Annotated in this window: 46 protein-coding genes, 4 tRNA genes and 1 pseudogene (1 of these 51 cut by a window edge); 19 read left to right on the forward strand and 32 right to left on the reverse strand. The window is 35.7% G+C overall.

Translation table 11 applies throughout. The features are described 5' to 3' along the window. Both JAZ75_RS06655 and JAZ75_RS06660 read left to right on the forward strand, forming a co-directional pair. Nucleotides 1-653, forward strand: the 3' portion of a protein-coding gene (locus JAZ75_RS06655; protein ID WP_208702369.1) for a DUF3078 domain-containing protein. Its footprint begins 376 nt before the window's first position; the window shows 653 of its 1029 coding nt (coding positions 377-1029); its start codon lies beyond the left edge, outside the window; its stop codon occupies nucleotides 651-653. 80 nt (nucleotides 654-733) lie between these two features. Further along, complete coding sequence (locus JAZ75_RS06660) at nucleotides 734-1528, forward strand: N-acetylmuramoyl-L-alanine amidase (protein ID WP_208700755.1); 795 nt, start codon at nucleotides 734-736, stop codon at nucleotides 1526-1528. A 1-nt stretch (nucleotide 1529) separates the two neighbouring features. Here the strand turns inward: JAZ75_RS06660 and JAZ75_RS06665 are convergent, their stop codons facing one another. From JAZ75_RS06665 to JAZ75_RS06690, 6 genes and pseudogenes are all read right to left on the reverse strand, one after another. Then, a complete protein-coding gene (locus JAZ75_RS06665) occupies nucleotides 1530-3230 on the reverse strand; it encodes a sodium:solute symporter (RefSeq protein WP_208700757.1) in 1701 nt (566 codons plus the stop codon). A 105-nt stretch (nucleotides 3231-3335) separates the two neighbouring features. Beyond that, entirely contained in the window at nucleotides 3336-3536 is a 201-nt protein-coding gene (locus JAZ75_RS06670) for a hypothetical protein (protein ID WP_021189267.1), read from the reverse strand. A gap of 1933 nt (nucleotides 3537-5469) precedes the next feature. Next, a pseudogene (locus JAZ75_RS26175) lies at nucleotides 5470-6003 on the reverse strand (PIG-L family deacetylase); the annotation flags it as partial. A gap of 289 nt (nucleotides 6004-6292) precedes the next feature. Continuing rightward, on the reverse strand, nucleotides 6293-6547 hold the full coding sequence (locus tag JAZ75_RS06680) for a DUF6952 family protein (protein WP_021189266.1): 255 nt from the start codon (nucleotides 6545-6547) through the stop codon (nucleotides 6293-6295). Then, nucleotides 6528-6842 carry a thioredoxin family protein gene (locus tag JAZ75_RS06685; RefSeq protein ID WP_021189265.1) on the reverse strand — a complete coding sequence of 105 codons (315 nt, stop codon included), beginning with the start codon at nucleotides 6840-6842 and terminating at the stop codon, nucleotides 6528-6530. Before JAZ75_RS06685 ends, JAZ75_RS06680 begins: the two co-directional genes overlap by 20 nt. Nucleotides 6843-6940: 98 nt before the next feature. Continuing rightward, nucleotides 6941-7573, reverse strand: a complete 633-nt coding sequence (locus tag JAZ75_RS06690) for a peroxiredoxin (RefSeq protein ID WP_021189264.1) — start codon at nucleotides 7571-7573, stop codon at nucleotides 6941-6943. A 240-nt stretch (nucleotides 7574-7813) separates the two neighbouring features. Between JAZ75_RS06690 and JAZ75_RS06695 the strand changes: the two genes are divergently transcribed. Beyond that, nucleotides 7814-7894, forward strand: a tRNA-Tyr gene (locus JAZ75_RS06695). A 92-nt stretch (nucleotides 7895-7986) separates the two neighbouring features. Then, nucleotides 7987-8058, forward strand: a tRNA-Arg gene (locus tag JAZ75_RS06700). 91 nt (nucleotides 8059-8149) lie between these two features. Here the strand turns inward: JAZ75_RS06700 and JAZ75_RS06705 are convergent. Further along, complete coding sequence (locus JAZ75_RS06705) at nucleotides 8150-9328, reverse strand: MFS transporter (RefSeq protein WP_132844994.1); 1179 nt, start codon at nucleotides 9326-9328, stop codon at nucleotides 8150-8152. Nucleotides 9329-9582: 254 nt separating this feature from the next. On the opposite strand from JAZ75_RS06705, the gene JAZ75_RS06710 reads away from it, so the two are divergent. Further along, nucleotides 9583-12759 carry a S41 family peptidase gene (locus JAZ75_RS06710; RefSeq protein WP_208700761.1) on the forward strand — a complete coding sequence of 1059 codons (3177 nt, stop codon included), beginning with the start codon at nucleotides 9583-9585 and terminating at the stop codon, nucleotides 12757-12759. A 132-nt stretch (nucleotides 12760-12891) separates the two neighbouring features. On the opposite strand, the gene JAZ75_RS06715 is transcribed toward JAZ75_RS06710, so the two are convergent. The 11 genes from JAZ75_RS06715 to JAZ75_RS06765 form a co-directional block, all read right to left on the reverse strand. Beyond that, a complete protein-coding gene (locus JAZ75_RS06715) occupies nucleotides 12892-13485 on the reverse strand; it encodes a lactate utilization protein C (protein ID WP_132771771.1) in 594 nt (197 codons plus the stop codon). Next, complete coding sequence (locus JAZ75_RS06720) at nucleotides 13482-14867, reverse strand: lactate utilization protein B (RefSeq protein WP_232789372.1); 1386 nt, start codon at nucleotides 14865-14867, stop codon at nucleotides 13482-13484. The genes JAZ75_RS06715 and JAZ75_RS06720 overlap by 4 nt, the downstream gene beginning before the upstream one ends. A gap of 12 nt (nucleotides 14868-14879) precedes the next feature. Next, on the reverse strand, nucleotides 14880-15623 hold the full coding sequence (locus JAZ75_RS06725) for a (Fe-S)-binding protein (RefSeq protein ID WP_208700763.1): 744 nt from the start codon (nucleotides 15621-15623) through the stop codon (nucleotides 14880-14882). A gap of 256 nt (nucleotides 15624-15879) precedes the next feature. Then, on the reverse strand, nucleotides 15880-16260 hold the full coding sequence (locus JAZ75_RS06730; protein WP_208700765.1) for a hypothetical protein: 381 nt from the start codon (nucleotides 16258-16260) through the stop codon (nucleotides 15880-15882). A 456-nt stretch (nucleotides 16261-16716) separates the two neighbouring features. Beyond that, nucleotides 16717-17985, reverse strand: coding sequence for an adenosylmethionine--8-amino-7-oxononanoate transaminase (bioA, locus tag JAZ75_RS06735; protein WP_183918248.1), 1269 nt, complete (start codon nucleotides 17983-17985; stop codon nucleotides 16717-16719). Next, the gene (bioB, locus tag JAZ75_RS06740) at nucleotides 17970-18962 is read right to left on the reverse strand and encodes a biotin synthase BioB (RefSeq protein WP_208700766.1); all 993 of its coding nucleotides are present in this window, start codon (nucleotides 18960-18962) and stop codon (nucleotides 17970-17972) included. The genes bioA and bioB overlap by 16 nt, the downstream gene beginning before the upstream one ends. Nucleotides 18963-18978: 16 nt before the next feature. Continuing rightward, nucleotides 18979-19590, reverse strand: a complete 612-nt coding sequence (bioD, locus tag JAZ75_RS06745) for a dethiobiotin synthase (RefSeq protein WP_208700768.1) — start codon at nucleotides 19588-19590, stop codon at nucleotides 18979-18981. Nucleotides 19591-19656: 66 nt separating this feature from the next. Further along, nucleotides 19657-20763, reverse strand: coding sequence for an aminotransferase class I/II-fold pyridoxal phosphate-dependent enzyme (locus JAZ75_RS06750; protein ID WP_208700770.1), 1107 nt, complete (start codon nucleotides 20761-20763; stop codon nucleotides 19657-19659). A gap of 9 nt (nucleotides 20764-20772) precedes the next feature. Continuing rightward, nucleotides 20773-21381, reverse strand: coding sequence for a hypothetical protein (locus tag JAZ75_RS06755; protein WP_208700772.1), 609 nt, complete (start codon nucleotides 21379-21381; stop codon nucleotides 20773-20775). Nucleotides 21382-21534: 153 nt separating this feature from the next. Further along, nucleotides 21535-22629: a hypothetical protein gene (locus JAZ75_RS06760; RefSeq protein ID WP_208700774.1), complete on the reverse strand. Its 1095-nt coding sequence runs from the start codon at nucleotides 22627-22629 to the stop codon at nucleotides 21535-21537. Nucleotides 22630-22641: 12 nt separating this feature from the next. Continuing rightward, nucleotides 22642-23454, reverse strand: coding sequence for a hypothetical protein (locus tag JAZ75_RS06765; protein WP_208700776.1), 813 nt, complete (start codon nucleotides 23452-23454; stop codon nucleotides 22642-22644). Nucleotides 23455-24894: 1440 nt separating this feature from the next. Here JAZ75_RS06765 and JAZ75_RS06770 point away from each other — a divergent pair. The 5 genes from JAZ75_RS06770 (at nucleotide 24895) to JAZ75_RS06790 (ending at nucleotide 29227) form a co-directional block, all read left to right on the forward strand. Continuing rightward, nucleotides 24895-25044 (forward strand): hypothetical protein, encoded by a 150-nt coding sequence (locus tag JAZ75_RS06770; RefSeq protein WP_208700778.1) that lies wholly within the window; start codon nucleotides 24895-24897, stop codon nucleotides 25042-25044. Nucleotides 25045-25235: 191 nt separating this feature from the next. After that, nucleotides 25236-25718, forward strand: a complete 483-nt coding sequence (locus JAZ75_RS06775; RefSeq protein WP_165902487.1) for a helix-turn-helix domain-containing protein — start codon at nucleotides 25236-25238, stop codon at nucleotides 25716-25718. A gap of 225 nt (nucleotides 25719-25943) precedes the next feature. Next, nucleotides 25944-26016 (forward strand) — tRNA-Lys (locus JAZ75_RS06780). Nucleotides 26017-27141: 1125 nt separating this feature from the next. Continuing rightward, a complete protein-coding gene (locus JAZ75_RS06785) occupies nucleotides 27142-28296 on the forward strand; it encodes a hypothetical protein (protein WP_208700780.1) in 1155 nt (384 codons plus the stop codon). Next, complete coding sequence (locus tag JAZ75_RS06790; protein WP_208700782.1) at nucleotides 28268-29227, forward strand: hypothetical protein; 960 nt, start codon at nucleotides 28268-28270, stop codon at nucleotides 29225-29227. Before JAZ75_RS06785 ends, JAZ75_RS06790 begins: the two co-directional genes overlap by 29 nt. 107 nt (nucleotides 29228-29334) lie before the next feature. On the opposite strand, the gene JAZ75_RS06795 is transcribed toward JAZ75_RS06790, so the two are convergent. From JAZ75_RS06795 to JAZ75_RS06835, 9 genes are all read right to left on the reverse strand, one after another. Next, nucleotides 29335-29787, reverse strand: coding sequence for a RadC family protein (locus tag JAZ75_RS06795; RefSeq protein ID WP_208700784.1), 453 nt, complete (start codon nucleotides 29785-29787; stop codon nucleotides 29335-29337). Between the two features lie 80 nt (nucleotides 29788-29867). Next, nucleotides 29868-30356, reverse strand: a complete 489-nt coding sequence (locus JAZ75_RS06800) for a hypothetical protein (protein ID WP_208700786.1) — start codon at nucleotides 30354-30356, stop codon at nucleotides 29868-29870. Nucleotides 30357-30476: 120 nt separating this feature from the next. Continuing rightward, complete coding sequence (locus JAZ75_RS06805) at nucleotides 30477-30821, reverse strand: hypothetical protein (protein WP_208700788.1); 345 nt, start codon at nucleotides 30819-30821, stop codon at nucleotides 30477-30479. 10 nt (nucleotides 30822-30831) lie between these two features. Beyond that, the gene (locus tag JAZ75_RS06810) at nucleotides 30832-31656 is read right to left on the reverse strand and encodes a DUF4595 domain-containing protein (RefSeq protein WP_208700790.1); all 825 of its coding nucleotides are present in this window, start codon (nucleotides 31654-31656) and stop codon (nucleotides 30832-30834) included. Between the two features lie 895 nt (nucleotides 31657-32551). Beyond that, entirely contained in the window at nucleotides 32552-34369 is a 1818-nt protein-coding gene (locus JAZ75_RS06815) for a hypothetical protein (protein WP_208700792.1), read from the reverse strand. 38 nt (nucleotides 34370-34407) lie between these two features. Beyond that, complete coding sequence (locus tag JAZ75_RS06820) at nucleotides 34408-34830, reverse strand: hypothetical protein (protein ID WP_208700794.1); 423 nt, start codon at nucleotides 34828-34830, stop codon at nucleotides 34408-34410. A 45-nt stretch (nucleotides 34831-34875) separates the two neighbouring features. Next, complete coding sequence (locus JAZ75_RS06825) at nucleotides 34876-35346, reverse strand: hypothetical protein (protein WP_208700796.1); 471 nt, start codon at nucleotides 35344-35346, stop codon at nucleotides 34876-34878. A gap of 352 nt (nucleotides 35347-35698) precedes the next feature. Beyond that, on the reverse strand, nucleotides 35699-36760 hold the full coding sequence (locus JAZ75_RS06830; RefSeq protein WP_208700798.1) for a hypothetical protein: 1062 nt from the start codon (nucleotides 36758-36760) through the stop codon (nucleotides 35699-35701). 150 nt (nucleotides 36761-36910) lie between these two features. Next, nucleotides 36911-38044: a tyrosine-type recombinase/integrase gene (locus JAZ75_RS06835; protein ID WP_208700800.1), complete on the reverse strand. Its 1134-nt coding sequence runs from the start codon at nucleotides 38042-38044 to the stop codon at nucleotides 36911-36913. A gap of 13 nt (nucleotides 38045-38057) precedes the next feature. Here JAZ75_RS06835 and JAZ75_RS06840 point away from each other — a divergent pair. The 8 genes from JAZ75_RS06840 (at nucleotide 38058) to JAZ75_RS06875 (ending at nucleotide 45648) form a co-directional block, all read left to right on the forward strand. Next, nucleotides 38058-38165 (forward strand) — tRNA-Lys (locus tag JAZ75_RS06840). Between the two features lie 384 nt (nucleotides 38166-38549). Next, nucleotides 38550-40073 carry a DNA/RNA non-specific endonuclease gene (locus JAZ75_RS06845; protein ID WP_208700801.1) on the forward strand — a complete coding sequence of 508 codons (1524 nt, stop codon included), beginning with the start codon at nucleotides 38550-38552 and terminating at the stop codon, nucleotides 40071-40073. A gap of 223 nt (nucleotides 40074-40296) precedes the next feature. Then, complete coding sequence (locus tag JAZ75_RS06850; RefSeq protein ID WP_132771783.1) at nucleotides 40297-40773, forward strand: hypothetical protein; 477 nt, start codon at nucleotides 40297-40299, stop codon at nucleotides 40771-40773. A 5-nt stretch (nucleotides 40774-40778) separates the two neighbouring features. Next, complete coding sequence (locus JAZ75_RS06855; RefSeq protein WP_132771784.1) at nucleotides 40779-41240, forward strand: hypothetical protein; 462 nt, start codon at nucleotides 40779-40781, stop codon at nucleotides 41238-41240. An 80-nt stretch (nucleotides 41241-41320) separates the two neighbouring features. Further along, complete coding sequence (locus JAZ75_RS06860; protein WP_208700803.1) at nucleotides 41321-42364, forward strand: aminotransferase class I/II-fold pyridoxal phosphate-dependent enzyme; 1044 nt, start codon at nucleotides 41321-41323, stop codon at nucleotides 42362-42364. A 277-nt stretch (nucleotides 42365-42641) separates the two neighbouring features. Next, the gene (locus JAZ75_RS06865) at nucleotides 42642-42926 is read left to right on the forward strand and encodes an HU family DNA-binding protein (RefSeq protein WP_021189241.1); all 285 of its coding nucleotides are present in this window, start codon (nucleotides 42642-42644) and stop codon (nucleotides 42924-42926) included. 19 nt (nucleotides 42927-42945) lie between these two features. After that, nucleotides 42946-43776: a tetratricopeptide repeat protein gene (locus JAZ75_RS06870; protein ID WP_021189240.1), complete on the forward strand. Its 831-nt coding sequence runs from the start codon at nucleotides 42946-42948 to the stop codon at nucleotides 43774-43776. 318 nt (nucleotides 43777-44094) lie between these two features. Beyond that, on the forward strand, nucleotides 44095-45648 hold the full coding sequence (locus JAZ75_RS06875) for a ribonuclease E/G (RefSeq protein WP_021189239.1): 1554 nt from the start codon (nucleotides 44095-44097) through the stop codon (nucleotides 45646-45648). Between the two features lie 67 nt (nucleotides 45649-45715). Here JAZ75_RS06875 and miaA read toward each other — a convergent pair whose 3' ends face one another. The 3 genes from miaA to JAZ75_RS06890 are packed head-to-tail and all read right to left on the reverse strand — an operon-like array spanning nucleotide 45716 to nucleotide 48632. Further along, nucleotides 45716-46618, reverse strand: a complete 903-nt coding sequence (miaA, locus tag JAZ75_RS06880) for a tRNA (adenosine(37)-N6)-dimethylallyltransferase MiaA (protein ID WP_208700805.1) — start codon at nucleotides 46616-46618, stop codon at nucleotides 45716-45718. Beyond that, nucleotides 46615-47787: a Gfo/Idh/MocA family protein gene (locus JAZ75_RS06885; protein WP_208700807.1), complete on the reverse strand. Its 1173-nt coding sequence runs from the start codon at nucleotides 47785-47787 to the stop codon at nucleotides 46615-46617. Before JAZ75_RS06885 ends, miaA begins: the two co-directional genes overlap by 4 nt. 56 nt (nucleotides 47788-47843) lie before the next feature. Beyond that, nucleotides 47844-48632: a hypothetical protein gene (locus JAZ75_RS06890; RefSeq protein ID WP_208700809.1), complete on the reverse strand. Its 789-nt coding sequence runs from the start codon at nucleotides 48630-48632 to the stop codon at nucleotides 47844-47846. A gap of 93 nt (nucleotides 48633-48725) precedes the next feature. On the opposite strand from JAZ75_RS06890, the gene def reads away from it, so the two are divergent. Next, complete coding sequence (def, locus tag JAZ75_RS06895; RefSeq protein ID WP_208700811.1) at nucleotides 48726-49307, forward strand: peptide deformylase; 582 nt, start codon at nucleotides 48726-48728, stop codon at nucleotides 49305-49307. Nucleotides 49308-49341: 34 nt separating this feature from the next. Here the strand turns inward: def and JAZ75_RS06900 are convergent, their stop codons facing one another. Continuing rightward, a complete protein-coding gene (locus tag JAZ75_RS06900) occupies nucleotides 49342-49953 on the reverse strand; it encodes a trimeric intracellular cation channel family protein (RefSeq protein ID WP_132771790.1) in 612 nt (203 codons plus the stop codon). A gap of 149 nt (nucleotides 49954-50102) precedes the next feature. Further along, the gene (locus tag JAZ75_RS26070; protein WP_259194733.1) at nucleotides 50103-50237 is read right to left on the reverse strand and encodes a hypothetical protein; all 135 of its coding nucleotides are present in this window, start codon (nucleotides 50235-50237) and stop codon (nucleotides 50103-50105) included. Nucleotides 50238-51216 lie beyond the last annotated feature (979 nt).

The following is a 51216-nucleotide window of genomic DNA, read 5'->3' on the forward strand; positions in this document are numbered from 1 at the left end:
TGTCTAAAAAGAATAATGATCGTATTTTTTGGGATAATAAAATATCTTATAAACTCTCAAAAAACTGGTCATTATTTACATCCCTTACTTTTGAATCTCAATTTGATGTAGGTTATACTTATGAATTTAAAAATGGGCGTGATTCAATTACAGCAACAGTTTCAGCTTTTATGGCACCAGGTTATTTTACTGAGTCCTTGGGTTTTGAATACAAACCAAGTAATGAATTCTCATTACGTTTAGGAACAGGTACCGCTCGTCAGACATTGATTTTAGATGATCGTATCAAGCCCTTGACAGTTGAAGAATATAAGCAGAAATATCCAGATCGTAAACCAATAGATAATGATCAAGAACGCTATGGCATTGAGGCAGGTAAGATGTTTAAAAATGATCTAGCTTTCCAAATCACAGCTAATTTAGATAAAAATATAGCCAAAAATTTAAATTTAAAAAGCAGATATAACTTGTTTGCTAACTATAATAAATTGTCTGATCCAGCTCATCGTTTGGATGTTACATTAACAGCTAAAGTAACATCATTGGTTAATGTCACTTTAAATGGAATTGTTTTATATGATTCTGAGGTAGTTTCAAAAGTACAGGCGAGTGAAAGTTTAGCATTAGGTATTACCTATAGTTTACCTCGATAATGTTTGAAAAAAAAAATCTTTGGATTCCGTTTATACTTTGTTTTGCTCTATCCATTATTGGATGTAAGAGTAAGTCAGGCATGGCTAAAAAGGGATCTATAGAGCAAATTGTACCTGTAAAGATAGATACGATCATCCAAAAGGTGATCGTACACGATACCGTTCCCAAATTAAGCCCGGGAGAGCACAAAGTATGGACATTGGGAAAGGCCGGCATACATGCTAATATACGTCAGGAAACGGCCATACACTTTGATGTGCGCAAGCCAAACTACGTTATTATCCATCATACAGCACAGAATAGTCTGGATCAAACCATCAGAACATTTCAGGTAGAGCACACAAAGGTAAGTTCACATTATGTGATTAGCCGGAATGGTGTAATCGTTCAGATGCTCAATGATTATGTAAGAGGTTGGCATGCGGGACTCTCCAAGTGGGGAACGATCACAGATATGAATTCGATCTCCATTGGAATAGAACTGGATAATAATGGAAAGGAAGCATTTCCAGATGCCCAGATTGAAGCGTTAATGGTTGTCTTGGATACATTAAAAGCTAATTACGGTATTCCCGCAGCAAATTTCATTGGTCATGCTGATATTGCTCCAGCTCGTAAAAATGATCCAAGTGTATTTTTTCCTTGGAAAAAATTGGCAGATCGCGGTTTTGGTATATGGTATAATCCTGCAGAATTGGTAACAGCTCCAGAAACCTTCAACCCAATTGATGCCTTGAGAATCATTGGTTACGATACACGCAATTTGAAAGCGGCAATTATTGCATTTAAAAGGAAGTTTGTTGTCAACGATGTGAGCCCAGAACTCACAATTTATGATAAAAGTATTCTTTATAATCTATATCAAAATTATTAAGCTATTCGATTGAATGGCTTTTTTTTGGTATCAAGTTTTCTAATAAGTAAGCGATGAACATGACCGAGATACAGCCAATGACATTGAGCCATAAAAAGGCTATGACATCCATTTTCCAGATCGTAAAAATAATCACTTCAGTTATTATTGCAGCATAAAACACGGCTTTCCCTCCTATCCTCTTCATATAGAAGGCGACAATAAAAATGCCCAAAATAGTACCATAAAATAATGAACCTAGAATATTAACCGCCTCTAGGAGATTGCCCAGTCTACTTGCATATAAGGCGACAGCGATAGAAAATACACCCCAGAAAAGCGTGAATATACGTGACCAGAATAGATCCTGTTTATCGCTAGAATTTTGGTTTATAAATCGCTTGTAAATATCAACGGTGCTTGTAGAAGCCAAAGAATTGATCGCACTTGCTGTAGATCCCATAGATGCAAGAAAGATAACAGCGATAAGTAGACCTATTAAGCCCTTAGGGAAAGTATTATTTACAAAAGATAGAAAGATGTAGTTATTGTCATTTGTTTCGGCAGCGGGATTATTCTTCTTTATTAATGCGACAACTTCTGTACGGATACCGTTTAGTTTTTCATTTGAATTCTTGAGTGTAAGCCTTGCTTCGTCTATTGTAGACTGATCCTCATCATCAATGGCTTTAGTTAAGCGATTAATTGTTTCCTTCTTTTCATTACTAATAAAAGCCTGTTGCTTTTCCAGAGCCGTATAAGTGCTGTTATATTCACTTTGTTTTAGCTTATCTACTTCAACCTGGTTGAAAAAGATTGGCGGTGTGTGATATTGATAATAAACAAAAACAAGAACGCCTATGAGCAGAATACAAAATTGCATAGGTATTTTGAGCAAGCCATTCATAAGTAGACCAAGTCTACTTTCTTTTATAGATGAACCCGTTAGATAACGGCCTACCTGACTTTGATCCGTACCAAAATAGGATAGCTGTAGGAAGAAACCACCAATAATACCTGTCCAAACAGTATACTGGTTATTCAGGTCAAATGTAAAGTCGATCGCATTTGTTTTTCCAGATTTACCAGCAATATGAAGCGCTTTATATAAACCAATGTCTGTAGGTAAGAGTTTGACAACAAGTATTCCGGCGACAAGCAACACTCCAAATATGATGCTCATCTGGAGCATTTGCGTGTGTGAAACTGCTTTAGTACCACCATATGTCGTATAGATCACCACGATACTACCGATTAAAAGCGTGGTGAGAGGAAGGTTAATATGTAAAATGCTGGCTATAATAAGTGCCGGAGCAAAAATACTGATGCCTGTTGATATACCGCGCTGGATCAAAAACAAGAAAGCCGTTAATCCACGGGTCCGAATATCAAACCGTTTCTCTAGAAATTCGTAAGCTGTAAAAACGCGAAGTTTATGAAAGATTGGTACAAAGGTGATACAGAGTACAATCATGGCCAAAGGAAGACCAAAATAGAACTGGACGAAGCTCATTCCTGAACTGTAAGCCAGGCCTGGCGCAGAAAGAAAGGTGATGGCACTCGCCTGAGTGGCCATCACCGAAAGTCCGACATGGTACCAAGGTAAGGATTGATTACCAAGTAAATACCCATCAATATTTTTAATTCCTCTACTTTTGTACATGCCATACAGCACAATAATCAAAAGAGTCAGAATAAGAACTATCCAATCAATCGTACTCATGAAAAATAGCTCGTGAATAGATAAAGGAATAGTATGACCACAAGCAGGCTACACGCTACTAAAATATAAAAGCGCTTCCATTTTTGTGTTAAGGGATTATTTCCCCTATCTGTCATGCGGTGTTTGAGCGTAAAGGAAGCTATTGAAGAAAGCTGCGATAATTAAACCAACAACAGCTCCACCTATGATACTTAAAAAAGTCTCGTTTGCAGTGAATGAAATTAAAGCTCCAAATATCACACCGATTAATACGATTAATCCTTTTGGATTAGGTGCGCATGCGTTGTTTTCAACTTGATTTTCCATTGAATTGTATGTTTTATTTTGATTTTGATAACAAATTTACAAATAATCTGTAAGCTCCAGGAACTCCTGCAGGCAATTGTCTGAAAAATGACAATGATGTATAGACAAATCTACCACTTCCATAGTTAGTAATCAATAGCGATCCATTGTGAAGGGGTTCATTTTTATCCTGCATCTGTATAGGTGTCTGATAACGACTGTCGATATCTTCCGCAAAATACAGACCCCGTTCTTGTACCCAGTTGTCGAAATCAGATTTGATGATTTTATTTGGATAGTTAAAAATTGGATTTTGTTCATCAAATTTTACTACAGCAAGTTCTTCCGTCACCCTGCTGTTGCCTAAACGGAATGGATATGGACCAAATTGATTAGAGAGCAACTTGTTGTTTACATTATACTGTTCCAAAACTGAACCGCCATTTTTAACATATTCATTTAGTTTAGCACTAATCTGATTCATCGATTTTAAGACGTTAAAAGCCCTTATTCCTACTATGACGGCATCATATTGTGCGAGATTTTGATGCAGAGCCTGTGTTTCATTTAGAAGATCTACAGAAATACCAATTGCTCTTAAAGACTCAGGAATTAAATCTCCCGCTCCAACCAGATATCCAACTTTTTTGATAGGAACTTGAAGTTGCAGATTGCTGACTTTTATTGTAAGATCAGGAAACCACGTGATGGCTGGTATATGGTCATAATGTATATCGCGGTTTATTTTGACTTTTTCATTTGAGCCATAACGGAAGGAAAGTGTATCTAGGCGTGTATCTCTGGTCTGTGCCTGAACGGTAAATTCCTGACTTATTTGTTGCTGGTTTTCTGAATATTCGAGCTTAACCAGATTTGGAGTTACGATCCAATTTTTGTTGACAACAGGAGAAACATTTTCTGTTCTATTTTTTGTACTGCCTTCATTTACAAATGTTACCCTTACCTTTTGTGGGGTGTTATTTTGACTTAGTACGATCGTCTGGTCCGCAGATCCGGTTATGGCTGGTGAAATCACGATAGGATTGTAGATTTCTCCCCTAACAGCATCTGTAAATTTATATTGGATGGGTTTTTTATAGTTAAGCGCCTTTCCATTGATGACCAGTTCATAGTCAACAGCTGGATAGTCTGGATTTTCAGGGGCTCCAGTTTTATTAAAGTCTGCGAATTGGAATCGACCTATAAGATTTGGAGCATCCAACCAGTACGGTTGTGTACTAAACCGCGCAGGGTAAGAACTAGTAAAACTTGTTAGGGTATTATTTTCGAGATTTTGATTGATATTTTTTCCATTGATCTTAGCAACCTGTATCGCAGGAACATCAGCTCTTACAATCAGTTGATTTGTAACCTTTATCGTGTCTTCAATAGCATAATGCGGCTTTGCTGCGATGCTTTCTATTCTTACTCCAGCACAGGCAAGGATTAAATCATTGATTTCATTTGTTTTTATTTCTTTCCAGTAGTTATCCGCTATCGCCTTGACCAGTGTCAGAGCTTCGAATAGGTCAGGAATTGATTTTTCCGGGTGGTCGAGCTGAAAGGAAGCATTAATCTGTTTTATTTTCGTACTGATAGCAGCGGTATGAGGGATTCTTGACCAGGTATCATCAATATTTTCGAAAAGATCTTTATTCGTTGCTTCTCCTGCTATGTATTCAAAATATTCTGTAGACTTTCCAACCTGAGCAGCACTTCCAAATCCCTGACTTTTATGAGATGACCTACTTTCGGCAGCAACTTCTCCATAGGATTTGCCTATCAAGGGATTGTATTGGCCTATTTCAATCTGTATTTGATCATCACTAATCGTATTTTGATTGCCAAAATTGTACGTATTCCATAGCAAACGAGTTGCTTTCCATGGTTTGACCTGTTTCAACTGTTCTGGAAACCGTGTTGGGTCTGCAGCGGCAACAAATGCATCTTTTGCTAATATTGCAGAAGCTTGGTGATGACCATGTCCCCCTCTCGCATCAGGTGGAAATCGGGTTATAATGACATCAGGTCGGAATTTTCGAATGATCCACACCGCTTCTCGAAGTACTTGTTCTTTATCCCAAAAATTAAAGGTCTCTTCTGAAGTTTTAGAAAATCCAAAATCAAAAGCAGAAGTAAAGAGCTGCTCTCCCTGATCGATTCTTCTTGCTGCTAAAAGTTCCTGTGTCCTAATCAGACCAAGTTCTATTCCCTGTTCCGTACCGATTAAGTTTTGTCCCCCGTCTCCCCTTGTTAGGGACAGATATCCCGTTTTATAATGTTTTTCCTGAGCTAACCATGCTATTAATTTAGTGTTCTCGTCATCCGGATGGGCTGCAAAATATAGAACAGACCCTAGAACATTTAATTTTTCTAATTTTGATTTTATGTCAGCACTGTTCCAGCTATTTGTTGCCTTTTGAGCTTGAGCCTGTGGCAGAAAGGTTAAACAAATGAATATGTTGGTAAATAGGATTGATTTTAACATAGATTAAAGGTAATTAATATTGTGGTTAAATAAAAAACGGAAATTCTGTAGGGAGAATTTCCGTTTCTAACAATTAAAATATTATCTTAAAATCTACCCTTTTATAGTTTGTTCATCAGGATAGCAAATTCTTTAAGTGGTAACCTTTATTACCGCTAAAGATAGTACAATCTTTATTGGACTTTAGCATTAAATGAGAACAAGTTTTCCACAAAAAGCGGATTATACACATTCATATTAAAAATGAAGTTCTTGTTGCAGTAATTGCTATTGCTAAAGGCTAAAAGATTTATTTATCAATTGAACCTAAAACACGTTTCATAAACATGTTCATAGCGTCCTTTTTACTATTTCCTTCTTTAATTAGTTTATCAACCTCAACAGCGCCATAAAGATTTGAAATCAATTCACCGATTACATCAAGCTCTTCATCTTTTAAAGGAGCTTCTACCAAGGATTCTAATGTCTCGATGGTCTCTAATACATAGTCAACATCGTTCTGTTCGATAAACTCGGTGATATGTTTAATTACTGGAAGCTTCATTGAATAAGTCGATTAAGGCGTCAAATTTATTTGTTTGTACTTGATTTACCAATTTTCCATTCTTGAAAGCCGCAAAAGTAGGCAAGTTATTGACATTTGCGAGTTTTCTAGATTCCGGAAATTTTTCTGCATCAGCGATTACGAAAGTTACATTTTCATTTTCAGTCGCCAATTTTTTGAATTTCGGTTTCATAATTTTGCAGTTACCACACCAAGTAGCTGCGTATTGAACCATTACAATATCATTACTGTTTACAATTTCTTGTAAATTATCGTTTTCTAATTCCTGTACCATGATTTTTTTGTTTATTTATTGAGAAAGATGAATAAACAAAGGGGGTAAGGGATTACCCCCTTTGTAAAAAGACCAATGTAGTCTTTTCAGTATTGTTTTTAGTTACCAGCTAAATAGCTAGCTACACCGTCACGAGTTGCGTGCATTGCTTCTTTTCCTTCTTCCCAGTTAGCAGGACATACTTCACCAAAATTCTGAACGTGAGCATAAGCATCGATTAAACGTAAATATTCTTTTACGTTACGACCTAATGGCATATCGTTTACAGATTCGTGGAATACGCGACCTGTTTCATCGATCAAATAAGTAGCTCTGTAAGAAACTGCAGAACCTTCAACTAAAGTACCGTACTCAGGGTGCTCTACTTCTTTAATGTCTAAAATACCTAATACAGAAGATAGGTTACGTGTAGTATCTGCTAAAATTGGGTAAGTTACGCCTTCGATACCACCGTTATCTTTTGCTGTATTTAACCAAGCGAAGTGAACTTCGTTTGTATCACAAGATGCACCGATAACGATTGTATTACGTTTTTCAAATTCTGGTAAAGCTTCTTGGAAAGCATGTAATTCTGTTGGGCAAACAAAAGTGAAATCTTTTGGGTACCAAAACAATACTACTTTTTTACCTTCTTGAACTGCTTTTTCGAAAACGTTAATTTGTAAATTATCGCCTAAATAATCGATTGCATCTACTGTGATGCTTGGAAAACTTTTACCTGTGAAACTCATAATAATATCTTTCTTTTTTTGTTGATACAAAGATACCTCAAATAAGGTTAAAAAAGTATTGATTTTTTCAATGAGCTATCGTTAAAATCTATTTTTACATTAAGGGTACAATAAGTTTTCTCGATAGGTTTATTTTAAATAAATTTTGCATTTATCAGACAAAATTCTACCTTTGTAGCGTTCCACAAGGAAATTGAGATACAATAAATCTTAATTCTTTAGAAGTCAACAAATTATACTGGGGGGGTTCCAGAGCGGTCAAATGGGACGGACTGTAAATCCGTTACTTCGGTTTCGAAGGTTCGAATCCTTCTCCCCCCACAGTATTTTTTCTCTCCTCTTTTTTCAGTAACATTTTAATAAATAAGTTTGGGATTAAGCAATATATTTGAAATATTTGCATACGCTTTGTCGGCCCTGTAGTTCAACGGATAGAATAGATGTTTCCTAAACATTAGATAGCAGTTCGATTCTGCTTGGGGCTACAACAAAAAATGCGAGACTGTTAAATAGTCTCGCATTTTCTTTTTTTATCACATCTGCCATATGGTTAATGAATAATCTTTCTTTTACCTGTTATCCCTCCCTGAAAACTTTCAGTTTACTTACCATAATAAACATGAGGACACCGAAGAAAGCAAATACACCGTAAGAATATCGTAAACTTGTCAGCTCTGCAATATAGCCGATTAAAGGAGGGCCCATTAAGAAGCCCAGAAAGCTAATGCTAGATACCATCGCCAAGGCTACCCCTGGAGTAACCTTTTTGTTCTGGCCAGCAACACTATATACCGTCGGGACATTGCACGCAACACCGATACCCACCATCATAAAAGCCAATGTGCTAATGTAAAAAAGAGGGAATATAACAGAGGTCATCATGCCGACAAACATTAATATACCGCTAATTTGTAAGGTTCTTTTTCTACCGAGCCTACTGATGACCGCATCACCAATAAATCTTCCCAGCGCCATCATGACCATGAAAGACGCATAACCAACAATAATAAATTGTTCTGGAGCGTGAACTATTTCCTTAAAATAAACGCCGCTCCAGTCAAACATAGCACCCTCGGTGGCCATGCTGAAAAAGCCGATGATACCCAGTTGTACTAAACTGCTTTCTGGTTTGGAAAAAAATGATGTTTTTTTAGCCTCTGTAGCGACACCAGGAATCAAGTAACGGTAGTTGATGGTCGTATTAATCACAATGAGAACAAAAATAATGATAAAATGAGGAATGGTGTCTACAGCTATATTCATAGTGAGTAACCCGATGAGGGCACCAGTAAATCCGGCGATGCTCCAGGCTCCATGAAAAGATGACATGATTGATTTTTTGAAAATCTTTTCTGCAGCAACCCCCTGTGTATTGACAGCTATGTTGCACATGTTTCCAATTACCCCAAAGAAAAATAAGATTGCTCCTAATTCCCATGCGTTTTGTGCAAAACCTATTAAACATAAAATAAGGGCATAAATAATCGCGACTATTCGTAGTACTCTAGCACTGCCGTAAGTGGTAACCAGTTTCCCGGATAACGCCATGGTGACCAGTTGACCGACAGGAAGCATCAATAAAATTGTGCCTAATTGACCTTCTGTAAGATTCAGACGTTCTTTGATAATTGGAATACGGCTTGCCCAAGAAGCAAATGCCAGGCCCTGGCAAAAATAAAATAAGGATACAGCAATCCGAATGCGATTACGGTTTTGGTAAAGCTCTTCTTCAGAGTAGGTTAAGGATGCGTTCATTGTTGTAATGATGTGTCAGCAAAGGTACATGTAAGAAATTAATAATGACAGTGATGATGTTTCATCTTTTGGTATTTATGCAAAAAATATTAAAATTAATGGGTGCACATTGATAAAGAACACGTGATATTGAAAACTGTTTTTAATGCTGGGGTAGGTTTTTTTAATAACGATTGATTATTTCATTGTTTTCTAACGAGTAGCTGATTAACTTTGGCATACAGGTATTTAATCGATTAGCCTCCTTGAAAAGTATGATTAGAAAATTGTTATTGGGCACTTGTCTTGCCTTAGGTGGAACCATGCATGCTTTTGCGCAGCAACAACCCACATTTTTATCCCATCCGACTTTAAGTCCTGATGGAAAAGTCCTTGTTTTTAGTTTTGAAGGTGATCTGTGGAAAGTTGAAAGTGAAGGTGGGGTTGCAGTGAGATTAACAGGTATGGAGGGCAATGAAATCAATCCACGGATATCGCCTGACGGCAAACAGCTTGCATTCTCAGCAAATCAGAATGGAAATATGGATGTATATATCATGCCTTTAGCTGGTGGTGATATCCGTCAAATTACACATCACGATGGTGCTGATGAAGTGGACAGTTGGAGCTGGGACAGTAAAACGTTATATTTTACATCAACCCGCTACAATCGGATGAGTAGTTATCAAGTTGATGCTACAGGGGGGACTGCAAAGCGACTATTTCCACATTATTTCAATTATATAAGTCAAGTTGTAACCACACCATCTGGAGAACTATTGTTTAATGATAGTTGGGAAGGATATAGTTCAACTAACCGTAAGCGATATAAAGGAGCATTCAATCCGGATATAAAATCTTATAATCCTAAAACAAAAACATTTAAGCAATATACCGATTACAATGGTAAAGATTTCTGGCCTACTGTTGATCAAAATGGTGTGATCTATTTCGTATCTGATCAAGGAAATGCCGAATATAACCTGTATCAGATGAGCGGTGATAAACCCGTGGCTTTGACTTCATTTAAGGAATCTATCAAGAGACCTGCTGTAGCTGCCAACGGGAAAAAGATTGTTTTTGAAAAAGGATATCAATTGTTTTTATATGACGTTGCATCAAAGAAGGTTACACAGCCAACTATCGCATTGAGCAGAAATCAGGTATTAGGCAAGAGCAAGGAATTTAATGTAAATGGTAACATCAGCTATTTTGATGTAGCACTTGACGGTAAAAAGATGGCATTTGTATCGAGAGGCGAGCTCTTCGTTTCCGATAGCGAAGGTAAATTTATCCGTCAGATGCCTAGTCAGGGACAGCGCGTTATGGAGGTGAAATGGTTAAAGGATAACAAAACATTACTTTACAGTCAGACCCATCAAGGTTACCTGAACTGGTACACCCGTAGCGCAGACGGATTGGGCGAACCAAAGCAGTTGACACAAGATCTTCGCAATAATAGAGAGTTAACTTTCAACGCTGATAAATCACATGCTGTTTATTTAAGTGGGCGAGATGAAGTACGTCTTTTAGATCTGACAACTTTAAATAGTAAAACTGTTGTTAAGGATGAACTGTGGGCATTTCAAAATTCCTCTCCCTCTTTTTCTCCAGACGGGAAATATATTCTTTTTACTGCTATTCGAAATTTTGAGCAAGATATTTTTGTTCATCATATCGGTTCAGGTCAAACAACAAATCTGACCAATACTGGTGTCACTGAAGCCTCCCCATCGTGGTCACCAGATGGAAAATATATTTATTTTGCCAGTAACCGCACAAAGCCGTCCTTTCCTACCGGCATGCAGAACTCCAGTATTTTTAGAATGGCATTGGAAAATTTTGACGAACCTTATCGCATTAGCAAATTCAATGAACTCTTTAGTCAGCCTGCAAAGAAAGACACCATTACGGACAATAAGAATGACAATAAAACAAAGGCGAAGGATAAGAAAGAAGAAAAAGCAACAAGTTCTTCTACCGACAAAAAAGTGCTGGTTACAATAGATGTTAAAGGGTTACGTGACCGTATTGAACAAGTAAGCCCTGCTTTTGGAACGCAATCAGATCCCATTGCTATCCTAAAAGGAGAAAAAAACTATGTTTTCTTTTCATCCAATCACGAAGGAAAGTACGGATTATACAGAACGATCTATGAACCTTTTGAAGCTGTTAAAACCGAAAAGGTTGTTGACAATGGAATTAACCAGTTTATCGAATCTGGAGGTAAGTATTTTATCCTTAATAGAGGGGTAATTCAAAAATATAACCTTGACCAAAATAAACTCGATGCGGTAACAATCAATTTTAGATTTAACCGTGATCTGGAAAATGAGTTCAAACAGATGTTCTATGAGACTTGGGCTGGACTAGAAGAAAACTATTACGATAGTACTTTCCACGGTATCGATTGGACGGCGATGAAGAAGAAGTATGAACCGTATCTTTCTGGTATTAATGACCGTAGTGATTTACGCATATTATTAAATGATATGTTAGGAGAGCTAAACTCTTCACATTTGGGCTTTAGTTCGATGGGAGCAGAAGAGCGCAAACCATTTGGGGACGTAACTAATGAAATTGGTGTTTTATTCAATCAGGATAATCCTTATCAAATAGCACAGATTATAGACAACAGTCCAGCTTCCCGTAAAGGAGTAGATCTGAAAGAAGGCGATGAGATCATGGCTGTTAATGGAAATAAAGTAAATCCTAAAGAAGATCGGGATCAGTATTTTACATGGCCGTCCCTTGCAGAGGAAATACAGTTGACTATACTACGTGGCGGTAAAGAAATTTCAGTTTTTATTCGGCCCTTAACCAGTACCGCTTTTAAGGACCTGATTTATGACGAATGGATGAAAGGCAATCGAGGGAAAGTTGATCAATGGAGTAATGGCAAAATTGCATATTCACATATGAAAAATATGGGAGGGCCGGAGTTGCAACGCTTTTTGATCGATATGGCCGAGCAAGAGAATAATAAAGATGGTATTATTTTGGACCTGCGATACAATACAGGAGGTAATGTGCACGATGAGGTGTTACGTTTTCTGTCACAAAGACCTTATTTGAAGTGGCAGTATCGTGGCGGTCAGCGGGCTCCGCAAAGTAATTTTGCACCAGCATCGAAACCTATTGTACTTTTGATAAATGAACAATCTCTGAGCGATGCAGAAATGACCGCAGCAGGGTTTAAGGAATTGAAATTAGGTAAGATTATTGGAAATGAAACCTATCGTTGGATTATCTTTACATCAGCAAAAGGTTTAGTAGACGGATCTAGTTATCGCGTGCCAGCCTGGGGATGTTATACTTTAGCTGGTCAAGATTTAGAGTTATCAGGTGTAGCACCGGATATTGTGGTTAAAAACACAATCGCAGATCGTACGAATGATAAAGACCCGCAACTGGAACGCGCAGTGCAAGAAATATTGAAAGACTTGAAATAAGAAATTTTTAATAATAAACCAGATTCAGAGATGAATCTGGTTTATTATTTTTGAACAGTACCTTGATTTTTATTCAATTATTCTTTAATGATAAACATTAGAAATCAAGATTAGAGTAGGATAAAATAATGACTATTTCGTTTCTTTTATAAAGAAAACAGTCAAACTTCGTGCTCCCTGTGCGCCGCGTACCAAGTAAGCTCCAATATCTGCGGTAGCTGAAGGGCCCATAACAAAACAACCATAAGTAGAGGCTTGAAAATCAATATCGCTGTATGCTGTATGCATATTTTCTGTAATCGCATCTGGATCAAGTAATATAGCAAGATGCTGTGATAGAAATCCCAGAGAGTTTACCTTCAATGAATTTTCAGTAAGCCATATCATCCCCATTTCTGCCACTCCAAATTCTGCTCTTATAATTCCTAAATCTACGTCGTCTAGATCTCGAGGATGTGCAATAGCATTAAGCGATTTGGTACCCTCCCATTCTGGGGCTGCAGAACAACTAACCCGTGTATCAGGAAGGTTTTTGAGCATGATTTCTTGCGCTTCTGCAATACTTTCTACGTCATAGCTCTCTCCTCCGGCAAGCCCAAGGTTTACTTTAAATTGATCTTTCAGATTAGTTCCCTGTTTCTCAAAAGATGGCAACTCAGGATAAGCAACCTTTTGAGCAGGAAGATTTTGACGGATAGCCGCTAATATTTCGTCTAGTGAACTCATTTTTTCAATCTATTTTTAATATACCAATCGCGGAAAGTCTCTTTTTTAATTTCCGGCAATTCGCGGTGTTTACCCCAAGCATTTAATTTGGTGTTATATAATAACCAATTTGGTGTAAGTTTCATACCATAGTATGCCGCCTTCTCTGCCAATCGGAATAATTTGGGATTAGCAAATACTTTTTCTACCGCTCCAAACGCATAGTGAAGTGCTTTGGAAGATTCATTGATATTGACCATGCGCTGTCTCCATAATCCAATTTGCTCAGCAATATTAATCCGAACTGGACAAACCTCAGAGCAAGAACCGCAAAGTGATGAGTGGAAAGGAAGCTCACTGAATTTTGATTCATCAAAAGTCGGATCGATAATGATACCGATCGGCCCCGAATAAGTGGCTCCATATGCTAATCCCCCACTTCTACGGTATACCGGACAGGTATTCATACATGCTCCACAACGAATACATTTCAAGGATCTCCAGAAATCCTCCATTCCTAAACGACGGCTTCTTCCATTGTCCGTTAGTACAATATGCATTTCGGTTCCTGTTTCTCTAGGTCCCATAAAATGAGAAGTGTATCGAGTGGCTGGAGTGCCTAGAGCACTGCGTGACAGTAAACGGATAAATAGGGCAAGATCTCTCGTTTTGGGAAGAATTTTTTCAATTCCAATACTGGCAATGTGTAACGGTGGTATACTTGCTGTAAGGTCGGCATTACCTTCGTTTGTACAGACTACAAAAGCACCTGTTTCTGCGATAGCAAAATTTGCTCCCGTTAAACCTGCATGCGCTTCCAAAAATTTAGGACGAGCATTGTTTCGCATAGCTTCTGTTAATTGTGTAGGATCATCCTCATCTGGATTCGTACCGATTGTTCTTGCAAAAAGTTCAGCCACATCTGCCGTCGTTTTATGAATAGCGGGCATGACAATATGGCTTGGCATTTCCCCAGAAAGTTGTTGTATCCTTTCGCCAAGATCTGTTTCGATCATTTCGATACCTCTAGCCTCAAGAAAAGCGCCCATTTCACATTCCTCCTGGAGCATCGATTTACTTTTGACTACTTTGGTGGCATTGTGACTTTTTAATATGTCGTATACGGTTTGATTATGTTCTATATCGTCTTTCGCAAAATGTACAATTATACCACGTTTGGTCGCTTCGGTCACAAACTGTTCTACATATTGGTCCAGATGGGTTAGTGTATGCTCTTTTATTTGTGAAGCAAGATCACGCATCTGCTCCCATTCAGGAATTCCAGATGCGGCAAGATCCCGTTTCATGCGGGCATTCCATAAGTTTTTATCGTGTGTAGGCTGGTGGATGTCATCCATGTAGATGAAATCTGCCGCATTTTGGTCAACTCTAACTTTACTCATTTTGATTTTCTTTTAAAAAGGACCATTATTTAAAACTTGAGCGATGTGTACAAATTTTAAAGGTGCTTTTCCGCGTTTAGCAATCCCTTCCTGATGCATCAAGCAAGACATATCAGGTGAGACGATACAATCTACTTCGTGATTCAGGTAATCAGCAACTTTATCCTGCCCCATTTTGACACTGACAGCTTCATCAGTAACACAAAATGTGCCCCCAAATCCACAGCACTCATCTGGGCGGGTAATCTGTTTAATGGTCACCCCCTCTACCATGGTTAATAGCTGCTCCGTTTTATTAAAGTAGGGTTCTTGCCACTCAGAGCGAGATTGTATATGTAAACCCCGTATAGCGCTGCAACTATTATGAATGGCCACTTTATGTTTGTAAGAAGCCCAAGGGAACTCTTTAACCTTTAATATATCTGTTAGAAACTCAACAAGCTCGTAAGTTGTTTTGCGTACATGCTTTACTTTTTCGGTTTGTGGGATAGCATCGAAGTGCATGCGTACGTGTTTTACACAGCTTCCTGCCGGACCAACGATGTAATCAAAACCTTCAAAATTATTGCAGAAAAGCTGCTCTGATGAAGCCGCATTTTTTTGATCACCTTCATTGCCCATCGGCTGGCCGCAACAGGTTTGATTTAATGGCACTACCACTTCCACTCCGAGGCGCTCCAAAAGTTCTAGTGTTGCAATTCCTACTTCGGGATAGATCGCATCGATATAACAAGGAATAAATAATCCTACACGCATATTGTTGATTTAAATTGATGGGCTAAGTTTACAAATAAAATTCGAATTTACTGTTCTTAACTATCATGGAGTAGCAATAAAATTACTTAATTGCTTGAATTTTTATAAAACACTATTGGTAACAATTGAAAAAGGTATCTGTATTTTTTGCCAATGCACAAATATTTTTAAGAAACGATGAAAAACTTAAAAGAGCTTTTTTTCAAAATAAAAAAGCTCTTATCTTTTTTACTTGTTTGCTAAAAAAAATAGGAATCTATTTTTTCTGTGCGAGCAATGCTTTAAGAACCGCGATCGTTTCATTTTTTGCTTCGATCGTTTCTTTGAGCGCTAGAATGGTTTCTTGCTGTCCAGAGTTGTCAGGAATTGTCGCTGAGGTTAATTGTGAAGTTTCGTTAGCCGATAAATATGGCTGATTACTTGCTCCGATCAGGTAGTCTGTATTGATGTAATTGTATGATATTTTCATATCATGAATATGCTGAATACTCACTTTTTTTCGTTCGGTTTTTAAATCATTGATTCCAACTTTCGATTCATTGATTAATTTACCTAGTTCTACGTATGTTTTTAATTCGCCTTTTTTCTTTAGATCCTCAAACAAGAGAAAGAAACGTTCGTTGTATGTAATGGACATGCTGTTTGGGTTGTTTTATGCTTTTGTTAGGGGATAGATGATATACTCATACTATCGCCTTTTTATATGCGTGCAAACATACATTTTTAAGTTTATAATAGTATGAAATATTATAACTTATTTTTGAAAATTAGGATTCATCAATAAATTAGCTGACAAAAGCATCGGTTATTCATACCATAGTTAGCAGTGCATCGCATGGAACTATTTCTTGTGCAGACTAAGAATGAATTGATACGATCTGTGTATTATCGGTATATGATCAAAATAGATAGAGCTATTAGAAGGTCTTTATATGCCATATTCGTAAGATTTACTTGACGATACTATTCCAATATTAATTGGCTTTTACTAGAGGCAGAAGGACAAATTGGGATTATATTTGTATAAGAAGGTGAAAATTTTCACCTTCTTATTTATCAAAATTTGGACATATTGGGAAATAAGTGACCCAATTTATAAAGATAAAGCATCGGTAATGACTTCATAAATATAATCAAGATCCGCGTCGCTAATGCAGTAAGGAGGAACAAGGTAAATAATATTGCCTAATGGTCTTATTAATATACCTCGCTGTAAGAAATAGGGATATACAATTTCATTTATATTACTAAAATAAGATGTTTCTTCACGCTGTTTTAATTCGATAGCCATTATTGTTCCCGTTTGTCTAACATGCTTAATCTTAGGTTCATTTTTGATCTTAGTAAGAAAGATGCTGTGTTTCCTTGTGATGTTTGCAATACGGGCTAAAGTTTCTTTATTTAATAATAACTCCATGCTTGCCAGTGCCGCTGTACAAGCTAAAGGGCTGGCGGTAAAAGAATGGCCGTGAAATAAGGCCCGTTGTTTTTCATCCGAATAGAAAGCTTCATAGATCGTATTGGAGCAAGTTGTTATGCCCAATGGCATAGTTCCACCTGTTAAACCTTTGGAAAAACACATTATATCTGGTGATTCAGACAGATAATCTGCCGCAAACAGTTTTCCTGTGCGGCCAAAACCGACAAAAATTTCATCTTGAATCATTAAGATACCCTTAGAACGGCAATACTTCATTAATGTACTCAAGTATTCTGGTTCATGCATCAACATTCCTGCTGCCCCCTGTACCAGCGGTTCGTAGATGAAACAAGCGACCTCTGTCGCGTGTTTATCAATTTCCTGACGTAGGAATTCAATATTTTTATTTGTGGGAACGTCTATAAAAATAACATCAAAAAGCAGATGTCCGAATGGCTCTGTCCATACCCCTCTGGCACTCACTGACATCGCTCCAAAAGTATCACCATGGTAAGCATTGCGGAAGGCTAGAATTTTTGATTTCTTTTGACCTTTGTTTGCATGGTACTGTATGCACATCTTTAAGGCAACCTCGACAGCAGTAGATCCATTATCGGTATAGAATACTTTTTGTTGATTATTAGGAAGTAGTTTTAGTAAGTTTTCAGCTAATTGAATAGCTGGTTCATGTGTAAATCCTGCAAATATAACCTGCTCCAGCGTATTTAACTGTTTAGAAACACGGGCTGCAATATAGGGGTGGGCATGCCCATGTAAAGTTACCCACCAGGACGATACAGCATCAATATATCGGTTACCTAGATCATCATATAGATATGTCCCTTCGCCCCGAATGATAGGGATGATGTCCGATGCACCCTTCATTTGAGTGTAAGGATGCCAGTTAACGTTCTTGTCCCGTTCTTTTAATGTGCTGTGCATGCTTCGTCCATCATGTGTTTGACCATCGGTTTCAATCCCAGTGTCTGGAACATTTTCATGTCATCAGATACTCCTGGATTTGGAGTCACCAGTAATGTCTCTCGCTCACCTGTAAAAATGGAATTGGCACCCGCCATAAAACACCAGGCTTGTTCTGTTTCATTCATCTCTATACGGCCGGCACTTAACCTAACCATTGATTTTGGCATCACTATACGGGCTGTGGCGATCATTCTGACCATATCCCAGATATCAACTTTGGCATTGTTTTCCAATGGGGTTCCCTTAACACGTGCGAGTGCATTGACTGGTACAGATTCAGGATGCTTGGGCATAGTCGCCAATGTTAAAAGCATTGCTATCCGGTCTATGTGTGACTCACCTAGACCTATGATACCCCCTGAACAAACGGTTATTCCAGCCTTACGCACATGGTTGATGGTATTGATGCGGTTATCAAACGTGCGGGTAGAGATGATCTCATCATAATACTGTTCAGATGTATCTAGGTTATGATTATAGGCATGTAGGCCTGCCTCCTGAAGCCGAATAGCCTGCTGCTCCGTTAACATTCCCAGTGTACAGCAGACCTCAAGACCTAGATCATTTACGCCTTTTACCATGTCTATAATACGGTCAAAATCACGATTGTCACGAACTTCTCTCCAAGCGGCCGCCATACAAAATCGGGTAGAACCATTATTTTTTGCCTTTTGAGCATGCTCGATCACGGTTTGTGTGGGTAAGAGGGCCTGTACTTTTATATCGGTGTGATAGCGTGCGGCCTGGCCACAGTAGGAACAATCTTCTGGACATCCGCCTGTCTTTACAGATAGTAAGGTGCACACCTGTACTTCCGCGGCATTATGATATTCGCGGTGAACCGAAGCGGCGTGATAAATGAGCTCCATAAGAGGTTGGTCATAGATCTGTTGAATTTCTTCCTTGGTCCAGTTATTTCGGATTGTAGTTTTCATCTGTTATTAAATTGCTTTAAGAGTTAAATGGATCGGTTATTTTTCGTACAGCTTCTGCCGTTACTGTTTCTAGCTGCGGGATATGAATAATTTGTGTATGTTCAGGTATTTGGAGGGAGATCACCCTTTCGGTATCGGTATCGATACCACCATTAAATATCAAGTATTTTAAATCTATATTTCTTTGCTTTATGGCATTTATTGATAGTAAACTATGATTAATGCACCCTAAATAATCTTTGATAACCAGCGCGACTGGAATTGTTAAGGCTTGTATTAAATCAATGATATAACAGGTGTCACTGAGTGGGACAAATAAGCCACCAGCACCTTCTATAACAAGATTATTTGTCGTCTCAGGAATTTTAAAATCTTTGAGCGATATCGATGTGTTTTCTAATAAAGCGGACTTATGTGGAGATGCAGCAAGTTGTAACTTATATCGTTCGGGATGGATACGGACATCACCTTGAAGGAGATCATATATGCGCATGCTGTCTGTGGCATGTAAATCTCCAGATTGGACAGGTTTCCAATAATCCGCTTTTAGATGTTGAGTTAATATAGCGGAACAGACAGTTTTGCCAATTTCTGTTCCAATTCCCGTTACAAAAATCTGTTCTTTCATATTGTTTTTTATTTTAATTCTATCTGGTTTGGGACTCAAAACGAGTATTTTGATATTTTTCTTTCTCTATAAGTCAAGACTTGATTTTATGCTTTGTGTTAGCAAGAGAATATCGTTTTTCTGATTAAATGTGTGTAGGCAAATACGTAAACGTTCTGTTCCTAATTTTACTGTTGGTGAAAAAACAGCATAGGTTTGTAACCCCTTTTCAGACAGGGAGTTCTTTAAGTTCAACAACTGTTTGTTGTCACGAACTATAAGCGATTGTATCGGACTATCTGTGCCTGATATTGTGGGTACCTGCTGTGTTCGGAATAGGCGAATGTTGTGCCTTAAATTTGAAGCTAAGGCAGGGTGATTGTCAAGAAATTCATATCCTATACGAATCTGTCTCCAGATAAGATCTGGAAGGGCTGTACTGTATATAAAGGGAGATCCAAAATTGATGAGGTAAGTTTTGATAAGTTTACTGCAGAGTAGTGCTGCCCCATGTGATCCCATAGCCTTACCATAAGTGATCAAAGTTGCAAATACGCTATTTTGTAAACCCAATTGATGGACAAGGCCATAGCCAAATACACCAAATGCATGTGCTTCATCGACGATGAGAGATGCTCCATATTTATCGGTCAATTTGGCGATTTCTGTTAAAGGGGCAAAATCTCCTTCCATAGAATATAGGCTTTCAACGGCCACAAAACACAGTCCCCTGGCTCTTTTTAACTTGGCTTCTAGATCTTCAAGATTATTATGTCTAAATTTCCATTTTATAGCTTTAGACATAACACAGCCGTCGTGTACAGAACGGTGTATATACTCATCTACAATAATGGTGTCTTGCCGTTGCGGTAGACAAGAGAATAAAGTGAGGTTGGCAGCATATCCCGATGCGAATAGTAAAGCTGATTCGGTACGATGCTTTTGTGCAAGAATGGATTCTGTTTCATGCACCTCTGTCGAGTGACCGCTAATGAGTCTTGAACCAGTGCTACCCGCAATTATTTTGGGGTCTGACTGTATGGTTTCTAACATCATCTTATGAAAAACTTTATTCCTGGCCATGCCCAAATAGTCATTGCTCAGGAAATCGGTCTCACCGGCATTTATGCTGAGCTTTCGAAGTGATGCGGACTCTTTTCTTTGCAATAGCAGTTTATCCCATGTACTGTACATCGCCGGACATTAGTTTAATTGACTTGCTATTGCGCTGATCCATTCCGTATGTAAGGCCCGCTCTATAGCCTGTATATTGTTGGCATACTGCTCCCATTGAGGAGAAAACTGTGCCAGTTGATCAATCATTTCCTCCAGATGCCCTTCCTCTTCAAGAATTATAGATTTGACCATAACCTTGCTTTTCATTGTATCAAGCGTATGCTGGTATATGGGATATAGCTCGTCGGCACGGACCTCAATGGCGTAAGTAACAAATAGGTAAGCGGCATGCTTAAGAGCTGCGCCGCTTAGATTAAAAGTTTCTTTGAGGTAGCGACAAGATTTAATATCCAATTGATGCAGGTATTGTTTTGTGTATACTGGAGCGATTAAATATTTATCCTCATAGGTCGAGCAGATGGCTGTTCCAAGTTTACCGATCTGTTTTTTTAGATAATAAGCATGCCTATGCTCTTCTGCCGCATGTTTGAGCTGTATGATACTAACTTCTGTAGGATGTTCACATTGCGATATTTTTCTAGCGCCAGCGTTTTCCATAAAAGAAAGTGTATTCAACCATCTGGCATGCAGTTCATCTTGCTGCACTATACAACGAAGCACATTTTGAATATCCATAGCTTTAAATTTTGAAACAAAGGTATTGTCCCGCATGAAGCTCATCGTGTACCAGTTTTCATATTTTGCCTAGTCCGGTAGCATTTTCACAGTAAGTTTTTATATTTCTAAATTGTACTTTTCTTTCTTTTTTAATGTACTGTAGGCTGTAAACTATTCTATAATAACATTAATACCGGCCATTTTAGCTTTATATTTGATCTTTTCAATAAGGCCGTAATAGCTCCAGTTGCGGAGTAAGAATTCATCCTCCTTGGCGATCTCCTCTTTGTTGGATTGATTGACTAGAAGAAGTGTTCCTGCCTGAGATTTGATACAGATATCAATGAGTCTTCTGCTATAGAGATGTAGTCTACTATCAACATAATTCTTTTCTTTCTGATTATAATGATCTAGACTTTTGAGTTTTCTTTTACGGCCATTGCCACCTCTATTATAAGTTATGGCTCTTTGTAGTCTATGTCTTGCCGCTTGAATAGCAATACGACGGTATAAAAACTCTTCTTTTGTCCCGATTTGGTAGCAATCATTATCTATACTCACTGAAATAGGATGTTCAATAGATAGCGATGCCTCTGCAATAAGATGCTCCTGCAGAACATGGTCTTTTTGGGGCATTTCTAATGATAATAGAAGAAATATTTTACCTTTTATAACCTTGATAGCGCTAGAACAAGCCTTAATCTGCCCGACCAGTACCCTTTGTAACAGTACGCGTTTATCAGACCTATCTTTACCAAGATAAGTTCGAAAAGGAAGTTTAAATAAAGAAATTTTGAAATCTCGCCCTTGTTCATCATTACTTAATTTCATAGATTTTGAAGAAAAAGGAATAGGAATATCTTTTTTGTAAGTTCTTAACGAGCGCTCTCCCTTCCAGTAAGCTTTACGATCCGATTGAAAATTTTTGTATAATGTTGTATTGAGCGTAGATAGGATATCGGTTGGTATTTCACCTTTAAAATAGGCTGAAAGAAGCCGATAGGTGGTATTCATTCTTGATGTATTCAATATTCCTTCTTCATCGGTATTACGGTCTGCTAATTTTACTTTCACTTCAGTAGTTAGATAAATGAGATCTTTTAAGCTATCCTGCAGAAATTGATGGGAGAGTACAATATTGGATGCTCTAAATATTATATTTTGCCAATCGAATAGCCTATCGTAATATGTCGCTCTTTTCTTTTTATCATCACAATCGATATAAATCTGTATTTTCCGGGTTAAAATAGTTGTGTTGTTTTCCATAACAAAGGGGTTTTAAGCAGTTTTCTTGTGGGGTTTTATTTTACTGTGTGCCTTGATAAATATTTTTTTGACAGCTGTAGTGTTTAAATGCAATTGTTTTGATATTTGTTCAAAAGAGAATTGCAATTCATAGCGCATGCGGAAAATTTCTACCTGTTCGTCTGTAAGTTCTACTTGTGCAATAATCTTTTTATTTGAGATTGCCTTATTTATTTTTTCATAACTATTTAAAATTGAACGAAGAACTGCAATCGTCTTTTCTACTTTTAGACTCACTTCATAGTCCGATATTCCGCCTAAGTAATAGGCAATACGCTCATAATTGAAGCTGTACTGAAGACTGAGTCTGATGAATAGTTGGTGTTCGAGGTTTAAAAATGGCAGTACTTTGTTGAGTTTATCTAATTGATGCTGCTTTTCATTGTCTAATTTATCAAGATAAACTAAGTCTTCATGAGCGTCATCTTCTTCTTCATATCCAGCAAGAAATTCCTGATAATTTTCTATAGAATCTAATTGGAGGAGGCTACGGTGAAAGCGGCTCCGGGGGTTGCTATAAAAAATATGAATAGCCTTTTTAATTTGCATTTTTAGGAAATGCAAAAGATCTTCTTCAGAATGAATATTTTCCCGATATAGCCATAACCTTATGAAAGCTTCATGTGTAATACTAGCTGCAATACAGGTGTCCCGTGTCGCACGGTTAGAGCGGAGGTAGAAATACGGATAAAACTTCTCATAGAAATAATTTAATCCTGCTTCAATCCCTTTGTTGAGTTGGATAAGTTGTTTTTTAGTGTTTTTTTGACTGTAAAGTTTGTTCATATTTCGTTTTATTTAGTGGGTAAACTTTTGAAACAACTTCTTGCAGCTTCTTTTCTGGCGATTTTAACCATGAAGCTGCCTCAGTTGAAAGATTTATGAATAGAACTTATTGGTATTGACGGTAATCTTGTTTTAGTCGTTTTGCGATTTTCTTAAAGGAATTTGTGAAGACCTTATCATGTTGAAAGCGTTCGTGAAAAGATGTTTTAACTCAAAATTCAATATTGTATAAACGCTCCAAGAAGATATTAATGAATAAACTGGTTCAAATTTAGTGTAATGGCAGACCTTCAATTGTATATCCCTAGCAACATGTCGCTTTATATTCGTTGAATAATTTAATTCTTGGTAGGTATTTAGTGAGCGACAAGTGTCCTCACCCTACGGCTGTACAAGCAGCCTCGATAAATATTTTAATAGCTGATTTGTATATATAACCTGCTTATAAGCTGATATTCTTACCTCATAATTATAAATAGTGCATGATTGTATATACGTAGTAATTTATTCATTTTGTTAGTCCAGCTTATTGTTTATACATAACCAATAGTCTTGTGTTCAGGAGCTAATGATTGAGTTAACCTTAATATATGGGTAGAGAAAAGATGTTAATCATTATAAAAAGCGGATGAGTAACCCGTAAAGATTGTTAACCCATTATTGTTCTAGCAAGTTACAGTTGATACAGATTGTAAAGCTTGAAAAAAATAAATTGGAAAGTATTTAGTGAGTAGCTTAAACCCTCACCCTACGGCTTTACAAGAAGCCTCATTGTGTCTTTAATATCTATTTTATTATGGAAGTGATTTCGCAGTGCTTCTATAGGGCTGCTTTTATAAAGGTTATTTACAGCTATAGATTTTACGTCTCCTTATCTTAGTAAGAACCTAATTGTGTACTACTTTTATTTTTTCTCTTTAAAATACTTCGTGTGCAATAAAAAGAGCAGCTTTCTCCATATTGTAATCCAACTGTAGTAAGAGCCTTTGCATGTAATTTTATAGTCCTTTGCTGTATGTACAATTCAGTTTGCAAAGTTGACGAACAAAGGTTATTGCAAGTTTTTTGTAGACCATGTACTTAATGAGCAGCATTTGCTCTCATCTTGCGGTTTCACAAGGAACCTCTTCTCTCGGGCTACTAAAGGAGTGTAGGTCGTGAGCGTAATGTTTACCAAGGTAGATGATGGGTACGTAAACTTATGATATCTTTCTAAATCTATTATTAAATTATAATGTGCCCTTTAAAAGCAATAATAAGAAAAATTGATTTATAATCTTAATGAACCCGTAGGATAAATAAACATAAACATAGTTGTGTATCACTTAAAAATTAGGGACAACAAACAAGACCAAATATGAGAAGATCCCTAACCATGTATTAACCAAGTATGACTTTGGAAAACAGAAATTGGCAACATATTATTAATATCTTTTTTTAATGAAGAAAAAATACGAAATTGTTTTCAGTGTATTTGGCAAGTGGAACTATCCCTTGCCTTACGGCTTCACAAGAAGCCTCTTTTTTATCAATACCAATAAGTCAAAGAACAAGAACGGTGAATATATCGCTGTGCTGATATCACCTTAGAACACTTAATTTTTGAGAATCCTAGGTTTTGATGAATATTTCATATCGATCATAATTGGTTACATATACCATAGGACGAAAGGTAATTTCTCCCTTATATACACAAAAGTAATATTATAAAAGGAATTGCGCAAATTAAATCAGCTTTTTATTTGTATTTATTTTGCGCAAATATTTACTCTATTTGTTACGTGTCAAGAATAAATGAAGATATTATCCTGAATATTGGTCAAAAATTTCGAGAGCGTAGAGATGAATTAGATTTTACGCAAAGGGACGTTGCACATATGACTGACCTTACCATTAATACCATTGCTGCGGTAGAAAAGGGAAAAGGTACGACTATGTATAACTTCTTGCTAATTTGTCGCGCACTGAATATCCAGCCCAGAACATTGTTTGAGAAGAACATGGATCTGACGCCACTATATAAAATCGAACCTGAATCTAAACGACGTATAGAAACAACACAAAAGTTGGATCATTTAGTTTATCACTCGGATTTTTTTAATACACCCAAACGTGTGGCGGAGGTATTGGCAGAATTGAATTTGGATAAAAACGATAGCAATAAATTTTCCGTTTATTTAACGGGATATTGTAAAGAGCATGTGTTAGAATATAGAAAAGAAGGAAATTTTAAGCTATATAAGAAAAAGACGAATAAAATATAGAAAACACACAAAGCTGATACTTCCTGTGTAATTTGGCTGATTGAGTCTAGCGATTAAAAACAGCAGTTTGAGTTCATGTCAATATTTGTTATCGAATTCATATACTTCATTTATGGATTTTCAATTTGATAATGAATGTCTTAAAAAGATTATATTAATATATCTTGTTTTTTCATTTTTATGTTTGATATAAAAAAAATCTAAGTTACATTTGAGTATAGACTTGACTTTGTAGCTCAGTTGGTAGAGCAATTGACTCTTAATCAATGGGTCGAGGGTTCGAGTCCCTCCGAGGTCACCTCCTGTAAAAAAGCCATTTTTCTTTATGAAAAGTGGCTTTTTCAGGCTTTAAGGTATCCTGAGGCTGTTTTTTACACTTATGATGTGCGAGAAATTATCTATTTGTGTTAATTATCTCTTATACTCAAATATACAAAATTAACGTCAATAATAGCCCGTTTTGTCTCGCATTTGTCTCGCAAAACTCATAATTTAAGAGTATCAATTTTATAAATTATTACCTCGCTTACCAGACTTAATTACTATACATTATTTAGAGCTTATTAAAGCTATCTAATACCTCAGAATTAATTTCGGATATTGTGGTATAAAAAATATTCGAAATGATTTAATCCATTAGAGAAGGGGTACAATGAGACATCATTATTTTCAAGGGTATATAAAACAAAATTTTCATGCCTCAACCCTATTTATTGAAAAAACACTCTCATATCAGCACACTTTAATCGCTCGCCGTCCTGCGAGTTGAGCGAAGGTCGTTGAAGAGAAATGCGTAGCATGATTCAACGATATCTATGAAATAGACGAAGCTGTTGGCGGTATTTTTGAAAAGGGATTGTGTGTGATGGGTATATCAAAAATAGTGACAACAGCGAAGCCAGAGCGACTAAGCAGGCGAGCCAAACTCGAAAAGCATGAAAATTTTTAATGTGTGCGCAGCACTTATTAAAAAGATTTAGGTGCTTTTATGAAGTGAAGGAATTACCAAAACATAAATAATGACAAACTGAGAAGCATTGAAAATGAAATTATATGTAATATTATTTCGTTTTCAACTTGGTTTGGCATATATTTATGACGGTAATTCCATAACGGAATGCCTTATTTCCTGTCTAAATAATTAATTATATTTTATTCGTGTATAATATTAGAAATAATCGCTAACTTAACCGCTAATTATAATACCCAAAAACACCAAGGATTTAATAATCGAAAAAAGAAAACAAAATTAACCAATTAGGATTATGATATATAGATTCTTTAAATTGTTAGCCATACTGATTTTTTTATTCTCCTGTAAAAATACAGAAACCTATGATGATATAACTGGCGATGAAATTATCTTGTCATTTGATAAGGTGAAAAAGACTTCAATTACAAGAGATATTAGTTATTTACCAAGGTGAGGTGGCAAGAGCGAATTGAGTTTGAGGGTAGTTTTTATATTCCATTAAGTACAGACAAGCAAATATACTCCTTTACACCGGATAGTGTAAAATACTCTTTGATAGGTCGTATTTGGCTTAAAGCAAAAAAGCAAGGAGATTTTTGGAATTTTACAAAATTGACCGTATTGCCAAATGATATTAAAGAAAGTAAAAGTTCAGGTTTGTTTATTTATGAGGATTGGATAACAGGAAAATTAAGTTATGATGGATATATAGAAGATAAACTATTTAGCCCCATCACCTATAAAATTAACCTAAAGATGACAGCATTTGGTAAGAAAGCCATGAACAATCCAGACATTCCTTGCCAAACTGTGCCTTATCAAATTTGTGCCGGAGACTATCCTTATACATCATGTACCACTCGTTATGAAACTATTGGTAATTGTAATGGTGGTGGGGGTGGCGGAGACACAGGTCACTATGGCGGAGGGGGAAGCGGGGGAGGTAATCACGGCGGTGGCGGAGGGAGCACTCCACCAATAATTCCACCAGACCCTCCTAGCGAAGAAGATAAAGAAATCATTGATTCTTTGCAGGGATATCCTTGCGCACAAGAAGTTTTAGCCAAAATACCTAATTTAGAGAATAAGATTTCTAAATGGTTGAATAAGACCTTTGCGAATAATGTAAATTACAATATTATGTTTAGAGCAGATCCTCAAATGTCAGATTCAACCGATGGATTTTTTAACGGGTATCAAACGAATTCAAGGAGTAACTTTACAATCATGTTGAATGGAAAAATGCTTAAAACAGCATCACAAGAATATATTGCAGTAACCATGTTTCATGAAGCCTTACATGGATTTCTTGGAGCAGAAATGTTTAGACTAAGACAAGAGGGTAAACCCGAACAATTTGCTATTTTATATTCAGGTTGGTCGACGATAAACGTTCATGGACAGGACAGATATATAAACAGTCATTCAAACTTTGCATCTATACTAAATGATCTCGCTGATGCAGTGAAATCATTGAATCCATCTATAAACAATTATGATGCTTTAGCGTTGGCAAAAGGCGGTGTAGTTTCCAATATGAGTACAATTGAACAAAGTATAAATCAAAATCATAAAAATGGTAGCAGCGGCACAAAATGTAGGTAAGATTACCTTATTGTTCAGTATTTTTCTATTTTTCACTAGCAATATAATAAAGGCTAATACTAAATATTATATGCTTGAAGAGGAAACAGAGCAATATCAACTATTCAAATATGATCTCTCGACAAAGGCTCTGTATGGTATTGACAGAAAAATCACACTTTTTAATCTTATCTTAAAAGAACGCAGATGGGCAAATGACGTAGGGGAATATTATAGTGTAAAAGTTGATAATCCAAACTTAATTTTATTTTCGTCACTTCCTGATTTGAATGGAAACAGTGACTGGATTGAGGTATCATTAGATACTATTAAAAATGATTTGGTAACCACTGATCAATTAATACATGTATTCAACGAAAATATAATCTCGATATCAAACGAAAAGAATAAAAGTGTAACCAAATACTTTAACTCATATAAGCCTATTGTAAAAAAAGGAAACCATTATTTTGTGCCCAAGAATTCTTTATTAGAGTTTTATGTGGTAAGCAATAGACCGGAAGTCTTTGCAAATCCTTATGGTACAATAAATACACAGCTATCTCCACTCACAATTGTTGAATTCAAGAAAATTTTCAAAAAAACATATCAACATGATATATTTCCATTAGATAAAATATGGGAGGACAAAACATTTACTTACTTTGATAAGATCCGTGATCGAAGAGAATATATGTCACGAAGTTTGACGGTAGCTGGAGGAGCAACAGCTTTCCAATTTTGGACCTATACCGATTGGTATGGGAAACCTAACAGTTATATATATGATCGTGGTATAGATCGTTTTGTTTACCTTCCCAGTAAAGGAATTATTGGCGGATCTTTCGATTTCTATTTTTATTTTAATCGTAGCAAACTGCCGATAACTTCTAATGATTTCCTCCAAAATATTAAGGAAGAAAAAGTTATGATTGCAGATATTTATAAATAAAATATTAATCACCCTCACAGAAACCCAAAAAGGTTTCAAGTGAGTGGTGATGGTTAAAGGTGAGACACCAAAATTATTGAGGGGTATAAGAACTAAGTATTCATGTCTTAAAAATCTCCTTCATCTCTAAAGCTGTAGTACCCATTAACCCCTATTATCAAATGGTCAGCCACCTGTATATCCAAAAACTTACCCGCCTCAATAGCTTTCTTCGTAATAGCGTGGTCGTGAGAACTTGGAATAAGTTTACCTGATGGATGATTATGGGATAAGATAATTTTGGATGCACAGCATTTAAGTGCTATAGAAAATATAGTTTTCATATCCACACTTACGGAGGCTCTCCCTCCCATTGCAATATCTGATATGCCAAGTACATGATTTGCATTATTTAGATAGATGACCTTGAATTCTTCCAAAAACTGCATCAATCCTTCGTCCCAGAACTCTTTTAATATTGTATGAGCTGTAGATGAGTCAGAAATCTGAGGACATTCAGAAAGCTTAAAATTAGGTTTAAATTGGACGGTGATTTCAGCCACATTTGATAGATTTTTCATATTGTTTGTAAATTAAAGTGCATAAAAAAAGCCCCTCCGATATGGAGAGGCTAACATTGAGGTAGATTAAGAAATGATTACTATATAACGCCCGCAATCACATCATAGTAAGACCTTATGTAAAGAGTTGTAAATTCTTCCAGATTGGGATTTTCAGAAACGCTTTTATATTGATTAAGTGAATCCATAGTTCCCCAGTGGAACATACCGTTAAATGTTGGGTCACTATGAAAAACGACTGTGTTATCATGATTTACGACCTCATTAATTTCACAGTTATCATTAACACCATAGGAACGCAAGTATGAAATTATTTGTTTTTTCATATGTTTGAACTCCTTTTCAGGAATATCTGCCCCAATGTCTGGAAAAAAATCATTTAGAGTGCAGGGTGTGGATTTAGTATTTTTCTTACGATAAAAATAAACAACTGGTATAAGAATAATGACAAGCATTACAGCAACAATGACTCCCCATGAGAGAAACTCTAGTATTTTAATGATCCCTAGAGTAATAGCAAATATTAAGATTAAGAAGAGCCACATGCATCCACTTTGTTCATCATTCACGTGCTTCTTATTCTTTTGAATTTTACCGAAATCACTATTCCAGGTATAGTATATAATAACTCCTATAGCTAATACCGCTCCAAATATTAAGCATATTTTAATAACCGTTGCATAGATATTTCACATGATAGTTTTATAAAATTTTTCGAGGTTGAAATCACCTAAACGTTGATCTATATATTTTCTAGCGGCGTTATGCCCCTTCTCAATATTGGGTGCAAATGTTGTAAATATCCCAAAAACTCTTACCTTTTCTTTAAAGGAATATGTATTTGTCGCATTTATTTCCATAAATCTGTAGAACAATTCTATTTCTTGTTCATAATTGCCCGAGCTTGCACTGGGTCTGTCCATTGAGTATGGAGAGGTTATTATAATTCGCAAATCATTGTTTGAATCTGCCGTCACGCTATAATTCCAACCTCTATATGTTGAATTATCACCAGTTCTGATTTTATACCACATCGTTAAAATACTATTTACACTTATAATCTATTGTATATTCACTTGCCCCGTCGGTCTTTTCGAATTCTTTAACATTAGTTATTAAACCATAATTATTAGTGGTGTAAGTAAATGACCAATTTGTTTCATGAGGAGCACCATCACTATATAGACTTTTTTCAGAGCTTATTGCATTTTTTGATTTTTTACCAAAATAGCCCTGTTCAAGCAGAATTGATTCTGAAAATTCAAAAGTTGAGGATAATCTTGAATATAATGCAGAATAAGGGACATTATTCTGAGGTAAATCATATTTGAACTCAAAATTGTTTTTATTTAAAATTCCATTTTCTGAACCATAATTTTCATTGGTTTTAACCAAATTGCCATTTTTGTATTCTAAAACAATGTCACGATGCCATTTGCTTTTACTTTTTGAAATAATTTTGTTCAAATATCCATTTGCATCATAACTGTAGTTCTTTTCGAGATCAACAGAATTGTAAGAATCTAATTTTTGGGATTTCACAACATTATTTGATTTATCAATTTGGTAAATAACAGTATATGACTCATAGTCATTCTTGAATTTAAGTGTAATTGTATTTAGCTCGTAAACAAAATTGTAATATGAATACTCCAATTTGCCTTGCCAAGGTCTTTCATCAAGTTCATTTACAATATTAATAACACGTTTCTTATCATCGTGTGTAAATTTCACAAGTCCACCTTCATAGGTTAATTGTTCGACAAGACAATTTTTTTCTGTTTCACCAGTGTCATTACCTGTATTGTCTTTTTTTGAACAACCTGCTAAGATTGCCAATGTCATTAAAAGTAAGATTACTTTTTTCATAAATCTAAAGTTTGATTAATGTCGTTTTAATTCCAACGACGGTATAAGATGTGATTTTCAAAAATACGGAGAGCAATAAATTGCTGTATACGGTAATCCGTAATAGATTTTACTTTATAAACATGTTATAGTAATTAGGTATCGATAAATCCCTATACGATTGGTTAGTAATACAAAAGCGTGGGACTATAACCTAGAACTGCTGATAGTGGCACCTGAGAAGGCCATGCACAAACAGGAAGATTACGCCCCACGCTTTTATGCGTAGAACGTTACTCTAACTGTCCTTGTTGTGCTTTGAAATTTCTCAGGTTTCCTATCACAAGAACTTTTAGTTAACGCTTAACTTGATATTTTAAATTCTTTTTATTCTATAGCTGTAATTATTTATTGTCCAAAGATAAATATAAAAATTTGACTTTAATAAATGCTTCTTCCTCAAATCTAAGGTGGGGGTTGTTTAATTTACACCCTTGTTGTTCAAAAAATGCTTAGGTGGGGGGTATTTCAACACCAATTGTCAAAAATTTCTATATAATTTTATTTTCTTGTGTAAGGTGAGCTGACTTTTTAGAAACAGAAACCATTTGTTAATGCTGTGTTTCTATATTTAAATTCCTGGAGCCCCATATTTATCAGTTTTTAATGTGCAATTATTGTTTATAATATTTTATAAATAAGATGTTTGGTTATTATTTCCATTCTCGGCTATATTAATAATATGGTATAATTAGTAGGTATTTGTTTGGATTATTAGATTGTGGGAAATACATTGGTTATACGGTTGATGTGATGATTGATGAATATGATTTTTAAATAGGATAGTAAATTTCTTACTGATCCCATTTAATTGCATCTTTTTTATACCCCTAAGGGGTAATATTTACTGCAACTATTATTTATGCATATACCCACTAACTCTATATCCCCACGAACCGTCAATTAGCTGTGTTCTTTTCAAATCTATAAAATTTTCAAGTTGCTTCTTAGAAGGTGCTATTTGTAAACCATGCCTATTTATAAGGTCGCTAAACCTAGATATTATTTCCTCTAGGCTGAGTTTTTCACCAATAAGAAACTCCACTTTCAAATCATTTATAAAATCAAAATTTGATTGACTGGACGCAATGATTGCTCTCTTTATCTCTCTTTCTAACTCTCTTGGTTTTTCTATTATCTTAAGTAGATCTCTGTCAATCAAATCGTAACCATTAACAATATTTGGATAGGTTACTCTAAGTTTATTTTTAAAGTCATTGTAAGCTGACACTTCGAACTCAGATGTGGGTTCTAACTCTTCTAACAGAGTTATCACTTCTCTGACTATAGTTGAGAATTTTTGTCCAACCGCAATAAGCAGTTTTTGAGATGAACTTGTAATTTCACTTTGATTATTCTCTATGTATTTAATATTAAAAAAATGCGTGTCAGTATTTTCAATTTTTAATGACCTGTAACATTCAATAATATTTTCAAAACTTTGAAATAGATAGTTGAGCAGGTTCTTTAGCAAGAAATTATCAACCTTAAAATAATCCACTGTATTGTCTCGATTTAGAAAAAAATTATATCCGAATTTTGATTGTAGTTCGTCAATAAAAGACTTGTATTGACCAACGCTGAGAGTTGAACCAATTTTTAATATCTCATCATATGAAAACTTATACTTATCTATTAGTTTAAGACAAGCCTCTTTGTCTAACGAAGGGAGGTTCGTGTCCTCGGTAAATAGAATCTTAATGTTTTTTGTAATGCTCTTGTTTCTAAATCTTCCAATGATTTGAATAGCATCTGTTGCAGGATCGATCATGGTGTACTCGGCGATACCAAGGTCTGTGATTATATACACTTCGATGTTCTTGTCAAAGTAGATATCTAAAGCAGAGAAAAAACGACTAGTAAAGAAATTATAGGTTGAAAATTTACTTTCATCTAATTTATGACTTATGTGGTTGAATTTTGCTCCTTTTAGCCTCTCAGCGCTTGTTTCAGAACAGAAAATAGTACTGCTATTGGCTAAATTATTGGCGTTTATCATGTGTGTTATCATGTTTAAGGAATTACAGAAAATGAAATAATTCTTCTGCGATATGTCTTGTTTTATCAAATAGCTGAAAGTACTTAAGGTATTATTGCATTTATATAATTTGACATCCTCTTTAATTTCGTAATTGGGAATGATATTTATAAACTCAAATTCTTGTTGAACGAACCTCGGATCTTCTGGTATGATAGCTGTTGCGGATATAAATGCCTTGTTTTTGAAGGAGAAGAAAATATCCATTGGCAAGCTTATTGTTTTTCTGTAGTCAATATCTTTGGATATTTTGTCACATTCATCAAAAAGTAAGAAGTACTCATTTCTATAGTTTATCCGCTGATTTATAAATGCAGTTATAATCTTATAAAATGACTCGGGTGTTGTAAGTATTTTCTTGTATTTAACATTAATATCGCTGAGGTATTCTATAATATCGAGAATAGTTATACCAGAATGCACGCCCAACACATTTAGATCGGCATGTGCATGCTCTTTAAGGTATATCACTGGTAAATTAGGCAGTATCACTATGGAGTTTCTTTCAGCTAATATCTCAAGAGTCGTAGCACCGATCCCTGTTACATTCTTTTTGATAACTGTATTTGCAGGGATTTTCCCGAAAATTCCTGCCATATATTGACCTTTGTTGATGTAGATATTTTTCTTTTTCATTTTTTTAAGATTAAGGGGGAGTTAATCCCCCATTGTTATTATTTTATGTTTTCAATTGCTTTGTTAATTAATCCTTCTAGAGTTAATGAGATCTCTGATCGTCGAGAGGTTTCAAGTAGTTTTAAGAGACCTTCAAATTCAGGAACCTTTAAATTTCTTCGTATTCGACCTTTGTAATAACTAATCCAGTAGAAATTAATTCCCTCATCATCTTGTTTAGCATCACTCAATTGAAAGTAGTTTCCAGCTGAGCTAGCTTCAAGAAATTCCTCAATTCCTCTTTTATAGGTTATGTTCTCTGGAAATTGCATTAGACTATTCAAAAACCTATTTGAATCCGCATAACCGTTAGGGTTATTTTCTAAAAAGAAATTGTTAGCATTAATCGCTGCTTTTATCTTTTGTACTGGCTCATCATCCAAGTACTTTGCTCTAAGCGCATCTATATTAATTTTTGTCATTTTAAATTGTCTTAAGAGGAGTAAAATTCACTCCTCGATGATTAATTATTTTGTTAATTCTGCTTTAATATCTGCCAATGAATCGAAGCCAATAGTTTCGGTCATTATTCTTTCAAGAAATAAATCAAACCCTTCTAGAATTATGAGCTTATATCCCGATCTTGCATTTCCATTTAGTAATTGGTTTATGAAGTAGTACGGTTTCCCAGCCCTATCTATCATTTTACGTTGATTGAAATCGATAGGGAGCCCTGATTTTATATGTCGAATAAACTTATCAAAGTTTGCTTCTTCTTCCTCTGTGAGGGATTCTATGTAGCTGTTCATTTTATCTGAATAGAAAGGTCCTAAAGAAGATTTTTCTATTAAGAGGTTTTCGGGGGTAATTGTATTATGTGTTTTCATGTTATTTAAATTTGTTTGTTTATTAATGACTTGTACTGTTTTTTGTACTTGAACTTGTGCTTGACTTCCTGTAACCTTGTCACCTAAGTCTTGGTTGGTTTTGTTATTCATGTTGTGATATTTTATCACGGAGGTTTCTAATATTAAGATTTATATCACCTTTTGATTTTTAGCAGTATACCGCTAGTCGCTTAGGAGTATTTTTGTTTTATAATTCGATAATTTCAAAGAACGATTGTCAACTGCTAGGCTTATCTTAACTGCCGTTCTCCGCTGTTGACAGTACAAAGGTGCACACGCAAAAAAGGGGGATATAATAAGGTTTATTTTCTATCGCCCCCTTTTTACAATAAAGGTGTATGTTGTTAATTATCAATGCGTAAAAGTTCTTTTTGGATTAAATAAAAAAGGACAGAAAACATTCAAGTTTCTGTCCTTTTTAAAATGGAGGGTTATATATTGTCTATTTCTTTATGAGTTGTTTTATAAAGTCTTCCTTAACATCATCAAGCCCATTGACATCCATAGTCTGTTTTTTTGGTACTAAATCGAATAGTCTAAGAAAGGAGAAAATTAGGAAGTGCTTATCCTTTTTCTTGTATTTCTCATGAGCATGGTCACGTATGAAGTTGTTTAGCGCAGGTACCACTAGTTTTAAAAACTCGTATAAGGGTGATAACTTAGGATTGAATGACATATTAGCAACTAAGTTATCAACTAGCTTTTCGAAAAAGTCTATAGTGCAGCTCGGAGTAACACCTGAAAACGTCATAAAGTCAATCAGTAAAGAGATTTCTTTATCAAATTCCCAGATTGTATTTGGAGTTTCCTTCATAGGGATATTTAGTGATTTTTCCTCATCTGTGAGAAATCTTGTCAATTTAAACCTATGTAAGAGGTTTTGATATTTTACCTGCGCGTAATAATCGAATACCTCTTGTTTATAAAGGTCATTTACCTTTGTCGTTTCATCAGTGATAACTGATCCATATTTGTCTTTATGTCTAAATACAATTTCGGAGTTGATGATATCCTCTCTCATTTTTAGCACATTAAAGATATCTCTAACCTCTTCTATAGCCTCTTGAATAAAAGGATTTGAGCTAAAGTCATCATAATTTTCATAATATGATTGCCAATAATCTTCTTTGTAAAGTGCTATAATGCTGAAAAGATTGTTTAAAAAATGTTCAAGTGTTTCTGCATCTTGATGTAAAAGTTCTGTTTCAGGCTTTTTAAATAATACTCTTGAGCTTAAATCACGGTAGCTATAGTCTTTATGGTAGAAAACTTCTCCCTGTTCGGAATAACTCCGTTGGACTCGTAGTTTATATTTAAGATTTCGTGTATTGGCTAGTTCTTTTTTCCGTTGCTTTAGATACTCTTCGGAATTTGTTCCTTGTCTTGTAATTATTTGTGAAGCATCAATCTCCCTTGTGATTGGCATAAAATAATTACAAATTGTCTCAGTAATTTCGATTGTTTCATCGAATTCTAATGTTTCCCAAGAGGTTGTAATTTCCATTAAATATTGATCTGTTAAATAAAAACTAATTATAAGCAAAAACAAATGAAAAAAGCCCATCCCCAATAAAGGGAAATGGGCGTATTTTTATTTTTGATGAGACATCATTTTCATTAAGGGGTATAAAAACAATATTTTCCGTCTCTCACTCTATAGTTCAGGCATCACATGTTTCAATTCATCTGCATTATGAACACCTAAACCTCGCAAATACTTTAAGGTGACTATCATGTCCGAATGGCCTAGCAATTGCTGTAGAATATGTAGATCCTTTGTTTTCTTATATACGTTTACGGAAGCAGTATGACGAAATGAGTAAATGGTTTGATTCTTTTCAATAATACCCGCTTTCTCCATTAATTTAAACATCCGAGTCCAAGCGGTGCTAAAATAATATGGATTATTTGCATCAGGTCTTTGTGTAAAAATATTGTCGTCATGAGACAAGCCTTCTAATCGTTTTAGGAGTAATTCTCTAACATAATTCGGTATCGGAACTGTTCTGATTTTTTTACCCTTATTCTCATTTCCTGAAAGATGGATTTCTGTTATATTGTTTTTGATATGATGACGTTTTAGTAACCTGATTTCATTATGAGGACGCAGTAGACAGCCATAACTCATTAGGCAACATAAGTGCAATTCTTCATGGTTGTTTTTTAAGAACTGTAGTACGTTTGTGAGTTGTTCATCAGAATAGATTTTATGCAACTTTGGAGTTGCTTTCCGTTTATCAGTCTTTGTAATTATAGATGTATCATAATCAAGATCTTTATTGATCTCTGCAAATACCGCTTTTATATGACGACGTGAAATCATATAGTTAGAAGCTGTAGAATTAAATTCATTCATGAAATCCTGAATTCGGCCTCTTTGTAAATTGTTAATATTGCCATTTAACTCATCAGTTGTCAGAAATGCTTTTAGTTTTTCTGTCAATCTTTCAAGATGCTTAACGTAGTTACTTGTAAGATTTGCTTTTTTCTTGTTTGATATAGCTAAGTCTAGCAATTCTTTTACTGATAAAGGTTTTATTTTTTTTTCATGAATGATAGTTTCATTGTTAGGATACTTGTTAAATTCAATTGCTTTTTTGAACTCATATTCCAATAATGTGAGAAGTTCATCTCTTTGCTTAATAGAATTTGCAGAATTAGGTTTAATGTTTAATCCTAATTTGATCCCTGTGTATTCTTTAATTCTTCTGCCTTTTACATAAATCGAAATGTATGCTCTTTTCTTTAAATCGTTTGACTTTTTAATTGTGACTAAATGATCATTCATGTGTCTCGCTTTTGTCTCGCAGTCACTATAAATGGTGAAAAACAGCTCTTAAGGATACGTTAATCCATGTGACAATTGACTCTTAATCAATGGGTCGAGGGTTCGAGCCCCTCCGAGGTCACCTCCTGTAAAAAAGCCATTTTTCTTTATGAAAAGTGGCTTTTTTATTCTTCGCGACTTTTGATACTTGAGATTGATTCGTTTTTTTTATCCTCAAATGATTTGTTTTACATTTTTTGCAATTCATAAACTTGGACATTTGTGATTGAATCAATCATCCTGTTAAAATCGTTTTTTCGGCTAAATTAAGACCTCTAGTAATCAATTAACTACAAAATTTTGATAGTTTCATCGATTAAAAGTCATTACTAAACGTTCATTAATCTAAATTTATTAGCCATTTTCGCCCTAAAATTAATACTTACTATATTTTAGGATGATTAAAAAAACCAGAACTACAAAGACCAAATTTTTAAAGAAGGTAGTTTATTTTATTATAACATTTTTGGTTGTATACGCATGTCGTAAAAACCAGATCAGAATAGATCAGAACGCTGTACACTTTACAGCAACGATCGTTGAAGAGAATCAAAATAGAGCAATAGGTACTACATGGCAAAAAGGAGATGAGATCGGTATATTTATGATCGAGTCAGGAATGCCATTATCGACTAGTTCCATTGTCAACGGTACTAATAATCATATGTTTTTTATAAACGGATCACTATTTCAAACTACAGAAGAACTTTTCTTACCTGAAAAATCGGTAGATTTTATTGCCTATTATCCTTTTAAAATAATTAGCGATTATCAATACATACTTGATATAACGGATCAGTCTAATCAGGCGAGAATAGATCTCATGTACGCAAAAAATGCGAAGGCAATCAATAAAGGGAACAATAATATTCCACTTATATTTGAACGTCAATTATCAAAAATATCCATTAAATTAACGGTAGCCAATATAGATGAACATGGGTATGAAGAGATGAAAGTCGTAATGCCGAAACTAAACACGCTTGGCTCCTTTGATCTGGTAACAGGCAAGTTAGCAGTTAACAAGGACAGCCAGAAAGATATTGAGGGAAAAGTCATAAACAACCATGATGGGACTGCTTTTGTCGAATTCTTCCTTTTTCCAGGAGAAAATATTACTGGAAAAACCATACAGTTTTTAACTTCAGACAACACGAAGTTTACTTGGAAGCTACCAAAAGTAAATAAACTGAAAAGAGCGAATCAGTATTCTTTTGATGTAAAAATTGATAACGGTATTTCTGATGGAGGCATTGTCGCAACGCAACCTTACTTAGAAATTCCAGAAATAACGAAGTTGAAAAAGGACGAGGTTTTTATTCAGCACTTTTTACCTGATGATCCGAAACGCCGTAATTATACCATGCTGTACGATAAGGTGAAAAAAATGGCCTATTGGGTTGCCTACCCCTTGCACAGTAGTTATCTCGGTAATGCCAAACGTACCGATGACTGGCAATACGACCCGGCTATAGCAATGGAGTTTCAGCCCACTTTATTTAAAGGTTTTGGTACTTCAGGTTACGATAGAGGGCATCAGTTGCCTAGTGCGGACAGAAATTTTAATAATGCTCAGAATAAGACTACGTTTTACTTTTCAAATATGACCGCACAGGTATCTAAACTGAATCAGGGTGTATGGGCAAACCTAGAAAATAAAGTGCGTACATGGACGGCACAATGTGATACGCTATATGTGGTAACAGGAGCGATGCCAAATACAAAATCTAACACAGCGATTGAATATATCATCGATAATAAAAACATAGAAATCGCCAGGCCCAAGTATTATTTTAAAGCGCTAGCAATGAAAAAGGGAAAGAATTATTATACCATTGCCTATAAGATGGACAATGAAACACCAAGTTCTAAAAAATTTGAAAAGTATCAAATGACAGTAAGCGAATTAGAGAAAGTGACAGGATTTAATTTGTTCCCGGATTTAAATGCAACGCAAAAACAAAATATTGATGCAAACATTTGGAGATAAATCTTACCATTCATTGCATTGTAAAACACACACAAGACCTTGAACAGCACCATATATATTGGTGAGTTGTTTGTTAGAAGATTGCTTTTAAAAGAAATATCAGGGGGATCTAGGCAAAATTAAGCTCAGATTCCCATTCTTTTTTAATGATAAAACCAAACGATTTTAGACATTAATTGTTTTGGAGGTACTGATTAATGGTTATACTTTGTATTTTAGCTAGATGAATATAAAAGGATTTGCTTTCATTCTTATTGGGGTATTGTCCTGTCTAAGTGTGGCAGCGCAAAAGAACCCATTACCGGCACATAACAATTGGATATTTGGACCTTCTATTGGTTATCAATATCAAAGCGGAAGTTTTTTGAAAGCATCTGCCTGGGGGTTATTTGCACCAAATGAGTCGCAGTATATGAAAATTGATGCTGGCGCAAATTTCACTTGGATGGGCGGTAAAACAACTGTAATTCCCGAGTTGGGATTTACTTATTATGTCAATGATTTTGTTCTATTACCTTTTGTCAAAGCCGAATTGACCCCCTATACGGTAACGCCAAAAGTTGGTCTCAGTCTTTTCTCTCTCATTGATCTGGGAGTAGGTTATGGGTTTGATATTAATACCAAGAAAGATTTTAAACAAATTAAAGGAGTGAATTTATCCTTAGGAGTCAATATTCCTTTAAACTTTCATTTATATTAGACTCTATGAGAAGAAATATTGTTGTTAAATTGATCTGTCTTGTGCTATTTAGCTTCAGTATGCAGGTAAAAGCTCAGGAGATCTTATATGGTCCTACAATTAGTTATCAATATCAAAAAGGAAGTGCTGTAAAAACAGGAGGGTATTTTGCATTTGCTTTTCTCGGTGAAAATATTTTAAAAACAGATGTTACCGCTAATTTTACATGGACACAGAAAAAGTTTGCGGTAATTCCTGAGCTGGCGCTGTCTTTCTATCCTGAATCCTGGGTAGTTGCTCCTTTTGTACGGACAGAATTCACTCCATATACCTTTACACCAAAAGTAGGTGTTACAATGGCCACTCTTTTGGACTTGGATTTTGGATATGGATTTTCAATCGCTGACAAGCAGGATTATCGTCCACTGAAGGGTTTTACGGTTTCGCTCAGATTTAATATCCCGCTCAACTACAAACTCAATATGTAGTGTTTTTTGTTATTTGAGATAATAACCTATTATTTATAACAGAGTCTATTTCCCGGTAATTTTAAAGTGTAATATTGATAATGAAAGATTTTACCCATTTGCATCAGCCAACAGGTCGGGTGATCAGTGATGAAGAAAGGACGTATCTCTTTTTTGGCGGAACTTCCTATCTGGGCTTATTGGTTAATGAGGCTTATATCGATGTATATAAACAAGGAATTTCTATTTATGGATTGAATAACGGAACCTCCCGTAATAATAATATTCAGCTTGGTATTTTTGATATTGCCGAGGAGGCTGCAGCTTTACGATTTGGCTTTGAAGATGCCATGCTAGTTTCAAGTGGTTATTTGGCGGCACAATTGGTTGTGAGGGTACTTGCTTTACAAGGAACACTTCTATATGCTCCCAATAGTCATCCAGCATTGTGGTTTGATGTCAATCCCGGAGTGAGTGGCCTTATGGCTTCTTGGCTGGAGGATGTGGTAAAGTATATCAATGCCTCTAAAGAAGAGTCTTTCGTAATTGTGAGTAATGCACTGGATAATTTAACACCCCAGCACTATGATTTTAGTCCATTACTAAAAATAGATCCCAATAAAAGGATCGTGCTTTTAGTGGATGACTCGCACGGAATCGGTGTGGTTCGCAAAAATAAAGTTTCTACGGAATTGTCTATGTTTGATAATACAGGAATTGATGTCGTAGTAGTTGCATCTTTGGCAAAAGGTATGGGAACAGATGCGGGTATCATCTTGTCATCCAATAAGTGGATTCAAAGGTTTCGTAAATCATCTTTTTTTACTGGAGCCTCCCCTGCTTCTCCCGCTTTCATGTACGCTTTTACAAATTCACAGGAAATATATTCGGATGAATTCAATAAACTCCAACAGAATGTCAAGCTATTTAGCGACTTAATCGGCAATAGCCTAAGTCATATTCCTAATTTTCCTGTTTTCAGCTCAACGAACCCTGAACTTTATCAAAAATTAGTAAAAGAGGGATTTTTGATTTCAAGTTTTCCTTATCCTCTGGAAACAGATCCACCATTAAACAGAATTGTGCTGAGCAGTCTTCATAATGCCGATGATTTAAAAAAAATAGCACAGGTAATTTGTGATTAAAATTTAAGTCATAGGCTTATCATTTGTTTCACGTGAAATGATAAAAATAAAATTAAAGGTTTGATTTTCAGTAATAAAGTGTATTTTTGTGCTTCTTTGAAAAATGAGTTTAGCGATGCAATATGGCTAAGCTGTTGTAAATGATCTCTTTTGGAATAATTTTAAAATAAAAAAAATGTTTAAATTATTTCCAAACGTCATTTTAAAGAGATACTTTTGCAACCCCAAAGTATATTTGGTTAAAGGTTGAGAAATAAATAATTACAGTAAAATTGATATGACTAAAGCAGAAATTATTGCAGAAATCTCTAACAAAACAGGCTTAGAGAAGGTAGATGTTCAAGAGACCGTTGAGGCATTCTTCAAAGTGGTTAAAAACGCAATGGTGGGTGGAGAAAATGTATACGTAAGAGGTTTTGGTAGCTTTGTTGTTAAAAAAAGAGCTGAAAAAACTGCTAGAAACATTTCTAAAAACACAGCGATCATCATCCCTGAACATTTCGTTCCTAGTTTCAAACCGGCAAAAGTATTTGTTGAGAAAGTAAAAAACGGCAATAAATAATCTTAAAAACAGATTAAAAATGGCAAAAACCAAACAGATTATAGTAGTAGGCGTGGTTGCAGCATTAGTTGCGGTACTATTGGCACAACCTATCAAAGGTTTGGTGAACGAGAAAGAAGAATCTGCTCAAACGGAGCAATCTTCTTCCGAAATTAATTTGGAAAACATATCGTTAATGACAAAACAAGGATTAGATGCAAATTTAATCAAAGATATTTCCGATATTGAGACCCAAATTGCAAAGGCATCTGGAGAAGAAAAGATTTCTTTACTTCAAAAGTTGGCTGTAAAGTGGGATGATTTGGCGAAGCCAGCTCCGCAAGGATTCATTTATGAAGAAATGGCTAAAATTTCTCCAAAATATGAGTACTGGTTGAAAGCGGGTAACTCTTATCGTACTGCTTACACAAATTTACAAGACTCTACTTTAGCTCAGGCTTTAACACAAAATGCAATTCGTTCTTACGAAGCTGCGTTGAAATTAAATACTGCTAGTTTAGAAGCGAAAACAGGATTAGGAGCTGCTATGGTTTCGGGTACTAATAACCCGATGGCAGGAATTGCTTTACTTCGTGAAGTGGTTCAAGCAGATCCAAAAAATGTAGAAGCAAACAAAACTTTGGGATTGTTTTCATTACAATCTCGCCAGTTTGATAAAGCGATTGATCGTTTCAAAACAGTTATTGAATTGAAACCAGATGCGGAATCTTACTTTTATTTAGCCACAGGCTATGAAAATATTGGGATGAAAAGTGAGGCGGTTGCTGCTTTTAAACAAAGTAAACAACTAGCTGCTGACCCTTCCCTTTCACAATTTATCGATCGCAAGATCGCTGAGTTGAGTAAGTAATTAATTTAGTTTATAATCATTTAAAAAAAATTAGCTATGCCAAGCGGAAAAAAAAGAAAAAGACACAAAATGGCTACTCACAAACGTAAAAAACGTTTAAGAAAAAATAGACACAAGAAAAAATAGTCTTTCTTGTATAAGACTCCAATAGGTTGTTGAGACATGAAAATAACGCAATAATCGCATTGAAGTTTGATGATCTACACGTAATTTATTACGTGTAGATTGTTTTTTTTTATAAAAAAACGTTCTTTAAGGTTTAATCAGATACAACAAAGTTAGCAGGGTATGCTAATTTGTATCGTAAATATGTAGCTGTTGGTAAAGGAATTAATTATCGATTCTACTCCTGAAAAAGGAGTTACTATTGCTTTGCTACAGGATAAGCAGCTTGTTGAACTAAATAGGGAAACGGTTAACAATAATTTTTCAGTTGGAGATATTTATCTTGGGCGAATCAAAAAAATTATGCCGGGATTAAATGCAGCATTTGTAGACGTAGGATACGAAAAAGATGCTTTTCTCCACTATTTGGACTTAGGTCCTCAGGTTCAATCTTTGCTAAAACTTACTCGAATAGTAAAGAATGGCAGTTATCAAGAGAAACTGCTAAATAGTTTAAAACTTGAAAAGGACATCGATAAGGCCGGTAAGATATCTGATATCTTAAGCAAAAACATGCTTTTACCAGTTCAAATCGCAAAAGAACCAATATCAACAAAAGGACCTCGATTGAGCTCCGATCTATCTATTGCAGGTAGATTTGTCGTATTGGTACCTTTTTCAAGCGCGGTTTCCATATCCAAACGAATCAAAGGAAGTAATGAGCGGACACGTCTCAAGAAGATTGTCGAAGGAATAAAACCTCCTAATTTTGGAGTTATTATCCGAACGGTGTCTGAAGGTAAAGGCGTAGACGAACTACAAAAGGATTTATTGGATCTAATCTCTAAGTGGGAAATATTTACCAAGCGACTTCGGACAGCAGAACCTCCTCAAAAAGTATTGGGTGAAATGGATAGAGCTTCTACCATCTTACGCGATTTATTAACAGATGAATTTACACATATTCATGTAAATGATCCTGTGATATATGAAGAGACGAAATCTTATGTCCAAGATATCTCTCCTGATCTAGAAAAAATTGTAAAACTTTATAAACATAAAGAACCAATTTTTGACCATTTTGGGGTTGAGAAACAAATCAAGGCTGCTTTTGGAAAAACTGTTACATTACAAGGTGGTGCTTATCTCGTAATCGAGCATACTGAAGCACTTCACGTCGTTGATGTTAATAGTGGTAATCGTTCTGCTAATAAAGAGAACCAAGAGGATAATGCGCTCCTGGTTAATATGGAAGCAGCAAAAGAAATTGCGCGTCAATTGCGCTTAAGAGATATGGGCGGGATCGTTGTTGTCGATTTTATCGATATGCATAAACCTACTCATCGCAAAGAGCTGTACAGCTTCTTGAAAGAATGTATGGCCACGGATCGTGCGAGACACACAATCTTGCCTCCAAGTAAATTTGGATTAGTGCAGATTACGCGTCAACGTGTTAGACCAGAAATGAATATCGTTACAAATGAGAAATGTCCCGCTTGTGATGGTACTGGTGAGATCCGGTCAAGTATTGTCCTGATGGATGATATTGAAAATAATTTAAGTTTTATTCTTCAAGAACAAAATGAAAAAGGAATATCACTATGTGTACATCCTTATATAGCCGCTTTTATTAAATCTGGCTTTATTTCAAAAAGAATAAAATGGTTTTTGAAGTTTCAAAAATGGATCAAAGTTGTTCCGGTTACTTCATATTATTTAACGGAATTCCATTTCTTTAATGCTAAAGACGAGGAAATCAAGTTATAATCGAAAGAAATTAAAAAGGGTTGATCCATCTGGTCAACCCTTTTTCTGTTTATAAACTCTGCTACTTTTAATCCAACCAATTGATGACAATGCCATCTTTTTCCATCTTACGGAAATAAGTCATCTGCCTTTTTGCATAGCGATGAATTTCTGTTTCCAATTTTTTATAGAACTCTTCGTAGTTTAATTCGCCTAATAGGTATTTAGATATATATTTATATTCCAGACCATAATATTGCAGTTCTGTATGACTAACACCAGATTCCAATAATGCCTGTACCTCCAAAATAAGTCCTGCCTCTATTCTTTGATCCAGTCTTTTGGAGATCTTTTTTCTTCTTGTTGATACATCAGGATTTAAGCCTATTACAAAGGAATCTAAACTTTCATTACTAAGTATCATTTCTGGATTATTCTTAAGCCATTCTAAAATTTCTATCCCGCGAATGATTCTCTTTTTAGTGGATAAATCAATAAATAGATCATTGGGTTTGTTATACTTGGCTAATCTATCGATAAGTTCATCCTTTTCAAATTGATATAGAGCCTCTTTAAAACCAGGTTGACTAGGAATTTTAACATATTTACTGCCTTGAATAACACTTTGAATGTAGAGCCCAGTGCCCCCGCAAAGTATGATACGTTTTTTTTGTAGCAATAGGGATTGATAGATTTGTTGGAAATCTTCGATAAATTGTCCTAGATGATATTTTTCTCCTGGATCACAGATGTTGATGAGATGATAAGGAACATCGCCGTATTCGGATAGATCTTTACCAGTACCTATATCCATTTGACGATAGACCTGGCGGGAATCTGCACTGATAATTTCGGCACCGATTTCTTTTGCTATTTTGACTGCTAGAGCTGTTTTCCCAGAAGCTGTAGGGCCTAAAATAACGATGACTTTCTCCCTTGGCAAAGATGAGATTGCCAAAGAAGAAAGTAATGTTTGTTGTTTAGTTATCACACAACAAATTTAGTCCATTTTTCAGAACCATTGTTGTTGTTGACAACATTTTCTATAAAAGCCATGCCGCGTACACCTTCGTGTACTTGAGGGAAATCCAACATTTCTGCCGTTGGTGTCTTACCTTCTAATTTCGCAGATACAGTTTGAGCAAAATTGCGGTAAATATTACCAAATGACTCTAATAGACCTTCTGGATGCCCAGATGGGATACGCGTATTGTGTGTTGCAAATGAACTGAACTGATTTGGAGCATTGTACGCATTTCCGGTACGGAATACTTGACGAGGTTCGCCTAACATTTTGATTGTTAAGTTATTCGGATCTTCGTTAGCCCATTCTAACCCGCCATTTTCACCATAAATACGAATGCGTAAAGCATTCTCTTCTCCGGCTGCTACTTGTGAAGCCCAAAGCATTCCTTTTGCTCCTTCTTCAAAACGCAATAAAACAGAACCGTCATCATCTAGATGTCTTCCCTCAACGAAAGTCGTTAAGTCTGCACATAATTCTGTAATTTTTAATCCTGTGATATATTCTGCTAGGTGAGCTGCGTGTACGCCGATATCGCCCATCGCTAAAGATTTTCCAGATTTAGTAGGATCAGCACGCCACGCCGCACCGGCATTTCCTTCACGCTCAGTCAATTTACTCAACCATCCCTGAGGATATTCGACAACAACTTTACGGATTTTACCAAAGTGACCAGCTTTAACCATTGCTTTCGCTTGTTTTACCATCGGATAACCGGAGTAAGTATGTGTTAAGCAAAGTGTTTTATTCGTGCTTTTTATTATTTCTTCTAAAGATTTTGCTTCTTCTAATGTTAAGGTCATCGGTTTTTCAATGACAACATTGAAACCATTTTCCAAAGCCATTTTTGCAGGAGGATAATGCATGAAATTGGGCGTAACAATCGTTAAGAAATCCATGCGCTCTCCTTCGGGAAGCTGGCTTTCTTTTAAAATCATTTCCTCATAATTTGCATAGCAACGATTTTCTGGAATGAATAGATCTTCAGCAGACTGTTTGTTGATTTCAGGATTGATGCTGAATGAACCACATACAAGTTCGATTTTACCATCCATATTTGCCGCGATACGGTGTACAGCTCCGATGAAAGCATCGTTGCCCCCTCCGACCATACCCATTCGTAGTTTTCTCTTCATGTGATATATTTTATTATTTACTGTTTAGATTAATCGACAAGATACAAAAAATGATTTTATTTTATAGATAGAATCAGTTTAAGACTGCCCAAGTTTTCTTTTAAGTAGCCATCAGGAAATTCTTTTTGTAGGTTCTTATATTGATCTTCATCTCTAATGAGCACTCTTGATGTTCCATTTACCCAAAATTTAAGGGGTTCGAGTTCTGATTTTTTGACAAAACCAATTTTTTCTAATGAAGAATCTTGATTCCAATCCTTATCCGTATAGGTCATAATATCCTGGGGGTTGAAATCGTTGATAAATGCTTTAAGCAATTTGCTGATTCCCCCTACTACATTATAACCAAGTTTATTGCAAAATCTAATTAGTTCAAATGATCGATAGTTTTCAATATTTAATTCAGGCATTTTTCTTCCTCCGCTAAATACGGCAAGAGAAACTAGTTCACCCTCTAAAAATAGACCATACCGATATTTTCCTGGCATTGCCCCCTGCAAGTGGTTTTCTTCCAAGAATGCGATTGTATTTTTTTTATCGACACGAGCTACAACGGTATTTCTAGCGTAAGCTTTTTTCTGATGTAAGGCGATTGCCAGTATTCTTTTTAGAATGATAGCATATTTGCTAAATAATATATCTTCATCAATATGTACGATTTTTTGATTTTCTTCTGAAACCCGCTTCGTGATATTAGATCCGTAAAGATGAATTTTAAAAGGAAGCTCCTCCCCTGTTATTACTGTAAATACGAGGGATTTTTCGGAGACTAAAATCTCTGAATCGAAGCTCTTTCGTAATGCATTACAAAAGCGTTCTACTATTTGATGGTATGAATCTGTCATTTTCGAATAACAAAAATATGATTTATTAGAAACAAACTGTGGTTTTCGATTGAATTTTAATACGTATCTTTGTCCTTCAAAAAAAAATAAAGTATGAAACTTCCAATTGTGGCTTACGGAGACCCAGTTTTACGTAAGGTAGCAGATGAAATAGATGAGGATTATCCAAACTTGAAACAACTTATTGCAGATATGTTTGAAACCATGTATGCAGCAAGTGGTGTTGGGTTAGCAGCCCCCCAAGTTGGTTTGCCAGTTCGTCTTTTTGTAATCGACGCAACTCCTTTTGCTGAAGATATTGAAGAAGAAAAAGAAGTGTTGACAGCTTTCAAGAAAGTTTTCATTAATCCGATCATGGTTGAAGAGTCTGGTGAGAAATGGGCCTTTAATGAAGGATGCTTAAGTATTCCTGATATTAATGAGGATGTTTTGAGGCACCCGAATATTAAGATTAATTATCTGGATGAAAACTTTGAGGAGCACGAAATTGATTTATCCGGTTTAGCAGCGCGTGTTGTGCAGCATGAATATGATCATATCGAAGGGAAATTGTTTACTGATAAATTGTCTACACTGAAAAAAACAATGTTGAAAGGAAAACTGGATACAATTTCTAAAGGGATGATCCGTGTTGGATATAAAATGAAATTTCCATTTCAAAAGAAAAAGCGTTAGTTATAATTAACGCTTTTCTAATTATTTCTCCACCTTATCCACCCACTATCGGAAGGGAGAATTTATATTTTACGGCTAAGATCCGAACTGTAAAGATCAACAATGCACTTAAAAAAGCATTTATGCCCTCGGAAAGTCCAAAATAAGGTAAGGTTACGTAAAGTATAGCCCCTGATAAACAAGCTGTTGCGTAAATTTCTTTTCTGAAAATTAATGGCGTTTCATTCATAAGAGTGTCCCGGATGACCCCTCCCATTACAGCCGAAAACATGCCTAGAATTACAGCCGCAATTGTAGAGCTTTCATAGGTAATGGATTTCTGTAAGCCAACAATAGTAAAGAAAGCGATCCCCATGGCATCAAAAAGTGTTAAAGTTCGGGAGAATCTATCTAATTTGTCGTTAAGGACTGCTGATAGAAAAACCCCGATTAGTATAGCAATTAAATAATTCCCATCGTCAACCCAAATGGGACGAAGGTTTAGAAAAACATCCCGGAGTGAACCGCCCCCTATTGCTGTAACAAATCCTGTAAAAGTTGCACCGAAAATATCAATTTTTCTCCGATTAGCTGCCATGGCTCCTGAAATGGCAAAAAGCATTGTGCCCATTAAATCAGTATAGTATATATAATCAGGTCCTGTCATTTATGCTTATTCTATTGTTTTGGCGCTTAGTTGTATAGGTTGATTCGTATTTAATATACTTTTTTATCGTTTTATGATCCTGATTTTAAAAATGATTTTCCGATCACTTAATCTAATGTTTCGTCTATTCCAGCAGTAAATATAGTTTTTTATTTTACATCACGATAATGCTTAGCGCTAGTTCTGATCAATTTGTCTACAGCATGGTAAGAATCAATATCTTCTTTTTTGGAAGTTTGGAGATACCGACTATTACATAATCTGACTTTTATAATATAGTTCATAGATTTTATTTTTAAAATCTATGAAAGAAAAAATTACGTATTCGATGCAAATTGATTTTCCATTAGCTGTTTGAGCGTGATTATAAAGCAGCTCTTTAAACCAATTGAATCTGGAGAAACCTACTATTATTGTTGTTAGCAGGGTGATACCATGTTATAAGCAACTGGGTACCTGGTTCGCATATAATGGAGGTATAACAGAGGGATAAGAGGGGGTTTACAGGGGGTTAGTAGGGGTAAAGCTCTATTAACCCCCTATAAAATCTCAGTAATCTCTCTATAAATCCCAGCCTAAGTAATAATCAGTTCCCTTTCAGTTCCCGAGCAGGTTATAATATGCCTTATTCCGGAGTATTTTAACGGAGGATAGCTTGGCTATATCAAAACACAACCACCTTTTTGGCTCCTTTTGTAGTATATACTTTATAGTATAAAGTAGATGTCGACCCTGCGGGCAGCATGAGCAGACATGAATCACCTTATCAGCTATAGTGATAGTGTCGATGATGCCGCTGTACTGAAAAAGATATAATTTCTGCGGAACCATTTCCTAAAAGCATACTGCATCCATAAAAGACGGTTCAGGACGAACAATCCCCTGCTACCCTTTTTTACAGTTCATAGCCAGGATTGTCCGTTTCTCAGCCCCTGTAATAGGTCGTAGGTAAATTTATTGGTCAGGTTATAAGCTGTTTACCGGTTTACGGCAAACTATTTCCGGAAAAGATTAGGAAGTGATTATAAAAAGTCCCTATCTTTGCACCACTCCGCAAGGGAGGAACGGCTGATCCGAAAGGGTAGGCACTGAAAAAAGAAGGGTTTAATGAAGATTAAACGCAGAAACAGGAGGAAAACAAAAAAAAATAAATTTTCACATTTATTTTGGAGAAACCAAAAAGATTTCTACCTTTGCAGTCCCAACGGAAACGAAGGGAAACAGAAACAAGATCGATAACGGCGCAATGCCGACATCATAAAA

It is taken from the genome of Sphingobacterium sp. UDSM-2020 (assembly GCF_016132525.1).
GTDB classification, from domain to species: Bacteria; Bacteroidota; Bacteroidia; order Sphingobacteriales; family Sphingobacteriaceae; genus Sphingobacterium; species Sphingobacterium anhuiense.

Excerpts from the sequence above, each read along its gene's own strand:
- JAZ75_RS06815 (WP_208700792.1), bottom strand. The coding sequence starts at position 34,369 with ATGAAAAAGAAAAATATCTACATCAACAAAGGTCAATATATGGCAGGA.
- JAZ75_RS06730 (WP_208700765.1), bottom strand. The coding sequence starts at position 16,260 with ATGTCCATTACATACAACGAACGTTTCTTTCTCTTGTTTGAGGATCTA.
- JAZ75_RS06770 (WP_208700778.1), top strand. The coding sequence starts at position 24,895 with ATGAAGAAAAAATACGAAATTGTTTTCAGTGTATTTGGCAAGTGGAAC.
- JAZ75_RS06790 (WP_208700782.1), top strand. The coding sequence starts at position 28,268 with ATGGTAGCAGCGGCACAAAATGTAGGTAAGATTACCTTATTGTTCAGT.
- JAZ75_RS06670 (WP_021189267.1), bottom strand. The coding sequence starts at position 3,536 with ATGGAAAATCAAGTTGAAAACAACGCATGCGCACCTAATCCAAAAGGA.
- JAZ75_RS06720 (WP_232789372.1), bottom strand. The coding sequence starts at position 14,867 with ATGAGTAAAGTTAGAGTTGACCAAAATGCGGCAGATTTCATCTACATG.
- JAZ75_RS06715 (WP_132771771.1), bottom strand. The coding sequence starts at position 13,485 with ATGAGTTCACTAGACGAAATATTAGCGGCTATCCGTCAAAATCTTCCT.
- JAZ75_RS06685 (WP_021189265.1), bottom strand. The coding sequence starts at position 6,842 with ATGGTACAGGAATTAGAAAACGATAATTTACAAGAAATTGTAAACAGT.
- JAZ75_RS26070 (WP_259194733.1), bottom strand. The coding sequence starts at position 50,237 with ATGAACTATATTATAAAAGTCAGATTATGTAATAGTCGGTATCTCCAA.
- bioB (WP_208700766.1), bottom strand. The coding sequence starts at position 18,962 with ATGAAAACTACAATCCGAAATAACTGGACCAAGGAAGAAATTCAACAG.
- JAZ75_RS06805 (WP_208700788.1), bottom strand. The coding sequence starts at position 30,821 with ATGTGGTATAAAATCAGAACTGGTGATAATTCAACATATAGAGGTTGG.
- JAZ75_RS06810 (WP_208700790.1), bottom strand. The coding sequence starts at position 31,656 with ATGAAAAAAGTAATCTTACTTTTAATGACATTGGCAATCTTAGCAGGT.
- JAZ75_RS06760 (WP_208700774.1), bottom strand. The coding sequence starts at position 22,629 with ATGGAAAACAACACAACTATTTTAACCCGGAAAATACAGATTTATATC.
- JAZ75_RS06795 (WP_208700784.1), bottom strand. The coding sequence starts at position 29,787 with ATGAAAAATCTATCAAATGTGGCTGAAATCACCGTCCAATTTAAACCT.
- JAZ75_RS06660 (WP_208700755.1), top strand. The coding sequence starts at position 734 with ATGGCTAAAAAGGGATCTATAGAGCAAATTGTACCTGTAAAGATAGAT.
- JAZ75_RS06765 (WP_208700776.1), bottom strand. The coding sequence starts at position 23,454 with ATGAACAAACTTTACAGTCAAAAAAACACTAAAAAACAACTTATCCAA.
- JAZ75_RS06710 (WP_208700761.1), top strand. The coding sequence starts at position 9,583 with ATGATTAGAAAATTGTTATTGGGCACTTGTCTTGCCTTAGGTGGAACC.
- JAZ75_RS06665 (WP_208700757.1), bottom strand. The coding sequence starts at position 3,230 with ATGAGTACGATTGATTGGATAGTTCTTATTCTGACTCTTTTGATTATT.
- JAZ75_RS06865 (WP_021189241.1), top strand. The coding sequence starts at position 42,642 with ATGACTAAAGCAGAAATTATTGCAGAAATCTCTAACAAAACAGGCTTA.
- JAZ75_RS06835 (WP_208700800.1), bottom strand. The coding sequence starts at position 38,044 with ATGAATGATCATTTAGTCACAATTAAAAAGTCAAACGATTTAAAGAAA.
- JAZ75_RS06850 (WP_132771783.1), top strand. The coding sequence starts at position 40,297 with ATGAATATAAAAGGATTTGCTTTCATTCTTATTGGGGTATTGTCCTGT.
- JAZ75_RS06830 (WP_208700798.1), bottom strand. The coding sequence starts at position 36,760 with ATGGAAATTACAACCTCTTGGGAAACATTAGAATTCGATGAAACAATC.
- JAZ75_RS06755 (WP_208700772.1), bottom strand. The coding sequence starts at position 21,381 with ATGGATATTCAAAATGTGCTTCGTTGTATAGTGCAGCAAGATGAACTG.
- JAZ75_RS06725 (WP_208700763.1), bottom strand. The coding sequence starts at position 15,623 with ATGCGTGTAGGATTATTTATTCCTTGTTATATCGATGCGATCTATCCC.
- bioA (WP_183918248.1), bottom strand. The coding sequence starts at position 17,985 with ATGCACAGCACATTAAAAGAACGGGACAAGAACGTTAACTGGCATCCT.
- JAZ75_RS06825 (WP_208700796.1), bottom strand. The coding sequence starts at position 35,346 with ATGAATAACAAAACCAACCAAGACTTAGGTGACAAGGTTACAGGAAGT.
- JAZ75_RS06890 (WP_208700809.1), bottom strand. The coding sequence starts at position 48,632 with ATGACAGATTCATACCATCAAATAGTAGAACGCTTTTGTAATGCATTA.
- JAZ75_RS06705 (WP_132844994.1), bottom strand. The coding sequence starts at position 9,328 with ATGAACGCATCCTTAACCTACTCTGAAGAAGAGCTTTACCAAAACCGT.
- bioD (WP_208700768.1), bottom strand. The coding sequence starts at position 19,590 with ATGAAAGAACAGATTTTTGTAACGGGAATTGGAACAGAAATTGGCAAA.
- JAZ75_RS06680 (WP_021189266.1), bottom strand. The coding sequence starts at position 6,547 with ATGAAGCTTCCAGTAATTAAACATATCACCGAGTTTATCGAACAGAAC.
- JAZ75_RS06885 (WP_208700807.1), bottom strand. The coding sequence starts at position 47,787 with ATGAAGAGAAAACTACGAATGGGTATGGTCGGAGGGGGCAACGATGCT.
- JAZ75_RS06820 (WP_208700794.1), bottom strand. The coding sequence starts at position 34,830 with ATGACAAAAATTAATATAGATGCGCTTAGAGCAAAGTACTTGGATGAT.
- JAZ75_RS06870 (WP_021189240.1), top strand. The coding sequence starts at position 42,946 with ATGGCAAAAACCAAACAGATTATAGTAGTAGGCGTGGTTGCAGCATTA.
- def (WP_208700811.1), top strand. The coding sequence starts at position 48,726 with ATGAAACTTCCAATTGTGGCTTACGGAGACCCAGTTTTACGTAAGGTA.
- JAZ75_RS06690 (WP_021189264.1), bottom strand. The coding sequence starts at position 7,573 with ATGAGTTTCACAGGTAAAAGTTTTCCAAGCATCACAGTAGATGCAATC.
- JAZ75_RS06855 (WP_132771784.1), top strand. The coding sequence starts at position 40,779 with ATGAGAAGAAATATTGTTGTTAAATTGATCTGTCTTGTGCTATTTAGC.
- JAZ75_RS06900 (WP_132771790.1), bottom strand. The coding sequence starts at position 49,953 with ATGACAGGACCTGATTATATATACTATACTGATTTAATGGGCACAATG.
- JAZ75_RS06750 (WP_208700770.1), bottom strand. The coding sequence starts at position 20,763 with ATGTACAGTACATGGGATAAACTGCTATTGCAAAGAAAAGAGTCCGCA.
- JAZ75_RS06860 (WP_208700803.1), top strand. The coding sequence starts at position 41,321 with ATGAAAGATTTTACCCATTTGCATCAGCCAACAGGTCGGGTGATCAGT.